The organism is Burkholderiales bacterium, from assembly GCA_035560005.1.
In the GTDB taxonomy this organism is placed as follows: Bacteria; Pseudomonadota; Gammaproteobacteria; order Burkholderiales; family Eutrophovitaceae; genus DASRFY01.
In genome coordinates, this window is the sequence record DATMAN010000075.1 from 1 (window position 1) to 57,671 (window position 57,671).

The 57,671-nt window shown below is 66.6% G+C and carries 48 protein-coding genes (1 of these 48 running past the window's edge); 32 read left to right on the forward strand and 16 right to left on the reverse strand.

Annotated features, from left to right (window positions below):
• From VNM24_11395 to VNM24_11435, 9 genes are all read right to left on the reverse strand, one after another.
• On the reverse strand, positions 1-823 hold an 823-nt coding region (locus tag VNM24_11395), incomplete at its 3' end, for a sensor histidine kinase N-terminal domain-containing protein (GenBank protein ID HWQ39191.1).
• Complete coding sequence (locus VNM24_11400) at positions 810-1,478, reverse strand: response regulator (protein ID HWQ39192.1); 669 nt, start codon at positions 1,476-1,478, stop codon at positions 810-812. The genes VNM24_11395 and VNM24_11400, both read right to left, overlap by 14 nt.
• A gap of 6 nt (positions 1,479-1,484) precedes the next feature.
• A complete protein-coding gene (locus VNM24_11405; GenBank protein HWQ39193.1) occupies positions 1,485-2,168 on the reverse strand; it encodes a cytochrome b/b6 domain-containing protein in 684 nt (227 codons plus the stop codon).
• An 11-nt stretch (positions 2,169-2,179) separates the two neighbouring features.
• Positions 2,180-2,626, reverse strand: a complete 447-nt coding sequence (locus VNM24_11410; GenBank protein ID HWQ39194.1) for a diheme cytochrome c — start codon at positions 2,624-2,626, stop codon at positions 2,180-2,182.
• Positions 2,623-3,039 (reverse strand): DUF1924 domain-containing protein, encoded by a 417-nt coding sequence (locus VNM24_11415; protein HWQ39195.1) that lies wholly within the window; start codon positions 3,037-3,039, stop codon positions 2,623-2,625. The genes VNM24_11410 and VNM24_11415 overlap by 4 nt, the downstream gene beginning before the upstream one ends.
• A gap of 74 nt (positions 3,040-3,113) precedes the next feature.
• Positions 3,114-3,392, reverse strand: coding sequence for a hypothetical protein (locus tag VNM24_11420; protein ID HWQ39196.1), 279 nt, complete (start codon positions 3,390-3,392; stop codon positions 3,114-3,116).
• A gap of 329 nt (positions 3,393-3,721) precedes the next feature.
• A complete protein-coding gene (locus VNM24_11425) occupies positions 3,722-4,537 on the reverse strand; it encodes a hypothetical protein (GenBank protein ID HWQ39197.1) in 816 nt (271 codons plus the stop codon).
• Positions 4,534-5,982, reverse strand: coding sequence for a D-aminoacylase (locus tag VNM24_11430; GenBank protein HWQ39198.1), 1,449 nt, complete (start codon positions 5,980-5,982; stop codon positions 4,534-4,536). The genes VNM24_11425 and VNM24_11430 overlap by 4 nt, the downstream gene beginning before the upstream one ends.
• A gap of 32 nt (positions 5,983-6,014) precedes the next feature.
• Positions 6,015-7,034 carry a tripartite tricarboxylate transporter substrate binding protein gene (locus VNM24_11435; protein ID HWQ39199.1) on the reverse strand — a complete coding sequence of 340 codons (1,020 nt, stop codon included), beginning with the start codon at positions 7,032-7,034 and terminating at the stop codon, positions 6,015-6,017.
• Positions 7,035-7,157: 123 nt separating this feature from the next.
• Between VNM24_11435 and mnmC the strand changes: the two genes are divergently transcribed.
• A complete protein-coding gene (gene mnmC, locus VNM24_11440) occupies positions 7,158-8,984 on the forward strand; it encodes a bifunctional tRNA (5-methylaminomethyl-2-thiouridine)(34)-methyltransferase MnmD/FAD-dependent 5-carboxymethylaminomethyl-2-thiouridine(34) oxidoreductase MnmC (protein ID HWQ39200.1) in 1,827 nt (608 codons plus the stop codon).
• A 92-nt stretch (positions 8,985-9,076) separates the two neighbouring features.
• Here the strand turns inward: mnmC and VNM24_11445 are convergent, their stop codons facing one another.
• The 4 genes from VNM24_11445 to VNM24_11460 form a co-directional block, all read right to left on the reverse strand.
• Positions 9,077-9,643, reverse strand: coding sequence for an ABC-type transport auxiliary lipoprotein family protein (locus tag VNM24_11445; GenBank protein HWQ39201.1), 567 nt, complete (start codon positions 9,641-9,643; stop codon positions 9,077-9,079).
• A complete protein-coding gene (locus VNM24_11450; protein ID HWQ39202.1) occupies positions 9,640-10,584 on the reverse strand; it encodes an MlaD family protein in 945 nt (314 codons plus the stop codon). The genes VNM24_11445 and VNM24_11450 overlap by 4 nt, the downstream gene beginning before the upstream one ends.
• 81 nt (positions 10,585-10,665) lie before the next feature.
• Positions 10,666-11,433, reverse strand: a complete 768-nt coding sequence (locus tag VNM24_11455) for an ATP-binding cassette domain-containing protein (protein HWQ39203.1) — start codon at positions 11,431-11,433, stop codon at positions 10,666-10,668.
• A complete protein-coding gene (locus tag VNM24_11460; protein ID HWQ39204.1) occupies positions 11,430-12,551 on the reverse strand; it encodes an ABC transporter permease in 1,122 nt (373 codons plus the stop codon). The genes VNM24_11455 and VNM24_11460 overlap by 4 nt, the downstream gene beginning before the upstream one ends.
• Positions 12,552-12,830: 279 nt before the next feature.
• Here VNM24_11460 and VNM24_11465 point away from each other — a divergent pair, with 279 nt between their 5' ends.
• From VNM24_11465 to VNM24_11510, 10 genes are all read left to right on the forward strand, one after another.
• The gene (locus VNM24_11465; GenBank protein HWQ39205.1) at positions 12,831-14,549 is read left to right on the forward strand and encodes a CHASE2 domain-containing protein; all 1,719 of its coding nucleotides are present in this window, start codon (positions 12,831-12,833) and stop codon (positions 14,547-14,549) included.
• Positions 14,546-15,082, forward strand: a complete 537-nt coding sequence (locus tag VNM24_11470) for an SH3 domain-containing protein (GenBank protein HWQ39206.1) — start codon at positions 14,546-14,548, stop codon at positions 15,080-15,082. The genes VNM24_11465 and VNM24_11470 overlap by 4 nt, the downstream gene beginning before the upstream one ends.
• Complete coding sequence (locus VNM24_11475) at positions 15,079-15,963, forward strand: M48 family metalloprotease (protein HWQ39207.1); 885 nt, start codon at positions 15,079-15,081, stop codon at positions 15,961-15,963. The genes VNM24_11470 and VNM24_11475 overlap by 4 nt, the downstream gene beginning before the upstream one ends.
• Positions 15,964-16,121: 158 nt before the next feature.
• On the forward strand, positions 16,122-17,849 hold the full coding sequence (locus VNM24_11480; GenBank protein HWQ39208.1) for an EAL domain-containing protein: 1,728 nt from the start codon (positions 16,122-16,124) through the stop codon (positions 17,847-17,849).
• A 212-nt stretch (positions 17,850-18,061) separates the two neighbouring features.
• The gene (locus VNM24_11485; protein ID HWQ39209.1) at positions 18,062-18,652 is read left to right on the forward strand and encodes an NAD(P)H-dependent oxidoreductase; all 591 of its coding nucleotides are present in this window, start codon (positions 18,062-18,064) and stop codon (positions 18,650-18,652) included.
• 43 nt (positions 18,653-18,695) lie between these two features.
• Entirely contained in the window at positions 18,696-19,097 is a 402-nt protein-coding gene (locus VNM24_11490) for a surface-adhesin E family protein (GenBank protein HWQ39210.1), read from the forward strand.
• Positions 19,098-19,381: 284 nt separating this feature from the next.
• The gene (locus tag VNM24_11495) at positions 19,382-25,225 is read left to right on the forward strand and encodes an MG2 domain-containing protein (GenBank protein HWQ39211.1); all 5,844 of its coding nucleotides are present in this window, start codon (positions 19,382-19,384) and stop codon (positions 25,223-25,225) included.
• An 89-nt stretch (positions 25,226-25,314) separates the two neighbouring features.
• On the forward strand, positions 25,315-27,495 hold the full coding sequence (gene pbpC / locus VNM24_11500) for a penicillin-binding protein 1C (GenBank protein HWQ39212.1): 2,181 nt from the start codon (positions 25,315-25,317) through the stop codon (positions 27,493-27,495).
• A 116-nt stretch (positions 27,496-27,611) separates the two neighbouring features.
• The gene (gene glnA / locus VNM24_11505; GenBank protein ID HWQ39213.1) at positions 27,612-29,117 is read left to right on the forward strand and encodes a type I glutamate--ammonia ligase; all 1,506 of its coding nucleotides are present in this window, start codon (positions 27,612-27,614) and stop codon (positions 29,115-29,117) included.
• Between the two features lie 111 nt (positions 29,118-29,228).
• On the forward strand, positions 29,229-30,164 hold the full coding sequence (locus VNM24_11510) for an aldolase/citrate lyase family protein (protein ID HWQ39214.1): 936 nt from the start codon (positions 29,229-29,231) through the stop codon (positions 30,162-30,164).
• Positions 30,165-30,187: 23 nt separating this feature from the next.
• On the opposite strand, the gene VNM24_11515 is transcribed toward VNM24_11510, so the two are convergent.
• On the reverse strand, positions 30,188-30,655 hold the full coding sequence (locus VNM24_11515; GenBank protein ID HWQ39215.1) for a universal stress protein: 468 nt from the start codon (positions 30,653-30,655) through the stop codon (positions 30,188-30,190).
• A gap of 276 nt (positions 30,656-30,931) precedes the next feature.
• Between VNM24_11515 and VNM24_11520 the strand changes: the two genes are divergently transcribed.
• The 5 genes from VNM24_11520 (at position 30,932) to VNM24_11540 (ending at position 38,070) form a co-directional block, all read left to right on the forward strand.
• On the forward strand, positions 30,932-32,317 hold the full coding sequence (locus tag VNM24_11520; GenBank protein HWQ39216.1) for an MFS transporter: 1,386 nt from the start codon (positions 30,932-30,934) through the stop codon (positions 32,315-32,317).
• A 149-nt stretch (positions 32,318-32,466) separates the two neighbouring features.
• Positions 32,467-32,670 (forward strand): DUF2892 domain-containing protein, encoded by a 204-nt coding sequence (locus VNM24_11525; protein HWQ39217.1) that lies wholly within the window; start codon positions 32,467-32,469, stop codon positions 32,668-32,670.
• 60 nt (positions 32,671-32,730) lie between these two features.
• Positions 32,731-35,217, forward strand: coding sequence for a heavy metal translocating P-type ATPase (locus tag VNM24_11530; GenBank protein HWQ39218.1), 2,487 nt, complete (start codon positions 32,731-32,733; stop codon positions 35,215-35,217).
• 54 nt (positions 35,218-35,271) lie between these two features.
• Positions 35,272-35,448, forward strand: coding sequence for a cbb3-type cytochrome oxidase assembly protein CcoS (gene ccoS, locus VNM24_11535; protein HWQ39219.1), 177 nt, complete (start codon positions 35,272-35,274; stop codon positions 35,446-35,448).
• 69 nt (positions 35,449-35,517) lie between these two features.
• Complete coding sequence (locus VNM24_11540; GenBank protein HWQ39220.1) at positions 35,518-38,070, forward strand: cation-translocating P-type ATPase; 2,553 nt, start codon at positions 35,518-35,520, stop codon at positions 38,068-38,070.
• 71 nt (positions 38,071-38,141) lie between these two features.
• Here VNM24_11540 and VNM24_11545 read toward each other — a convergent pair whose 3' ends face one another.
• Together VNM24_11545 and VNM24_11550 are read right to left on the reverse strand one after the other, a co-directional pair.
• Positions 38,142-38,393, reverse strand: coding sequence for a hypothetical protein (locus tag VNM24_11545; protein HWQ39221.1), 252 nt, complete (start codon positions 38,391-38,393; stop codon positions 38,142-38,144).
• 209 nt (positions 38,394-38,602) lie between these two features.
• On the reverse strand, positions 38,603-39,838 hold the full coding sequence (locus VNM24_11550; protein ID HWQ39222.1) for an alginate export family protein: 1,236 nt from the start codon (positions 39,836-39,838) through the stop codon (positions 38,603-38,605).
• A gap of 181 nt (positions 39,839-40,019) precedes the next feature.
• Between VNM24_11550 and VNM24_11555 the strand changes: the two genes are divergently transcribed.
• The 16 genes from VNM24_11555 to VNM24_11630 form a co-directional block, all read left to right on the forward strand.
• Entirely contained in the window at positions 40,020-41,279 is a 1,260-nt protein-coding gene (locus VNM24_11555) for a nitrate/nitrite transporter (GenBank protein ID HWQ39223.1), read from the forward strand.
• A 27-nt stretch (positions 41,280-41,306) separates the two neighbouring features.
• Positions 41,307-42,734 carry a NarK family nitrate/nitrite MFS transporter gene (locus VNM24_11560; GenBank protein ID HWQ39224.1) on the forward strand — a complete coding sequence of 476 codons (1,428 nt, stop codon included), beginning with the start codon at positions 41,307-41,309 and terminating at the stop codon, positions 42,732-42,734.
• 142 nt (positions 42,735-42,876) lie between these two features.
• Positions 42,877-46,620 carry a nitrate reductase subunit alpha gene (locus VNM24_11565; GenBank protein HWQ39225.1) on the forward strand — a complete coding sequence of 1,248 codons (3,744 nt, stop codon included), beginning with the start codon at positions 42,877-42,879 and terminating at the stop codon, positions 46,618-46,620.
• Between the two features lie 193 nt (positions 46,621-46,813).
• The gene (gene narH, locus VNM24_11570; protein HWQ39226.1) at positions 46,814-48,337 is read left to right on the forward strand and encodes a nitrate reductase subunit beta; all 1,524 of its coding nucleotides are present in this window, start codon (positions 46,814-46,816) and stop codon (positions 48,335-48,337) included.
• 237 nt (positions 48,338-48,574) lie between these two features.
• Positions 48,575-49,234 (forward strand): nitrate reductase molybdenum cofactor assembly chaperone, encoded by a 660-nt coding sequence (gene narJ, locus VNM24_11575; protein HWQ39227.1) that lies wholly within the window; start codon positions 48,575-48,577, stop codon positions 49,232-49,234.
• Positions 49,235-49,247: 13 nt separating this feature from the next.
• Positions 49,248-49,940 carry a respiratory nitrate reductase subunit gamma gene (narI, locus tag VNM24_11580; protein ID HWQ39228.1) on the forward strand — a complete coding sequence of 231 codons (693 nt, stop codon included), beginning with the start codon at positions 49,248-49,250 and terminating at the stop codon, positions 49,938-49,940.
• On the forward strand, positions 49,937-50,632 hold the full coding sequence (locus VNM24_11585; protein HWQ39229.1) for a peptidylprolyl isomerase: 696 nt from the start codon (positions 49,937-49,939) through the stop codon (positions 50,630-50,632). Before narI ends, VNM24_11585 begins: the two co-directional genes overlap by 4 nt.
• Positions 50,633-50,731: 99 nt before the next feature.
• The gene (locus VNM24_11590; protein HWQ39230.1) at positions 50,732-51,208 is read left to right on the forward strand and encodes a hypothetical protein; all 477 of its coding nucleotides are present in this window, start codon (positions 50,732-50,734) and stop codon (positions 51,206-51,208) included.
• A 184-nt stretch (positions 51,209-51,392) separates the two neighbouring features.
• Complete coding sequence (locus VNM24_11595; GenBank protein ID HWQ39231.1) at positions 51,393-51,776, forward strand: SirB2 family protein; 384 nt, start codon at positions 51,393-51,395, stop codon at positions 51,774-51,776.
• A 190-nt stretch (positions 51,777-51,966) separates the two neighbouring features.
• Positions 51,967-53,391 carry a cytochrome-c oxidase, cbb3-type subunit I gene (ccoN, locus tag VNM24_11600; protein ID HWQ39232.1) on the forward strand — a complete coding sequence of 475 codons (1,425 nt, stop codon included), beginning with the start codon at positions 51,967-51,969 and terminating at the stop codon, positions 53,389-53,391.
• 103 nt (positions 53,392-53,494) lie between these two features.
• A complete protein-coding gene (gene ccoO / locus VNM24_11605; protein HWQ39233.1) occupies positions 53,495-54,112 on the forward strand; it encodes a cytochrome-c oxidase, cbb3-type subunit II in 618 nt (205 codons plus the stop codon).
• A 2-nt stretch (positions 54,113-54,114) separates the two neighbouring features.
• A complete protein-coding gene (locus VNM24_11610) occupies positions 54,115-54,309 on the forward strand; it encodes a cbb3-type cytochrome c oxidase subunit 3 (GenBank protein HWQ39234.1) in 195 nt (64 codons plus the stop codon).
• Positions 54,306-55,211 (forward strand): cytochrome-c oxidase, cbb3-type subunit III, encoded by a 906-nt coding sequence (gene ccoP, locus VNM24_11615; protein ID HWQ39235.1) that lies wholly within the window; start codon positions 54,306-54,308, stop codon positions 55,209-55,211. Before VNM24_11610 ends, ccoP begins: the two co-directional genes overlap by 4 nt.
• Positions 55,201-55,782: a cytochrome b gene (locus VNM24_11620; GenBank protein ID HWQ39236.1), complete on the forward strand. Its 582-nt coding sequence runs from the start codon at positions 55,201-55,203 to the stop codon at positions 55,780-55,782. Before ccoP ends, VNM24_11620 begins: the two co-directional genes overlap by 11 nt.
• 65 nt (positions 55,783-55,847) lie before the next feature.
• A complete protein-coding gene (gene ccoG / locus VNM24_11625) occupies positions 55,848-57,272 on the forward strand; it encodes a cytochrome c oxidase accessory protein CcoG (GenBank protein ID HWQ39237.1) in 1,425 nt (474 codons plus the stop codon).
• An 11-nt stretch (positions 57,273-57,283) separates the two neighbouring features.
• A protein-coding gene (locus tag VNM24_11630; protein ID HWQ39238.1) for a FixH family protein crosses the window boundary here: on the forward strand, positions 57,284-57,671 show its 5' portion. 137 nt of this gene lie beyond the right edge of the window; only the first 388 of its 525 coding nucleotides appear in the window; its start codon is at positions 57,284-57,286; the stop codon falls past the right edge of the window.

Consider the following 57,671-nt stretch of genomic DNA (forward strand, 5'->3'; position numbering starts at 1 on the left):
CCGCCACGAGCGCTTCGAGCGCCTCGCTGCGCACGGCGTCGTCGGTGGCGGCCCGGGCGACCTGCGCCTGAGTGGCCAGTGCGGCGAGCGGGGAGCGCAGCTCGTGCGCCGCGTCCGCGGTGAAACGGCGTTCGCGTTGGAGCAGCGTGTCGATCCGGGCGAACAGCGTATTGATCTCTTCCACCAGGGGGCGCACCTCCTCGGGGGCGAGCGCCGGATCGAGCGCAGCCAGACGCAGAGGATCGCGCCGGGAGAGGTCGTGGCGCAGCCGCTCGAGTGGGCGCAGCGCCGCGCCCACGCTCCACCAGATCGCGAACCCGAGCAGCGGCAAGGCGACGGCGAGCGGCAGTGCGAGGCTGGCGCCGAGCGCGGCTGCGATCTCGTCGCGTGCGCGGCTGCGTTCGCCGACCTGAATCAGGAGCTCATGCTCCGCATCCCACGCGCTGAAAACGCGCCAGCCGTCGCCACCGTGCGTCGCATCGCTGAATCCTTCCTCCACCGGCGAGAAGCGCTCATTGGGCGCGTTGCGCGAGTGCAGCCGCAGCTGCCTGCCATCCTCCCAGAGCTGGAAGGCGACCTTGGGCGCGTGCCGATCGAGCGCCGGGGCGTGCTCCAGCTCGATTTCGTCCAGCTCCTCACCGCTCTGTGCGACGAGGAGCGCGGCGGCCTGCGCGAGATGGGCGTCGAGCAGCTCCGCCGCCTCGTGCCGCGCCCTCAGGTAGCCGATCGTGGCCGTGGCGAGCCAGGTCAGTGCGGTAAGCCCGAGCAGCAGCACGAGGAGCCGGCGGCGGAGCGAGCGCGGCCGCGCGCTAGATGTCGGCATCGCGCTGGACCAGGTAGCCCACACCGCGGATGGTGCGGATGACTTGCGGAGCGAGCTTGCGCCGCAGGTGGTGCACGTGGACCTCGATCGCGTTGCTCTCCACCTCTTCGCCCCAGCGATAGACGCGCTGCATGAGCCGCTCGCGCGAGAGCACGTGGCCGGCGTTGAGCACCAGTTCGTGCAGCACGTCGAATTCGCGCGCGGCCAGCGCGACCGGCTGCCCGCGATAACTGACCGTGCGCGCGGCCGGGTCGAGTTCGACGCCCGCGGCCCTGAGCCGCGGTGTTGCCGCCCCGTGGGCGCGGCGCACCAGCGCGCGCAAGCGCGCGGCCAGTTCCTTCAAGTCGAAAGGCTTGACGAGATAATCGTCGGCTCCCGCGTCGAGCCCGCGAACTCGATCCTCGATCGCGTCGCGCGCCGTGAGGATGAGCACCGGCGTGCGGTCGCCGCGCCGGCGAATGCGCTCCAGCAGTCGCAATCCATCGAGTTTCGGCAGACCCAGGTCGAGCACCACGGCGGAATAGCTCTCGCCGGCGAGTGTGCTATCCGCAGCTGCGCCGTCGCGCACCCAGTCGGCGGCGAACGCCTGCTGTTCCAGCCCGGCCTGGATACCGCGCCCGATCAGCGGGTCGTCTTCCACGACCAGGATGCGCATCCGGCCTCAGTGCTCGTCGGTGTCGGAATGGCGTGCATGCGCAGATGTTACCGCGGCGCCGGGCCGTGGCTCTGGCGGCGCGTCCCTCAGTGTCGCAATCCAGAATGCCGCGAGCGCGGCCACCAGCGCCGCGCCAACGATCCAGCCCGGGCGGGGAATGCCTTCGTCGGCGCTGCCTTCCTTGTAACCGGTGAGCATCCCGCGCACCAGGTTTTCACGATGCAGCGCGCTGCTCACGATGACGGCGCAGATGTGCACGACCACCAGCGCGAGCATCGCGCTCGCGGCCACCTCGTGCGCCTCTTCGAGGGCGTGGCCGCCGATGTCGCTGAACGTCAGCAAGCCCGTCGCGCTGGTGAGCAACCCCAGCCCGAGCAGAGCGAACACCGCCCATCCGCCCGCCGGATTGTGGCCCACGTGGCGTTGCGGGGCAGGGCCGAAGAGCGATGCCAGGTAGGCAGCCAGGCGCCGCGGGCCCGCGGCGAACGAGGAGAAGCGGGCGTAGCGGCTGCCGACGAAACCCCAGACCAGCCGGAACAGGATGAGGCCGGCGCACGTGTAGCCGAGCGCGACGTGGATGTCGCGCCATCTTTCGGACTCCGCGGTGAGCCAAGCGCCGGCAAACGATGCAGCGAGCAGCCAGTGAAACAGGCGAGTGGGAAGATCCCACACCAGGACGCGTGAGGTCATGATCGGGCTCCTCATCGGGGCATACGGAGCGTGCGCTCCGAATAGTCGCCCAGTTCGGCGCGGGTGTGACAGGCGCCGCAATTGGCGGGGCTCTTCACTTGCGGGCGCTTCCACAGCGCGGGCGGCACTGCGTCGTGCTCCCTGACGAACCAGGCGGCTTCGGTGATGCGTGGCTCGGCGACGCTCGGGCCTCGACCCTGGCCGGCGTTCGCGACGAGAAAGCGCTCGATCTGCGCCGCCGTCTGCGGATCGACGGAGGCATCGGCTCCGAAATGACGATCGAGCCGGGCCATGATGGTGCGCCAGGACCGGGCGGGCAGAAGCGGCGGCGGGTAGGCGACGTGGCAGCTGCCGCATTCGGTCTTCCACGCCGGATTGGACGCGGTGAAGCGCGCCTCGTCGGCGAAGGCCGCAGCGGCCAGCCACAGCAGGCACAGGGCAAGGGGGATTGTTCTCATGGCTGGCTCCCGGCCCCGGCGCGGAGCACAAAGGCCATCACGTCGCCTTTCTCGAGCGCCGTGCACTCGCGCAAGAGCACGTCCTTGCAGTTGCGCCTGAACCACTTCTCGACTTTCGCCGCATCCGAGAAGCGCTGCGGATTGGTGGTCGGGGCGAGGGCTGCGATGCTTTTTCCGGTCCGGGCGTGCTTGCCGGCGCCGGTGGGATCGTTCCCATGACACGTGGCGCAGCTCCATTCGCCACCGTGCCGGGCGGTGAACAGCCGCTGGCCGCGCTCGGCGGAGAAGCCGGCGAACGCCGGGTCGGCTTTGCGTGCCTGAGCTTCATAGCCGGCGAGAAGTTCGGCAGGCGTGGCAGCCTGCGCACAGTGCAGCGCGGCGCTGAGCGCGCCGCACAGGATCATCCGTTTCATGGTGGCTCCTTTCGTAGCGACGACGGTCGATACGCGGAGACTAACCACGCATTCTTAGCGCTCGCTTAAGGAGATTACTTCTCGACCTGGAACAGGTTCTCGATGGAATGCTCGACCAGCGCCTTCACGGCGGGCACCGGATCGAGTTCCATGGCGTTCTGGATCGTGCCGTTCGGCTGGCCCTTGAATTCGCCATTGCGGGTGACGATCGCCGACCAGATGATGCGGGTTCCCGCGCGTGCCCAGGTGGCCTCGTAGCTGTAAGTCAGCCCTCCGTTTCGCTGCGTCGTGTATTCGGCCGAGAATTTCTGGTTCGGCCCGACCAGGAAGGGTGCGCCCCTGATGTTTGCCACGGTGATGAGCCGGTAGAAAAAAAGACGCCCGGGAGCTTGTTCGTGACCGCGTGAACAGTTCCACACGACCTCCCATCTCACGAGACTGCCCGAGCGCACTTTCACTACGGCATTCACCGTGCCAAGGGCGCTGTCGAAAGGACGACAATGCGTCGGGTTCGGAAAAGCCTCTGTACAACAAGGAAGTTTCGAGGTGTCAGAGGGTCGGCAGAAGAAACGTTGGCGGTTCGACAATCGGCTTGCCGGCGAGGGGGCAGATCAGCCGCCGCGGAGCGTCAGCGCTTCGACCTCGGTTTCGAAATCTCGACAGAACTTCGTTCGGCGCGCGCCTAGCGCTTGCGATAGACCCCGTCTGGAAGGCAGCTCTGCACCATGAGGCTGCAACCTTCGTGCGCCACCAGAAGAAGCTCTCCCAGAAGCGAAAAAGTGGCTGCGCAGCCCGCCGCTTCGTTCCGGTAGATCAGGGTGTTGTCCCGTTCGGCGGTGATGTTCTGCGTCCAGGGACGGCACATCGGGTTGTCGTAGCTCGCGTGAAACTGCAGCCTTCCATCGTCCGTGGGCCTGATCAGGAGGTGTTTGCCCTGCGCGCTGTAGAGCGTGAGGCCGGCGCGCAAGTCGGGCGCGGTGTTCAGGTCCGCGGTGAATGCCCCCACGCGGTAAGCGCCCCGAACGTACCTCGCGGGAACGTCCAGCCCTTCTGCATTCACGATCAACTGCTTTTCGTCCTGGCTCCGGTAGACCGTGTAAGTGATCGGCGTGACCAGGTCGTTGCCCTGGAAATGGACTTCGAGCTTCGGGATGGCCGCGGCTTTGAACGCAGGATGCGCGTGCATGGCGGCGATTTGCGCCGGCAGGCCGACGCGCAGCTGCGCTGAGCAAGTCCATTTGTCGATCGCCTTGTCGTAGGCCGTGGACAAAGCCGAAGCGACCGCGATGTCGATGCGGGAAAGCACCGGCTCGAGCTTGACTTCGGGATCGACTCGGACGAGCCCTTCCTCGATCGAGGCCGCGGCCAGCTGCTCGACGCGCGCCACCACCTGCGCGTCGGCGCACTGCGGCGTGCGGGTGCCGCAGGCGGCGGCGATGCAGGCCGCCGAAATCAGCAGGCAGGCGCGCGTGCCTTGCAGCGGCGCATGAATCGTCATGTTCGCCGCAGCACCCAGCCGGGTCGGCTGCCTGTCGCTCGCCCCTCGCTCCACACCAGCGCGCCGTTGACGATGGTGGCGAGGATGCCGCGCGCCGGCTGGGCCGGTTTTTCCCAGGTTGCGGTCTCGTCCACCGTCTCCGGGTCGAACAGCGCAATGTCGGCGAAAGCGCCTTCCTTCAATACCCCGCGGTCTTTCAGCCCGAAGGTCCTCGCTGGCAGACCGGTCATTTTCCAGACCGCGATCTCCAGGGGAAACAACCCGAGTTCCCGGCAGTAGTGCCCGAGCACCCGCGGAAACGTTCCCCACAGCCGCGGATGCGGCGCGAGGTCGTGCGGCAATCCGTCCGACCCGACCATCGTGTGCTCGAACGACAGGATGCGTTGCACGTCGGCTTCGTCCATCGAGAAATAGATGGCCGAAGCCGGTTGCAGCTTCCTGATCGCTTCCTCGTAGGGCAAACCCATGTGCCTGACCACTTCGTCGAGGTCCATTCCCGAGAACTGCGGGTAGGGACGCGAAGAACTGACGATGACCCGCGAGCAGATCTTCGCGCGGCTCGCGCTCAGGATAGTGGACGAGGCGACGTAGGGATAACAGTCGAGGCACACCGGCTGATGGCGCATCGCCTCGGCGATGCGCGGCAGCGTCTGCCTCGAACGTCCGTGATTCGGCAAGCCCACAACCTTGTGATGCGAGATGACCACCGGCACGTCCAGCGCCCGCCCGATCCGGAAGGCTTCGTCCAGAGCGTCGAGGACCTGGTCGGCTTCGTTGCGCATGTGGGTGCAGTAGATGCCGTTGTGCTCTTTGAGCGGGCGGCAGACTTCGATCACTTCCTCGGTCGGCGCGGCGTTGGCTGGCTCGTAGTAAAGCCCGGTGGACACGCCGATCGCGCCGGCGGCCAGGGCTTCGCGCGCGAGCGATCGCATGCGGCCGATTTCCGCGTCGCTGGCCGGCCGATCGAAGCGGTTCATCGTCGCTACCCGCAGCGTGGTATGTCCCACCAGGAGGGCGCAGTTCGTGGCTGCCGGCCGCGCGCGCAACTCCTCGACATAGGCGCCGAACGTCGGAAAGCGGAACCAGGCGCCCGTTTCGTCCAGCAGATCGAGCGGCTGCGGTACCGTGCCTTTCATGCCTTCTGGCAGCGGGCCGAGCGAGATCCCGCAATTGCCGGCGATCACCGTGGTCACGCCCTGACTCACTTTGGGCGCCATGTCCGCCCCCGACAGCATCAGGCGGTCGTCGTGCGTGTGCGCATCGATAAAGCCCGGTGCGGCCACTTTGCCCGAGGCGTCGATCTCGGTCTCGGCCGTGGCCGCATCGAGCCGGCCGATGCGGGCGATGTGCTCTGCGCGCACGCCGATATCGGCACGCAGCCGCGGCGCAGCGGTCCCGTCGATGACCGTGGCGTTTCGAATCAGAAGATCGAAGTGTTCTTTCATAGTGGGCGCTTGGCTCTTCATGGTTCTGGCAGTCAATCCAGCTTGGCGCCGGCGCGCCTGATCACTTCGGCCCACCGCGACCGTTCCCGCCTGGCCAGCGCGAGAAACTCCTCGGGCGTGCTGCCATCGGGTACCGTGTCCAGTTGCGCGAAGCGCGTGCGCACCTCGGGCGAGCGCAGCGCGGCCACGATCTCACGATGCAGTCGGGCCGCGATGTCTTGCGGCAGCCGGGCCGGCCCGATGATGCCGCCCCAAGCCACCGTCTGGTAGCCGGGTACGCCGGCTTGCGCAATGGTCGGGATATCGGGGAACAACGGGGAGCGCTGCGGTCCCGACACGCCGAGCGGGCGCACGCGTCCGGCCTTTGCGTAAGCGGAGATCGAAGTCAGGTTGTCGAACAGGACGTGGGCCTCGCCGGCAATCAGGCCGCTGATCGCCTGCGGGCTCCCGCGATAGGGGACATGCAGCATCGGCGCGCCGGTCATCGCCTTGAACAGTTCGCCGCCCAGATGGCCGGTAGTGCCGTTGCCGGCGGAAGCCATGACCAGCCGGTCCGGGTTGCGCTTGGCGTATTCGATCAGTTCCCGCACCGAGCCGACCGGGAGATCGTTGTTGACGACGAGCAGGTTCGACACCCGCACGCAGTTCGAGATCAGCGTCAGGTCCCTCTCCACGTCGTAGGGAACGGAAGGCAGCAGGCTGTAGTTGATCGCGAGCGAGACGATGTTGCCGTAGCCCAGCGTGTAGCCGTCGGGCGCGGCCTTGACGATCTCCAGGGTGCCGGTGACGTAATTGGCTGCGGGTTTGTTGATGATGACGAAGGGCACCGCGAGCCGCCTGGAGAGTTCGGCCGTCAGGATGCGCATCAGCACGTCCGGAGAGCCGCCCGCCGCCGAGGGGATGATGAAGCGGATCGGGCGTTCCGGATAGGCGGCCTGGGCAATGCCGGATGCCGCCGCGAGCACCGTCAGAGCGGCGGTCAGCCACAGCAGCGCGCGCCGCGACCGAGTGTGTCGGACCGCGTCTGCCGGCTGCGAACAATGCTTCGCCATGCACCGATGATACCGTGGCCTTGGCGCGGGGGAATGGCGGAGCGCCGTCTATAATCGCCGTCTGTGCGGCTCGCACGGGCTCGCTCTCGTCCCGGCAAGATTTTTCTGCACCACGGTCTGCGCTTGTCTGCCATCGTTCCCGCTGAAGTCTCGTTTCGCGACGGCGCGCTCTATTCCGAGCAGTTCGGCGACGTGTACTTTTCCCTCGCGGGAGCCCTCGAGGAGAGCCGTCACGTCTTCTTGCGCGGCAACGGGCTGCCCGCGCGCTTCGGCGACCAGCCGGTCTTCACCATTGCGGAGCTGGGATTCGGTTGCGGGCTGAATTTCCTCGCCACCTGCCAGGCTTGGGGCGCGCACGCGGGCGCCGGGGCACGGCTTCACTTCATTTCCGTCGAGAAGCATCCCTTCCGCAAGACCGACCTGGCTCGCGTGCATGAAGCCTGGCCCCAGCTGCGGGACTGGTCGCAGGCTTTGCTGGTCGACTATCCGCCGCTGCTGCCGGGCTTTCATCGCCTACATCTCCACGGCGGGCGTATCGCGCTGACCTTGTTGTTCGGCGAGGCATCGCAACTGCTCCCGGAACTCGAAGCACGCGCCGACGCCTTTTTTCTCGACGGCTTTGCGCCGGCCAAGAACCCGCAGATGTGGACGCCGGCGCTGTTCGTGGAACTGCGGCGGCTTGCCGCCCGCGGTGCCACGGCCGCGAGCTACTCGGTGGCCGGAGCCGTTCGCCGGGCGTTGTCGCAGGCCGGTTTCACGGTGGAAAAGCGGCCTGGCTTCGGTCGCAAGCGCGAAATGCTGATCGCTCGCATCGATCGCGGCACGGCGGGCGATCGTCCGCGCAGCCGGACAGCGGTCGTCGTGGGTGCCGGCATCGCGGGCGCCAGTTGCGCGCTGGCGCTTGCACGCTGCGGATTCGACGTGCAAGTACTGGAAGCCGCACGGCAACCGGCGCAAGGCGCCTCCGCGAACCCCGCTGGGCTGGTGCGTCCCTTCGTGACGCTCGAACGCGGTGCCCGCGACCGCTTTTCATGGGCCGCGTTCGGCTACGCCGTGCGCCACTATGCGGCCCTGAGCGCGATCGACCCCGCGCTCTGGGCGCGCAGCGGCGTGCTGCAGCTGGCGCGCGATGCGGCGCATCTGCGCAAGCTCGAACGCGCGCTCGCTGAACTGCGGTTGCCCGCGGAACTCGCCCGGCCGGTCGACTCAAAGGAGGGCGCGCGCTTGTGTGGCGCACCGGTGGCCGGCGCCGGCGTATGGCTCGGTGAGGCCGGCTGGCTGCGCGCCGCGCGCGCCTGCGCCGCGACGTTTTCCTGCGCCGGGCCGCGCGTGCAGTTGCGCACCGGAGCCACGGTGGCGGTGCTCGATCGGCGCGACGGCATGGTCGTGGTACGCGATGCCGCGGGCGGGGTCCTCGCCGAATCTCCCCACGTCGTGCTGGCGAACGGTTATCGAGCGGCGGCGCTGGACGCCGGCAACCGGCTGGCGCTGCGCGCGGTGCGCGGCCAAGTCAGCCTGCTCCCGGCGTGCCTGCCATCGCTGCGCGCGCCGGTCTGCCGGGAAGGCTATGTGACGCCGGCGTTCGACGGCGCGCACGTAGTCGGCGCGACCTACCAGGAAGAAGCGAAGCAGACCGCGGCGCGCGCCGAAGACCATGCCGCGAATCTGGCGCGGGCTCGAAGCATGCTGCCGGGGGCGTTCGTCGACGTCGATGCCGGCTCGCTGCGCAGTTGGGTGGGCTTGCGTTGCGTGAGCCGCGACCGGCGTCCGGTGCTCGGCGAACTGTCGCCGGGAATCCATGCCTGCCTCGCGCTGGGTTCGCGCGGCTTCACCTGGGCACCCCTCGCAGCCGAGCTCGTCGCCTGCATGATCGCTCAAGCCCCGTGGCCGATTGAGCGCCGTGTGGCCACCGCGCTTTCACCGTCGCGCTTTTTTCCGAGCGAGCGATAGGCAGGCGCGAACCCAGGGAGCGTACGGGACCGGGGAGCGCGGGAAGAGAACCTGGCTCGAAAGCGGTCGTGGGAAAGCGAGGATCGTGGAGTTCACCGGCAGTAGCCGAGTCCGACGATCCACTCGCGGAGCTTCCCGGTCAATTCGGAGGCCAGCTCGGAAAATGCCGCGGCGCCGCCGGCGGCATCCGCCGTGGGCGCGGCGCGCTCCAGACGCCACGTTGTGGATTCGCTGCGCCGCTGCCCGTGCGCTTCGCGCAAGCTCGCGCGGGCGAAAAGGACCGCGCGGCTCGCATCTGGTGCATCGAAGACCTGGCTGAATTCTTCCAGCTCAACGCTGAGCACGCAGGGGGTCGCGCGTGGATCGGACTCGCCCAGCGCCTGTCGCAATTTCAATGTGAGCATGGCCGGCGGCGTGCCTGCCCAGCGCGCGGCCGCGTAAGGCTCCAGCACGCGCGAGTCGCGGTAGGCGAGGCGATAGAGCATGTCTTGGCGGTCGAGCCACTCCGGTGCCTGCACCGGCCGCACGTGGACCCCGGCCGGCGCAGAACTCGCGCCGATTGGCAAGCCGAAATCGTAGGTGCGCACCGGGTCCGCGGTGCGCGCGGCGCAGGCCACGAGCGCGGCGCCAAGGGCCAGCAGCAACAATCGTCCGATCATTTTCGTCCACCGGAAAAGCCGCGCTCCCCCGGACCAGGAGCAGGGGGCGTTCTGCCGAACAGGAGACTGCGGGGATCGCGCTCGACCTGCTGCAACACGCGCCGCAGGTCCCTCGAGTCCCGCGTCAGCTCTTCCACCAGCAGATTGATCCGCGGGAGCGTCTCCTCGCCAATTTGCGCCGAAAGTTCGCCGCTGATGCGGTCGAGCCGCTCGGACATTGACTGGATGTTGCCCAGGATTCTGCGGGAGTCTTCGGCAAAGGGTGTAATCGCGCCGCTCGCCCGCTCGAGATTGGCCAGCGTGCGCTTGATCCGCTCGGCGTTGTCGCGGTCGAGAATGCGGTTCATGCGCTCGGCGACCTGCGGGATGGTGCGCAACGCCGGCTCGAGCTGGCGCGAGGCCGCCTCGAAATTCCTCAGCGTGCTGGCCAGCCGCTGCTCGTTTTCCTCGCTCGCCATCCGGTTGAGGCGCTCGAGCAGCTGACTGGCCTGCTGCAGCACTACCTGTCCCGCGCTCGCCAGGTCGTCGAATACGTTGGGTCTGACCGGAATGCGGGCCGGATCGGCGTCGGAAGTGGCCAGCCGCTCGGGATTGCTGCCGTCATCGTCCAGCATGACGTACGCAAGCCCGGTGACCCCCTGATAGCCGAGCTGGGCGAAGGTTGACCTGGTGACCGGCAGCTTGCGCTCGACCCTGACGAATACCAGGATGTTGCGCGGGTCGGCGGCGTCGAGTTCGAGTCGCTCGACCTTGCCCACGTTGATGCCGCGGAACCGTACCTCCGACTGCGGATACAGCCCGTTGACCGAGTAGCGTGAGACCAGGACGTAGCGCTCGAATTGACGCGCGTCTCCGCGGAACCAGATGATGGCGAACACGAGCGCCGCGCCGAAGATCAGCGTGAACAGTCCGGTGAGAATGGCGTAGGCGCGACTTTCCATAAGGCTTGCCGGGTCAGGCTCGCCGAAGGGCGCGCCGCGGGCGGCGCGACCAGAGCCAGGTGGTCGACTTCGGGCCTTGCCTCATTGTTGTTGGCCGCGCGAGTGTAGCAAGTCGGGCCGCTCTCCGAAGAAACCCCTCACGAAAGGATGATCGAGACCGGCGACGTCGGCCAGCGGGACGTGCGCGATGATGCGCTGTTCGGCGAGGACCGCGACATGCGTGGCCAGCTCGCTGAGGGTTTCCACGTCGTGCGTCACCATCAGCACCGTCAGACCGCGCTCGCGCGACAGGCGCCTGACCAGCCGGACGAAGGCGCGCGAGCGGTCCGGATCGAGCCCTGCGGTGGGCTCGTCGAGAATCAGCAACTCTGGATCGAGCGCCATTGCGCGCGCCAGCGCAACGCGCTTGACCATGCCGCCCGACAGCTCGGCGGGCAGACGCCCGGCGTGCTCGGGCTCCAGCTCCACGAGGGCCAGCTTGAGCATGACCAGATCGCCGATCAGATCTTCGGGCAGCATGCGCAGCTCGCGCAGCGGCAGCGCGACGTTGTCGAAGGCGGTCAGCGCGGAGAACAGCGCGCCGTTCTGGAACAACATGCCCAAGCGGCGCAGCAACGCCCGCCGTTCGAGACGCCGTGCGCGGGCGAGTTCAACGCCGAACAGTCTTACCGTGCCAGAGGCGGGTCGCGTGAGGCCGACCAGCTGCCGCAGCAGCGCCGTCTTGCCGCTGCCCGATCCGCCCACCAGCGCCAGCAGCTCGCCGCGCTCCACGACGAGGTCCAGGCCGCGGTGAATTCGCTGGCCGCCCAGCACGGTGGTGATCCCGCGCGCTTCGATGACGGCGCTCATTCGGTGAAGTAGCCCACGTCGCGAAACAGGATCGCGTACACCGCGTCGAGCAGGATCATCAGCGTAATGGAAGTGACCACCGAACTGGTGATCCCGGCCGAAACGCTCTCGGTGTTAGGCTTGACGCGCAGGCCGAAGTGACAGGCGGCGAGCGCGATCCCGGCGCCGAAGGTGACGCTCTTGACGATGGCGATCCAGAGGTTGTCCGGATGCACCACCGTGGGCAGTGTCTGGAAGAAGAACGGAAGACCGATGCCCAGCAGCACGTAGGCCGCAAGCCAGCCGCCGAGCAAGGCAGCGCAGATGGTCCAGAATGCCACCAGCGGCATGGCGACGGCCAGGCCGAGCACCTTGGGCAGCACGAGCCGCAAGGTGGGCGACAGTCCCATGATCACCATGGCGTCCAGTTCCTCGGTGACCCGCATGACGCCGATCTGGGCCGTCATCGCCGAACCCGAGCGCCCGGCGAGCAGGATCGCCACGAGCAAGGGCCCGAGTTCGCGGATGATGGAGATTCCGAGGATGTCGATGATGTAGAGGCCGGCTCCGTAGGCGCGCAGGGTAAGCGCGGACAGATACGACACCACGATCCCGATCAGGAATCCGACGAGCGCGGTTACCGGCAGGGCGCGCGCGCCGGCCTTGAAGATCGAGGCGGACGTCTCCTTCCATGGCATGGCGGCGGGGTGCATGAGGACGTGGAAGACGTCCTGCACGAGATAGCCGATCAATGCGATGAAGCCGAGCGCATTGTCGAGGAAAGTGGCTTCCTGGCGGCCGAGAACGGCGAGCGGCTCCAGAAAATTCCGCTGCCGGCCGCGCGGCGGCGCGCGCGGCACTGTCGCAAGTTGCCGGAACGCAGCCTCGTGCTCGGGCTTGAGTGCGAGCCGCGGCGGTCGCTCCCGACCCCATGCGCGCCAGATCAGCAGCGCGCCGGTGCTGTCCAGTCTCTCGATCGCGGTCAGGTCCCAGCCGAGGCGGCGGTCCGCGCCGTATTCGGCGAGCGAACGGGACAGCGCCTTCAAGTGCCGCGCGAGCGCTTCCAGAGTCCAGTCGCCCGCCAGACGCACGCCCGGCCCGGCCGGCGTGGCGAGCACCTGCGCCGAGGGTGCGATCACGGCCGCCTCCGGCAGGCGTTGATCCAGGAGCCAGCCGCGTTCGAGATCAGGGAGTTCTCACCGGCAATGCCGGCGGCATCTTCGCGTTGTCGGAGCAGCAGCGGCATGGTTCCGGCGCGAGCGGGTTCTTCCGATGCGAAAGTCGCCGCAGATGCTCGCATGCCCGGCGGGGTGGCGCAACTTCGCCGGGCGCGAAGGCCGGGCACGCGCTGCGCCGGCCATCGCATCCGCGACGCGTTCCGGAACGCGGGGCGGGCGCGGCTATAATGCGTCGCGAAAATGACGTTCCTCCGCGCCTTCCTGCGCCGTCTGAACGCGCTGCTGCGCCATTCGATCGAAGGGCTGGCGCGGCGGCTCAAGACCAATTTCTATCTGTACCTCGCGGCGGTGTTCAGCGCGCTGATCGTGGCCGATGCGATGACCCTGCGGGCGGTAGTGGACATGCGCCAGCAGACCTATGATGCGATGGTGCGACTGCGGCTCATCAAGCCCGAGCCGGATCCGGATATCGTGATCGTGGACATCGATGAGCGCAGCCTCGCCACGATGGCCGCAGACTACGGCCGCTGGCCATGGCCGCGTCAGGTGCTGGGCGAATTCGTCGAGAAGCTCGAGGAGCAGGCACCGCGCGCGATCGTCTTCGACATCCTGTTTTCCGATCCCGACGTTTTCAATCCGGACAGCGATGCCTACTTCAACGAGGTGATTGCCCGGACCAACAACACCTTCTTCCCGATGCTGCGCCTGCCGCCGGAAAACGATCGCTTGTCCGAGATGCGCCCCGACATGATCCCGGGCGCGCAGCGCGTGGAAGAAACGGCCGCCTCGGACGGCACCGTGGCGATCGTCCTGCCGTTCTTCGAAGCGGTGCAGGCGAGCGCGCGCCTGGGCACCAACAACATCTATCCCGACCGCGACGGCATCGCGCGGCGCTACCGCCTGTGGCACGACGTGCATGGCTGGCGCCTGCCTTCGCTTCCCCTGCGTGTAGCCCAGTCGGCCTGGGCGAGCGCCGGTGCGCCGCAGGACATGCTGCTGAACTGGCGCGGCAAGCCGTTCACCTATCGTTACGTCTCGTTCAGCGACGTGTTTTTCGACTTGCAGAAGAAGAAGCGCGCGCGTCCCGCGCAAGAGTTTCGCAATCGCATCGTCATCATCGGGTCCACGGCACCCAGCCTGTTCGACATCAAGGCGACCTCGGTGGCGCGCGCCTTTCCGGGGGTCGAGATCCTGGCCACGGCGATCGACAACCTGCGGCACCGCGACTGGATCCGCACGCCGGCTTCGCCCTGGCCCAACGTGCTGATCGCGCTGCTCATCGTCTGGGCCACGGGGATGGCGCTGTATCGCAATCCGGATTCGGACCGTTTCGACCGCGTGTTCGGACTGTCGCAGATCGGTCTGCTCGGATTCTCCTATGCGAGCATCAACTTCACTTCCTACTTTCTCAACCTGGCGGGACCGGTTTTCATCGGCTTGCTCTACTTCTCGGTGGCGCGCGCGTATGCCGCCGCCACGGCGCGTGCGTTGGAGAAAAGCGCGGTGGCGCGCACGCTGGCGGGCGAAGGCAGCGGTGCCACCCTGATGCTGATCCAGCTGCAGGCGCCCGACGGCGCGGTGAGCGCAGGCCTGCTCAGGCGGCTGCGCAAGGCGCTGGGTTCGATCGGTTCGGAACCCAGGGACGTCGAGCTGATCAAGGGGCGCCAGCGCGGCGTGTGGGGGCTGTTCGACGGGACGCTGGTGCTGACCTGGGCCTATCCCGGCAGCGATGCACACCGGCGCGCGCGGGTCGAGGCGGATGTGGCAGCCTTGCGCGAGCGCCTGCCGGAACTGGTGCAGCGCCTGGCCGTCAATGATGAAGCGATCGCCGCCGTCGTGGTGCGCAACGGCACGCTGGGTACGGGCGATCGGGAGACGATGCGGACTCGCTGGCGCGCGCTGCTGGGCGATGCACTGCGCGATGCCGCTCAGATCGTGGAACCGGGAGCAAACGCATGAAGCGATGGAAATGGCGGCTGGTCGTGGTAGGTCTGCTGGCGGCGTTGCCCGTTGGCGCGCAGGAGGCAGGAGTGGCGCTAAAAGACGACAGGTTGCGCGCCGAGCCCTACGCAGACGCCAAGGAGATCGGCCATCTCAAGAAAGGGGCGCAAGTCATCATCGTCAAGCGTTCCGGTGGTTGGTATCAGGTCAAGAGCGGTAGCCAGCAGGGCTGGATCCGAATGCTGTCGGTGCGCCGCGGCAGCGCCGGGAAGACCGATGTGGCCAAGGAAGTCGGCGGTGTGACCGCACTCGCCTCGGGACGCGCGGGCACCGGACAAGTGGTTTCCACCACCGGCGTGCGTGGCCTTTCGGAAGAGGAATTGAAGGGCGCCAAGTTCAACGCAGCCCAGCTCGCGAAGGCGCAGTCGTACGCCACGTCGGCCGAGGACGCCCGGCGCTTTGCCGCGCAGGGCAAGCTGGAATCCCGGTCCGTCGCTTATCTGCCGGATCCAGCCCAGACGGCCACGGCACCGGCGGGAGGCCGGCGATGAGAATCCTTGTCATTGCCTTCGCTGTTCTGTTTGCCGCGTCCCCGGCTCCCGCGCGAGACCTGCGCGACATCCTGAAGGAGCTCAAGACCCAGACGCAACCGAGCGAGCAGGCGCCGCCCAAAGCCGCGGCCGAAGGGGCGCGGCCCGGGAACGAGGGCAACCTGCCTGCCATTGCGCCTTTCGGGAAGGTGCCGGTAGAGGACGAGATCAAGATCGGGCAGCAGATCGCCGGCAGCCTGCTCGGGGCCGCGCCGCTGGTGGAGGATGCCGCACTGCAACGCTACGTCAACCGCGTCGGGCGCTGGCTCACGCTGCACGGCGAGCGTCCCGATCTGCCCTGGACTTTCGGCGTCATCGATTCGACCGATGTCAATGCTTTTGCCGCGCCGGGCGGCTATATCTTTGTGACCAAAGGCCTTTACGCCCTGCTGCGAGACGAGGCGGAGCTGGCCGGCGTGCTGGCGCACGAGATCGCCCACGTGACCCAGAAGCACCACCTCAAGGTCATGCAGCAGAGTCAGTTGATCAGCGCTGGCAGCCAATTGCTCGGGAAGAAACTCGCCAAAGACGAAAGGGCGCGGGCGCTGATCGGCAGCGGCGCCGAGATCATGGCGCGCGGGCTCGACAAATCGGCGGAGTTCGAGGCCGATCGCATGGGGGTGGTGCTGGCCACCCGGGCGGGCTACGACAGTTTCGGGCTGCCCGCCGTGTTACAGGAGATCGGCCAGGCGGCTCAAAATGCCGGGTCGGTGGCGCTGCTGTTCAAGACCCATCCGCACCCCGATGAGCGCTTGACCAAGTTAAGCGAGGCGATGGGCAGCCGCTTTGATGCAGTGCCAAACGGAAGAAACCTGGCCGAGCGATTGCATGTTTTGAAATGACGCGCCGCCGGTGGCATTGCGGTCGACAAGTTGTGTTTGCGAAGATCAGAACAGCAGCATAGAATCCCTGCAAAACAGACAATAACAACGAATTCTTAAGATCAGCCACAAGAAAAGCCGCTGGCGGCGGTCCGGCAGCGATTTGGGGGAAGGATCTCTTGAAGGTCAACCCATTTGAGCGGGTGCTCAAGCGGCCTGCGCCTGCGCAGTCCTTGCAGGGCAGCGACGCGTGGTTCCGCGCGCTCGTTCAAAATTCTTTCGACATCATCACGATCCACGACGCATCAGGCGTGACGGTGTACGAATCTCCGGCGGCCTCGCGCATTCTGGGTTATCCGCCCGGTTCGCTGCTCGGAAAAATGCCGTTCGATACCGTGCATCCCAAGGATGCGCAGCGCGCCCGGGAGGCATTCGAATCCCTCGCGCGCGGCGAAATGCCTCCACCCATCGAGCTGCGCTTCCGCCACGCCGACGGTTCCTGGATCTGGCTCGAAGCGCTGGGCAACAACCTGCTCGAGCATCCCGGCGTGCGCGGAATCGTGTTGACCTCGCGCGACATCACCGAGCGCAAGCGCGCGGAGGAGCGCGCGCAGTATCTGGCGAACTACGACGTGCTGACCGGCCTGCCGAACCGTTTCTTGATGCACGACCGGCTGGCGCAGGCGTGCGCGCAGGTCTCGCGCAACAGCGCGCGGGTGGCTGTCATGCACGTGGACCTGGACCGCTTCAAGGTGGTCAACGAGACGCTCGGGCATTACGTGGGCGACGCAGTGCTCAAGCAGGCTGCGGAGCGCCTGAAAAAGGCGTGCCGGGAGGGCGACACGGTGGCGCGGGTGGGCGGAGACGAATTCACCATCGTGCTGCCCAACGTCACCGCCGTGCAGGGGCTCTCGGCGTTCGCCGACAAACTGCTCGCCGCGCTGTCCAGGCCTTTCCCCGGCGATGGGCAGGAACTGTTCGTGTCCGCCTCGGTGGGAATCAGCCTTTATCCCGACGATGCACGGACCGTGGACGAACTGATCAAGCACGCCGACGCGGCGATGTACCGGGCCAAGGCTACTGGGCGCAACCACTACCAGTTCTTTACCCGCGAAATCAACGACAAGGTCCAGGAGCGTCTGCTCATGGAGGGCGGGCTGCGCCAGGCGCTGCAGCGCGAGGAGTTCCGCGTCGTCTACCAACCCAAGATCGACCTCGCCACGCGCGAGGTGATCGGCGCGGAAGCGCTGATCCGCTGGTTCCATCCCAAGCTCGGCATGGTGGGGCCGTCGCGCTTCGTGCCGGTGGCGGAAGACTCCGGCATGGTCGGGCAGATCGGCGAATGGGTGCTGCGCACGGTGTGTCGTCAGATCCGCCAATGGCAGGACGGCGGCTGGACAATGCCGGTTGCGGTCAACGTCTCGGCGCGCCAGTTCCAGCAGTCCGACCTGGCCGATCTGGTAGTCAGCGTCTTGTCGGAGACGCGAGTGCCGGCTTATCTGCTCGAGATCGAGTTGACCGAAAGCGCGGTCATGCACGATGCCGAAGCCTCGGTGGTCGCGCTCGAACGGCTGAAGCAGTTCGGCGTGCAGATCTCGATCGACGACTTCGGCACCGGCTACTCCAGCCTTTCCTATCTCAAGCGCCTGCCACTAGACGTGCTCAAGGTCGATCAGTCCTTCGTGCGCGATATTTCCTCGGACCCCAACGACGCGGCGATCGTGCGCGCCATCATCACGCTGGCGCGCAGCCTCGGAATGAAGGTCACTGCCGAGGGCGTGGAGACCGAAGCGCAACTGGCGTTTTTGAACGCCTACGGCTGCCACTATGCGCAGGGCTACATGTTCGGACAGCCGATGCCGGCCGAAGACTTCGCGCAGTTCGCCCGCCGCGCAGTCCGGGTCTAGAGCTGCGCAGGCCGAAGAGCGAAACTGCAAGACACGGAAAGCAACAAAGACTTGGCGGCAACTCGAGTCCGACGCACGGTGAAGCCATCGGCGTACTGGTCGTGCTCTTTGCGTCGAAATTTCCGGATTCGACTCTTGTCCGGTGCCTTGTTCGTGCCTTCGCGTTTCGCTCTTGAGGTTGTCGGGGTCTTGCCGGGCATGAGAGACCCGAAGTGACTCCCAGAATCCTCGCGTTTGCCGGCAGCCTGCGCGCCGGCTCGTTCAACAAGAAGCTGGTGCGCATCGCCGCGGAGGGCGCCCGCGCGGCCGGCGCCGAGGTGACGCTGCTCGATTTGCGCGATCTGCCCATGCCGATCTACGACGGCGATATCGAGCGCGAGCAGGGGTTGCCGCCGAACGCCAGGACCTTCAAGAGCTTGTTGATCGACCACCACGGCGTGCTGCTCTCGACGCCCGAATACAACTCCCAGTACCCGGCGGTACTGAAGAACGCGATCGACTGGGCCTCGCGCCAGGAACCGGGCGATACTCCGTTGATGGCGTTCAAAGGCAAGATCGCGGCGGTGATGTCGGCCTCTCCCGGCGCGCTGGCCGCGCTGCGCAGTCAGACGCTGGTGCGCTCGCTGCTGCTGTATCTGGGAATGGTCGTCGTGCCCACGCAGATCGGTGTCGCGCGTGCCGCCGAAGCTTTCGACGAGGCCGGGCGGCTGAAGGACGAGAAACAGCAGGCCGCCATCGAGGCGCTAGGTGCCGAAGCCGTACGCTACGTCCGTGCCCTTTACCCGACGTCTCGCGCGTCTTGAGTTCCTGCGGTATCGTTGCGCCGGAACAGCCAAGGAGGCACTCATGCGATTGCCCACGATGCTCGCCTTGCTGGCATTCGCCGCGCTCGCTCACGCCGAGAACTGGGTGGAGGTAGGTGCGGACACCGAGGCCAGGTTCTATGTCGACATCGATTCGATCGAAGTCGACCGCGAGACGGTGCGTTTCCTCAAGCGCGGCGTCTATACCCATACGCTCACCGAGAATTTCGGCGGTCACAAGACGTCCTTCAAGGAGACGGTGGGGACGGTGGAGATCGATTGCGGCCGGCGCATCAACCGGGTCGTGCAGATCGACATGATCGGAGACAACGGGGAGGTGGTCTGGTCGTCCGGGCGCATGAGGCAGCGCACGTGGGAGGAGGTGCGGCCCAACTCGCATGGCGAAGCCACGCTCGACTACGTCTGCCGCAGGACCGGAAGTTGACAAAAAAACGGCCGCCTTTCGGCGGCCGGTGGTCCCGACACAAGGGAGGAGTGCCGGGAGCAGAAATCTGCCGGGGAGGGCGGGACACAGCGCCCCGCAAAGCGCCGCCCACGAAGGACTGCGCCAGCTCCCGAACGCGGGCGTGTCGTGCAACGACACCGCCCGTCTCGAACGCGCGCAGCATACGCCATTTGCATAGCTGGCGCACGACCGCGGAGCTTCCCGGGCAGCGCCGGGAAGCCTCCCGCCGCATGGCCGGCCCTGCTTCGATCGGAGGACACAAGTTGCGAGGCACCCTCTTCTGCCTGGTCACCGCGCTGGCTGCGGCCTTGTGGAACGCTGCGGCGTGGGGCGCGAAGGTCGAGTCCTTTGCGCCCCAGGGCGAGGTCAAGGGGGTACGCCAGGTCACCGCCCGGTTCTCTGCACCGATGGTGGCGCTGGGGGACCCGCGGCTTCCGGCGCCGTTCGAGATCGACTGCCCGGTACCCGGCACGTCGCGCTGGGCGGATCCGCGCCACTGGGTCTACGACTTCGAGCACGATCTGCCGGGGGGCGTGCGTTGTACGTTCACGCTGCGCCCTGACCTGGCGGCGCTGGACGGCGAAGCGGTGGAGCGCGCCGAACCTTTTGCATTCTCCAGCGGCGGCCCGGCGATCCTGCAGACGCTGCCCGGGGAAGGCGCGACAGTGGACGAGGAGCAGATCTTCATCCTCGGACTGGACGCGTCCGCCCGCAAGGAAACGGTGGCAGCCAATGCCTTTTGCGATGTGCAGGGCGTTACCGAACGCGTGCCGGTCGAATTGATCGAGGGCGAGCAGCGCCGGACGCTGCTCGAGGCGCGCAAGGATTTCATCGGACGGTATCTGCAGTCGGTCAGGCGCGGCGCGCGCTCAGCCGGATTGCCGATCGACGACGAGCGCTCGCCCATCCTGGCGCTGCGCTGCCAGCGCCGGCTGCCCAACGATGCCCAGGTGCGTCTGGTCTGGAGCGCGGGCATCGAATCGCAGTCGGGGGTTGCGACCTCGCAGGACCAGGTCATCGCCTGGCGCGTGCGGGAAAGCTTCGAGGCGAAGTTCTCCTGCCAGCGCGCAACCAAGGATGCGCACTGCCTGCCCATCTTGCCGATGCGCCTCTTGTTCACCGCGCCGGTGGCGCGCAGTGCCGCCGAGAGAATCGTGCTCAAGGGCGCCGGCACGGTGATCCGCCCGAGCCTCCCCGACGCACAGGCCGGCGGCGCCTATGTCGAGGGCGTGACGTTCAACGGTCCGTTTGCGGAGCGCGCCCAGTACACCCTCGAGTTGCCCTCCGACCTGACCGATGACGCCGGCCGCCGGCTGGCGAACCAGCGGCGCTTCCCGTTGACCGTGCGTACCGACGAGCATCCGCCGCTCGCCAAGTTCGCCGGCCGCTTCGGGATCGTCGAGCTCAATGGGGACGGCCTGCTGCCGGTCACGCTGCGCAATCTGGAGGCCATGGTCGAAGCGCGCACGGTCAAGATCGGCAGGCAGGAAGACGCACGGGCGCAGAGCGCCGATCGCGCCGACCAGGCCATCAACTGGTTGCGCAAACAGCTCGAGTCCGCACGAGGCGAAGAAGGCGCAGTCGTGCCGGGCGCCTATTCGCGCATCGCCGACGGAGACGTGATGGCGATCGTGCGCTGGATGCGCAAGCTGCGCGAGTTCGAGCACGACCGCTGGCGCTGGGACGACAAGGCCCAGGAGAACATCGCCGAGTATCGGGTGGGCGAGAAGAGCATCTTCGGAGACCAGGACAAGACCCGGCGCATTCATGTGCCCAAGCCGCAGGGCGCGCGCGCGTTCGAAGTGGTGGGCATCGCGCTCAAGCGCCCCGGTTTCTACGTCGTGGAGCTGGCCAGCCCCCGTCTGGGTGCGGCGCTGCTCGGGGAGAAAAACAAGCCGTACTACGTGCAGGCTGCCGCGCTGGTCACCAACCTCTCGGTGCACCTGAAATGGGGACGGGAGTCTTCGCTGGTGTGGGTGACCGCGCTGGACAGCGGCAAGCCGGTGCCCAAGGCGCTGGTGGCGGTACAGGACTGCGCCGGAAAGGTTTACTTCCGCGGCGAGACCGACGCGCTCGGACGCGCGCGCATCGGCGCGCTGCTGCCCGAACCGGAGCGCCTGCCGGCCTGCCTGGAAAACTGGGACCGGCAGCTCGTGGCCTCCGCGCGCCTGGGCGAGGATCTCGGGCTGGTGTTCTCCAACTGGAACGAAGGCATCGCCAACTGGCGCTTCAACCTGCGCAGCGGCAGCTGGCAGGGGCCGTTCATCGCCACCACCGTGTTCGACCGTACGCTGCTGCGCGCCGGCGAAACCGTCGGGATGAAGCACTATTACCGCCGCCATACCCCGAAGGGCTTTGCCTACGCGCCGGTCGACCAGCTGCCGAAGAAGGCGCTGATCCAGCACGTGGGCAGCGACGAGAAGTACGAACTGGCGCTGAAATGGGATGCGCGCAACATCGCGGAAAGCACCTGGACCATTCCGGCCGCGGCGAAGAAGGGCGTGTACCACGTGCTCATGACCGACACGCTCGACACGCGCCCGGGCCGCGGGCCGGCCACCCGTCTTTCCGGCACTTTCCGCGTCGAGGAATTCCGCGTTCCGCTCATGAAGGCGCAGCTCAGCGGGCCGAAGCAGCCGCAAGTGCGGGCTCAAGCGGTCGATCTCGATCTGCATCTGCGCTACCTCGCCGGCGGCGCGGCGTCCGGCGCGCCGGTGAAGGTGCGCGGCGTGGTGCGCCCGCGCGCCGTGAGCTTCCCCGCGTTCGAGGGTTTCGTATTCGCCAACGGGCGCGTAGCGCCCGGCATCGAGCGCACACCGTCCGAGTGGGACGCGATCGACTTCGAGTCGGTCGAGGTCGACGAAGAAGAACCGGTTGCGGCGCCCCGGGACGGTGCGCGACCGCTCAGGGCACAGTCGCTGCAGCTCGACGCGGCGGGCAGCGCGCGCGTGAGACTGGGCGGGCTGCCCCCGACCGACCAGCCGCAGGAACTGGCTGCGGAGATGGAGTACACCGATCCCAACGGTGAGATCCTGACCGTGGCGACTCGCGTGCCCTTGTGGCCTGCGCGGCTGGTCGTCGGCATCAAGCCGGATGCATGGGCGCGATCGAAGGAACAGTTGAAGTTCCAGATGGTCGTGCTCGATCTCAATGGCAGACCGATCAAAGGGCACAAGCTCAGGGCCGAGCTGTACCTGCGCCAGCCGTTCGCGCACCGCAAGCGGCTGGTCGGCGGCTTCTACGGTTTCGAGAGCGGTGCGCGGATCGAGAGAATCGCGGGCGGCTGCGAGGGCGTGTCCGACGCGCGCGGGCGGGTGTTCTGCACCGTTGCGCCGCAGGTGTCGGGCAACGTGATCGTGCTCGCGCAGGCGCGCGACGGCGCCGGCAATGTCGCGTACGCCAACGCTTCGGCCTGGATCGCGGGAGAAGGGCAGTGGTGGTTCGACGTATCCAGCGACGATCGCATCGACGTCATTGCCGAGCGCAAGCGCTACGAGCCCGGAGAGTCCGCGCAACTGCAGGTCCGCATGCCGTTCCGCGAGGCGACCGCGCTGATCACCGTGGAGCGCGAAGGCGTGCTCGATTCGTACGTGCAGCCACTCTCGGGCACGAGCCCGGTCGTCAGGCTGCCGCTGAAGGCCCATTACGCGCCCAACGTCTTCGTGTCCGTCCTGGTGGTGCGCGGCCGCCTCGGCGATGTCAAGCCCACGGCGCTGGTGGATCTGGGCAAACCCGCGTTCCGGATGGGCACGACGGAGGTTGAAGTCGGCTGGCGCGCCCACGAGCTCAACGTCCAGGTCAAGCCCGAGCGCGACGCCTACAAGGTGCGCGAGAAGGCGAAGGTCGCGCTGCGGGTCACGCAGAAAGCGGGCGGCAAGCCGGCCGCGGGAGCCGAGGTCGCTGTGGCGGTGGTGGACGAAGGGCTGCTGGAACTGCTGCCGAACGATTCCTGGAAACTGCTGGAAGCCATGATGCGCCCGCGCGGCACCGAGGTGCAGACTTCCACCGCCTCCATGCAAGTGGTCGGCAAGCGTCACTACGGCCGCAAGGCCCTCGCGCAAGGCGGCGGTGGAGGGCGCGAGGCGGCGCGCGAACTGTTCGACACGCTGCTGCTGTGGAAGGCGCGGGTGCCGGTGGATGCCAAGGGCAACGCCACCATCGAAGTGCCACTCAACGATTCGCTGACCGCGTTTCGCGTGGTGGCTGTCGCGGACGCGGGAGCGGGCCAGTTCGGTACCGGGCAGGCGAAGCTGCATACCACCCAGGACTTGCAGATCCTCTCCGGCCTGCCGCCGGTGGTGCGCGAGGGCGACCGCTTCGAGGCGCGCTTCACCCTGCGCAACGCCGCTGCGCGCGAGATGAACGTCAACCTCGTCGCCAGGATGAACAACAGGTTGCTGCCAGCCGCCGATGTGATGCTGAAGGCGGGCGAAGCGCGCGAAGTGCTCTGGGAGGTCGTGGTGCCGGCCGGGCCCAAGTCGCTGGACTGGGAAGTCAGCGCGACCGAGCGCGACGCGGCCGGTGCGGCGTCCGGCGACCGGCTGCGCGCTTCGCAACGCGTGGCCGAAGCGGTGCCGGTCGCGACCCTGCACGCTTCGCTCATGCAGCTCGAGGACAGCCTCGCGGTTCTGGTGGTGCCCCCGGCGAACGCGCTGCCCGCGCGCGGGGGTGTGCGTATCGGCTTGCGGCCCAGGCTGGGCGACGAGCTGGGCGCGGTGCGCGAGTACATGCAGCGCTACGCCTACACCTGCCTCGAGCAGAAGATCTCGCGCGCGGTCGCGCTGCGCGACGCCGAACTCTGGTCGCGCGCGATGAAGGAGCTGCCCGCTTACCTGGATCGCGACGGGCTGGCGAAGTATTTCGCGCAGGAGCGTCTGGGCAGCGATACGCTGACCGCCTATGTGCTGGCGATCGCGCACGAGGCCGGCTGGCCGGTTCCGGACACGGCGCGGGAGCGCATGAGCGCCGGGCTGCGCGGCTTCATCGAGGGGCGGGTGCTGCGCGACTCGCCCTTGCCCACCGCCGACCTCACGATCCGGAAGCTTGCCGCGCTGGAAGCGCTGTCGCGCAGCCAGCCCGTGGATGCCTCGCTGCTCTCGACCATCGCCATCGAGCCCGACCTCTGGCCCACCTCGGCGGTGATCGACTGGTACGGCGCGCTCAGCCGCAACCAGTGGCCGCAGCGCAGCCAGTGGCTCGCGCAGGCCGAGCAGATCCTGCGCTCGCGGCTGAACTTCCAGGGCACGACGATGGGATTCGCCACCGAGCGCAGCGACTATCTGTGGTGGCTGATGGTCTCCGGCGATGTCAACGCCAACCGCGTGCTGCTCGCCTTCCTCGATCACGAAGGCTGGCGCGAAGACATTCCGCGGCTGGTGCGCGGCACTTTGAATCGCCAGCAACAAGGACGCTGGAACACCACCGTGGCCAACGCCTGGGGCGTGCTGGCCATGGAGAAATTCTCCGCCCGGTTCGAGCAGGACACGGTGTCGGGCACCACGACTGCCACGCTGGCCGGCGAGACGGGCGTGGTCGACTGGTCGAACAATGCGCAGGGTGGAGCGCTCGATCTCGGCTGGCCGCGTACCGAAGGCGGGCTGACCATCACGCACGAGGGCGGCGGCAAACCGTGGGTCACGGTCCAGAGCCGGGCCGCGGTGCCGCTCGCCGCCCCGCAGGCCAGCGGTTTCCAGGTGAAGAGAACCGTCTCGCCCGTGACCACGCGCCAGCCTGGCGCGCTTTCCCGGGGCGACACGGTGCGTGTGCGCCTGGAGATCGAGGCCCAGTCCGACGTGACCTGGGTGGCGGTGGAGGATCCGCTTCCCGCCGGGGCGACGATCCTGGGCCGGGGCATCGGCGGGGACTCGCAGATCCTGGCTTCCGAGGACCGGGGCACCGGTTTGGTCTGGCCGGCGTTCGAAGAGCGGACTTTCGAGGCTTTCCGGGCCTACTACCGCTTCGTGCCCAAAGGTGCATGGGCGGTCGAGTACACGGTGCGGCTGAACAACGCCGGGCGCTACCAGCTGCCGCCTACGCGGGTGGAGGCGATGTATGCGCCGGAGATGTACGCGATGGTGCCAAACGCGCCGCTGACCGTGGGCCCGTGAGGCGGAAAGCAAGAGGCGTGAGGCGGAGCAGCGGCAGCAAAGCACGACAGGCACGCGCAGCGAATCGGCGCGGGCGGATTCTCTCGCGCATGACGTGCCTCGTCGCGCACATCGGCTTGCGGCGCCGGTGGTGGCTTCTCATCACGCGTTCGCCCCTGCTTGCGCTGCTGCTCGCGGCCAGCGACCTGCCCGCGGCTATCCCTTCCTTTGAGCAGGCGAAGGGCGGCTGGAAAAGCACCGAAGGCGTCCTGCTCGACCGTCACGGGGAACCGATCCATGGGCTGCGCGTGAACGATCGCGGCCGGCGGCTCGACTGGGTCGCGCTGGAGCGCATCTCTCCGGCCGCGATCGAGGCAATCGTGCGAGCGGAAGACAGGCGTTTTCATCGCCATGCGGGCGTGGACTGGCTGGCGCTGAGCGACGCAGCGCTGGATACGCTGTTCTCCAAAATGCGCGGCGCCTCCACCATCTCCATGCAGCTGGCCGCCCAGCTCGATCCGGCGTTGAGACCCAGGGCCGGCCAGCGCTCGCTCGGCCAAAAATGGAACCAGATCAAAGCGGCCCAAGCGCTGGAGAAAGCCTGGAGCAAGCGGCAGATCCTGGAGGCCTATCTCAATCTGTCCACTTTTCGCGGGGAACTGCAGGGGATCGCCGCCGCCGCCAACGGGCTGTTCGGAAAGGACCCGTCTGGCATCACGGAGGCCGAGGGATTGTTGCTGGCGGCGCTGCTGCGCGGCCCGAACGCGGCACCCGAGCAGGCGGGCCGGCGCGCCTGCGCGATCGCCGCCGCAATGCAATCGACGATCCCGTGTGCGCGCCTGACCGCGGCCGCTCATGAAGCCCTCGGCGTGCGCCCGGTGGTGCGCCCGACGGTGGAGCTGGCGCCCCACGTGGCGCGGGCGCTGCTCTCGAAAGAGCGGCCCCGGGTGCAATCGACGCTCGACGCATCCCTGCAGCGTTTCGCGCTCGAGACCGTGCAGCGCCAGCTCGCCGACCTGGCGCATCGCTCGGTGGGCGACGCCGCCGTGCTGGTGGCGGACAACCGCAGCGGAGAAGTCCTGGCCTATGTCGGCAATGCCGGCAACGGCGCCAGCGCGTTCTATGTCGACGGCGTGCGTGCTCCACGCCAGGCAGGATCCACCCTAAAGCCTTTCCTGTACCAACTGGCGATCGAGCGGCGGCTGCTCACCGCCGCTTCGCTGATGGAAGATTCGCCGGTCAATTTGGTCACGCCCACCGGCCTGTACGTCCCGCAGAACTACGACCGCGAGTTCAAGGGGACCGTGAGCGTGCGTACGGCGCTGTCCGCTTCGCTCAACGTGCCCGCGGTGCGCGCGCTGATGCTGGTGGGCACCGATGCTTTTGTCGAGCGCCTACGTGCCCTCGGTTTTTCGGACATCACCGAAGAGGGCGACTTCTACGGCTATTCGCTGGCGCTCGGATCGGCAGAGGTCAGCCTCTGGCAGTTGGCCAACGCCTATCGTGCGCTCGCCAACGGCGGTCGCTGGTCGCCGCTCATGCTGGAAAAGGGCAAGGCGCGGCCTTTCGCCGTGGCGGATTCGGGTGCGTCCTATGTGATCGCCGACATCCTGGCCGATCGGCTGGCGCGCAGCCCGACCTTCGGGCTGGACAGCCCGTTGGCCGGCCGGCACTGGGCCGCGGTGAAGACCGGCACCAGCAAGGACATGCGCGACAACTGGTGCGTCGGATTCACGGAGCGCTACACGGTGGCGGTGTGGGTGGGCAATTTCGACGGCAGTCCGATGCGCGACGTGTCGGGCGTGACCGGCGCGGCGCCGATCTGGCTGGAAGTGGTGAACTTTCTCCATCGCCATTCCCCCTCGCTCCAACCGGCCTCCCCGACGACCGTCGCGGCGCGCCAGGTTCGCTTCGAGCAGGACCTCGAGCCGCCGCGCCGGGAACTGTTCCTCGCGGGCACCGAGCTCACGCGAGTGGCCGCCAAGTCGCCCGAGTCGATGCGGGTGGCGATCGCTTACCCGGGCAACGGCACCCTGATCGCGCTGGACCCGGATATTCCGGCCGCGGTGCAGCGCGTGCGCTTCGTGATCCGCCCGGAACGGCCGGGGTACGCCTGGCGTCTGGGTGACGAGGAGATTCGCACCGAGCCCGCGTGGTGGCGTCCGCGTCCCGGCACACACCAGTTGGTGCTGCTCGATCCGGCCGGCAACGAGGTCGATCGCGTCCACTTCGAAGTCCGCGGCGACCTCCCCCGGCAGGAAGACACCGCGCGCCGGCGCGCTGAGCCCTGAGCCCTCGACCGCGCGGGCTGCCGAATAACGTCTCCAAGGAAAGCTTGTCTTTTGGAAGCCGGGGGCTATGTTTATACGAGAGGGCTCTGCGCCCTGTCCGCAGACAAGGAGGAGCCATGCCAAGTCAGACGCTATTACAACGGGATCAATCCCAAGTCGCGGTCCAGCCCGGAAGTTTCCGGGTCGAGCGGCCCGAGACACGGGCCGATGTCGTGGCGATGATCGAGCGCAACCGCATCCAGATCGTCGATCTCAAATTTACCGATCTGCCGGGGCTCTGGCAGCACTTCTCGATCACCCTGCCGGAAATCAACGACAGCCTGTTCGAGGACGGCATCGGATTCGACGGCTCCTCGATCCGCGGTTTCCAGGAAATCCACGAATCCGACATGTTGCTCAAGCCCGACCCGTCCACCGCCTTTGTCGATCCGGTGTGCGAAGTGCCCACGCTGTCGATGATCTGCGACGTGGTCGACCCGGTGCTCGGGCAGCCCTACTCCCGCGATCCGCGCTACGTGGCGAAGAAAGCCGAGACCTATCTGCGGGGCACCGGGATCGCGACCACGTGCTACTTCGGACCGGAGCTCGAATTCTTCATTTTCGATTCGATCCGTTTCGGACAGGACCAGCACAGCGGCTACTACTACGTGGAGTCGGCCGAGGGCGAATGGAACTCCGGCCGGGACGAAGGTGCCTTCGGCGGCGGCAACCTCGGCTACAAGCCGCGCTACAAGGAAGGTTATTTCCCGGTGCCGCCGCACGATACGCTGCAGGACATCCGCTCGGAGATCGTGCTGGCGCTGATGCAGGCCGGCATCCAGGTCGAGGTCCATCACCACGAAGTCGCCACCGCGGGACAAAACGAGATCGACATGCGCTTCGCCACGCTCGTGCGCATGGCCGACAACGTCATGGTCTACAAGTACGTGTGCAAGAACGTGGCGCGCAAGCACGGCAAGGTGGCGACCTTCATGCCCAAGCCGATCTTCGGCGACAACGCGAGCGGCATGCACTGTCACCAGAGCCTTTGGAAAGACGAATCGAACCTGTTCTTCGACCCCAAAGGCTGGGCGCTGACGTCCCAGTTGTGCCGCTGGTATATCGGAGGTCTGCTGCAGCACGCCCCCGCGCTGATGGCGTTCTGCGCGCCGACCACCAACTCCTACAAGCGCCTGGTTCCCGGCTACGAAGCGCCGGTGAATCTGGCGATGTCCCAGCGCAACCGTTCCGCGGCCGCGCGCATTCCGATGTATTCGGATGCTCCGACCGCCAAGCGCGTGGAATTCCGCTGCCCCGATCCGTCGGCGAACGCCTATCTCGCGTTTGCCGCGATGCTCATGGCCGGCCTGGACGGGATCCAGAACCGGATCGATCCGGGCGACCCGCTGGACAAGAACATCTACGATCTTCCTCCCGAGGAAGCGAGAAAGGTACGCCAGGTTCCGGGCTCGCTGGAGGAGTCGCTGAAGGCGCTGGAGGACGACCACGGCTTCCTGAAGAAGGGCGATGTATTCACCGACGACGTGATCCAGACCTGGATCGAGTACAAGCGCCGCCGCGAAGTCGACCCCGTGCGCCTGCGTCCGCACCCGTGGGAGTTTTACCTCTACTTCGACGTATGATTGCGCGTTAGCGCCCGCGAGGCGTGCTCCGCGCGCGGACGAAGCCAGGAAAATGAAGCGGGTCACGGCGATCATCCGGCCCGTTGAAAAATGTCACAGGGGGAGGAAACAGTGATCCAGCGTTGCCTGCTTGTCGCGTGCGCGACGGCCATCTTGCTGGCCGTCCCGGTCAATGACGCGGCCGCTCAGACCGTGCGGCTCAACCGGATGATCGAGTTGTGGGAGAGCGGCAAACCGGCGTTTGGAAGCTTCGCCCGGTTCCGCGACGCCGACGGTGCGCTCTACTACGCCGCTTCGGATCTCGACTTCGTGATCTTCGATACCGAGCACGGCCCCGCCGACTTCACGCAGCTGCGCACCTTCCTCCAGTTCATGGTGGACAAGGCCCAGATCCTGAAAAAGGGAAACCTGCAACCCAACGTCACGCCGCTGGCGCGGATTCCGTCCAACGGCGGGGAGCGCAACCAGTGGGTCATCAAGCAGGTGCTGGACCTGGGCGCGATGGGACTGATGTCGCCGCACATCCGCAACGTCGAGGAAGCCAGAGCGCTGGTCGCGAATTCACGCTATCCGCAGAAGGCGGGCGCGGCCGACAACGATCCACCGGGTGAGCGCGGTGTCGCGCCGGCCAACGCCGCGCGCTACTGGGGGATCCCGGTGGCGGAATATTTCGAGCGCGCCGATACCTGGCCGCTCGACCCGAAGGGGGAAATCGCCGCCATCGCCATGATCGAGAGCGCGGAGGGCGTCAGGAACGCCCGTGCCATCCTGCGCGAAGTGAAGGGTATCGGCGCGGTGTTCATCGGCCCGAACGACCTGTCGACTTCGCTCGGCTATCCCGGGCAGATGGACCATCCGGAAACCGAGAAGGCGGTTCAGCAGGTACTGGCCGCCTGCAAGGAGTTCGACGTGCCCTGCGGGATCCTGGTCAACAGGGGCAATATCGAGAAGCGTGTGAAGGAGGGTTTCCGCTACCTCGTCGTCTCCGGCACGCCGGGCGAGATCGAAGAAGCGGTGCGCAGCGGCAAGAAAGCCGCCGGACGCTGACGCGCGATCCGCCGGCCGGCTCGTCAGGTCGCCTGCAGCCGACCGCTGAAGTCGACGGGCGGTTCGTCGCGCACCAGGGTCACCGGCACCGGCGACAGATGCAGCACCTTGCTGGCGACCGATCCGAGCAGCATGCTCGCCACCCGGCCATGGCCGCGCGTGCCCATCAGGATTTCGTCGGCGCGCAGCTCGCGCGCCTTGGCGACGATCGTCTCGGCCACCGGCCCGGTGGCGCGGTGGGCCGTGTAGTTGATCCCCGCCTTGCGCAGGCGCTGCTCCGCGGAAGCGAGAGCCTTGCCGCCCTGTTCGTAGTAGTAGGTGTCGATCTTGGCGGCGTCGAGATACACCATGGCCTCTTCCGGAAAGATCCGGGGCTGCACGTTGAGCAGATGCACGTCGAGCTGCTCCGCCGATTTCGCCCGCTTCACGACTTCTTCGACCGCGCGGTCGGAACAGGTCGAGCCGTCGACCGGGACAAGTATCGTTCGCATGCCGTTGCCTCCTGAGGGCTGACAGTTTGAGATGGCGTCTTGGCTGCCCGCGCATTATAGAGGCTCGCCGGCGAGCGGCTCTGATCCGGATCAAAAGGCGCTCCAGTCAGTGGACGGTCCCCGCGAGCCTGCTCGCGCGCCGGACTGCAGGCGCGTGCCGGCGTTGCGAAGCGCGTCTGCTAGAATGCGTCCGCCCATCAGAACCACGACTGGCTCCCCGCCGCACCCGGCCAGGACTGCACAAGGGGCGATAAAAACTTCAAGGAGGACCACCAATTGGCTGCGAACTATTCGCCTGAGTTCGTCAAGGCGACTTTCGACAAGGTCGCCTGGCGCCTGATCCCGTTTCTGTTCATCTGCTACATCGTCGCCTTTCTCGACCGCGTCAACGTCGGTTTCGCCAAGCTGCAGATGGCGCCCGACCTGCAGTTCAGCGACGCGGTCTACGGCTTCGGGGCCGGCGTCTTTTTCATCGGTTACTTCATCTTCGAGGTGCCGAGCAACGTGATTCTGGAGCGGGTGGGCGCGCGGGTGTGGATCGCTCGCATCATGATCACCTGGGGAATCATCTCCTCCGCGTTCATGTTCACCCATCATTTTCATTGGGGGCCCGTCGCCGGCTGGTTCAATCTGACGGACGCCGAGTTCACGTTCTACTTCCTGCGCTTCCTGCTCGGCGTGGCCGAAGCCGGATTCTTCCCGGGCATCATTCTGTATCTCACCTACTGGTTCCCGGGTCCGCGCCGCGCCAAGATGGTTGCGCTGTTCATGACCGCGATCGCGATCTCCAATGTGATCGGCTCACCGGTTTCCGGCGCGATCATGCAGTACATGGACGGAGCCAACGGCTGGCGCGGCTGGCAGTGGCTGTTCCTGCTCGAAGGGATACCCTCGGTCCTCATCGGCGCGCTGGTATTCGTGCTGCTGCCCAACGGCCCCAAGAGCGCGCGCTGGCTGACCGAGCGGGAGAAGGACATGGTGCTGCATCTGGTGGCGGAGGACGACAACGCCAAGAAGGATCTCGGCCAGCGCCACAGCTTCATCGATGCCTTCCGCGATCTGCGGGTCTGGGCGCTGTCGGTCGTGTACTTCTGCGGCGTGGTGGGCTTCTACGCCGTGAACTTCTGGATGCCGACCATCATTTCGGAACTGGGCATCCAGAAGAACGACTTCCTGAAAGTCGGCCTGCTCAGCATGATTCCCTGGGGTGTAGCGGCGGTGTCGATGGTGCTGTGGGGCGCGCACTCCGACCGCACCGCAGAGCGGCGCTGGCACGCGGCCGGTGGCCTGCTGGTGGCGATGGCCGGCCTGCTCGCGCTGACCGCGGTCGGTCATGCTCCGATTCCATCCATCATCGCGTTGACGCTGGTCACTGCCGGAATCCTGTCGTGGGTGGCGACCTTCTGGTCCTTGCCCACCGCGTTCTTGTCCAGCACCGCCGCCGCCGCCGGCATCGCCTGGATCAACTCGGTGGGCAACCTGGGTGGCCACTTCGGCCCCGATCTGATCGGCCGCATCCGCACCGCGACGGGCGGCCATACCGAAGCCGCGTTCTACGCCTTGGCGGGCGTGGCGCTGCTCGGGGCGTTGATCATCATCCTGCTGCCGCGAACGCAGCGTGCGCCGGCGGCTGCAGCAGGGGCGGGCGTCCCGCAACGGTAGGGCCCTGCGGGCCGGTCCGCGGGTGCAAGCCCGCGAATCGGCCCGGCTTGACGCAAGTCAAGCGGCCCGTGTCGGTCCTCGTCTACCCTTCGCCTGGGTGTGTGCCGGGATTCCGGCCACGATCGTTCTTTCGAGAGGAGGGTTCGGAAATGACCGTTAACGTCGGCAACGCGGATCGCATGATCCGGATCATCATCGGCCTGGTCCTGCTCAGCATGATCCTTTGGGTCGAAGGCAACGCGCGCTGGTGGGGCCTCATCGGCATCGTGCCGCTCGCCACCGGGCTGCTGCGCTGGTGCCCGGCCTACTCGCTCCTGGGAATGAACACCTGCGGCGCGAAGGCTTCGCGCTGACGGGCCGAGCGCTCCCAAGACAGAAAGAAAGGAAGGAGATCAGGACATAGACTCTTCCTGATGACGACGGATTCGCCAACACTGCAGCGGGTACGGGCGCATGCAGCGAGTTGTTACCACTGCGGCCTGCCGGTACCGGCCGGGGCGCGCCACCGCGTCGTGATCGGAGGGCGCGCGCGCGACATGTGTTGTGCCGGGTGCGCGGCCGTGGCCGGCGCGATCGTGGGCTCCGGCCTGGAGAGCTATTATGAGAAGCGCGACCGCTTTCCCGAGTCGCCGCGCGAAGCGCTGCCCGACATCGTCGGCGACCCGCGCGTCTTCGACAATCCGGAAGTGCAGGCCGGATTCGTCGCCGAACCGGCCGAGCACGAGCGCGAAGCAGCCCTGATTCTCGAGGGCATCACTTGTCCGGCCTGCATCTGGCTCAACGAATCCCATCTGTGCCGGCAGCCCGGGGTCAAGGCAGTGCACATCAACTACGCCACGCGCCGCGCAACGGTGCGCTGGGATGCGCGCCTGACTTCGCTGTCGGCCATCCTTGCTTCGATCCGGGCGATCGGCTACCGGGCGCATCCCTACGACGCGTGCGCGCTCGAGGCGGCGCAGAAGAGGGAGTCCAGAGGCCTGCTGGCGCGGCTGGCGATCGCCGCCCTCGCCATGATGCAGGTGATGATGTACGCGGTGCCGGCCTACATCGCTTCCGCGGGCAGCATGCCGTCGGACGTGTCGTCGCTGATGCGCTGGGCGAGCCTCGTGCTCACCGTGCCGGTCGTGTTCTATTCCGCGAGCGGCTTTTTCTCCGCGGCGTGGCGGGATCTGCGCGCGCGCCGGCTCGGCATGGACGTGCCGGTGGCGGCCGCGATCGCGGTCGCCTTCCTGGCGAGCGTTCGATCCACCCTGGCGGGCGCCGGCGAGGTCTACTTCGATTCGCTGACGATGTTCGTCTTTCTGCTGCTCGGCGCGCGCTATCTGGAACTGCGCGCCCGGCAGAAGGCGGCCGCGTACCTCGAAGCGCTGGCCCGTGCCGCGCCCGCGGTGGCGAACCGGCTGCTCAATTTTCCTCTTTGCCTGAACTTCGAGACGGTCGGCGCGGGCTCGCTCGTCGCGGGCGATCATGTGCTGGTGCGCCCCGGCGAGACTTTTCCCGCCGACGGGCGGATCGAGCAGGGCGATACCGAAACCGACGAGTCGCTGCTCACCGGAGAGAGCCGCCCGGTGCGCAAGCACGAAGGCGACTCGGTCGTGGGCGGCGCGGTCAATCGCGCTCACCCGGTGGTGGTGCGGGTGGAGCGGGTCGGCGAGCAGACGATCCTGTCCGCGATCGTGCGTCTCACGGAGCGGGCCGCCCACGCGCGGCCACGCCTGCAGGAAATCGCCGATCGCGTGGCCGTGCGTTTCACGGCGGGCGTGCTCGCGACCGCCCTGGCCGCCGGACTCTGGTGGCTGTTGCACGATGCGCGGCAGGCGGCCCCGGTCGTGATCGCCGTGCTGGTCGTGACCTGTCCCTGCGCCCTGGCGCTTGCCACGCCGATGGCACTCGCGGTGGCGACCAGCGAGATGGCGCGGCGCGGGCTGCTCGTCACGCGCGGGCATGCGCTGGAAGTGCTGGCGCGCGCCGACTGCTTCGTTCTGGACAAGACCGGGACCTTGACCGTCGGGCATCCGGTGTTGCAGAACGTGCGGCTGCTGCGCGGTTCGCGCGAAGAAGCCTTGATGCTCGCAGGCGCCCTGGAGCGCTCATCGGAACATCCGTTGGCGCGGGCGATCTGCGCCGTGGCGCGCGATGCGCCGGCGGCGACCCAGCTTCGCAGTGCGCCCGGACACGGCGTGGAAGGCGTGGTGGCCGGCCGCAGGCTGCGCGTGGGCAATGCCCGCTTTGTCGCCGAACTTGCCGGGGATTCGACCGGAGTGCCGGCACCGGAGGCCGGAGAGCAAAGCGTGTGGCTGGGGGACGAGGAGGGTCCCATCGCGGCGTTCGGCTTTTCGGACGCACTGAGGCCGGATGCGGCCGCTTTCGTGCAGCGCGTCCGTTCGCTCGGCGCCCGGGTGTTTCTGCTGTCGGGCGATGCGCAGTCTTCGGTGCGCGCAACGGCGCGAACGGTGGGCATCGACGAGTGGAAGGCCGCGCAATCACCGCAAGACAAGCAGGCTTTCGTCAAGGCGCTGCAAGCCGAGGGGGCCACCGTGGCGATGGTAGGCGACGGCGTGAACGACGCACCGGTGCTGGCACAGGCCCAGGTCTCCATTGCATTGATGAGCGGCGCTGCCTTGGCGCAGGGCGCGGCCGACATGGTGCTGCTTTCCGGCCGCTTGCTGGACCTGGCGCAAGGCATGCAGTACGCGCGGCGCACGCTTCGCATCGTCCGGCAGAACCTCGGCTGGGCGATGGCGTACAACGTCGTGGCGATCCCGCTGGCGGTCACGGGCTCTGTCACGCCCTGGATCGCGGGGATCGGCATGGCGGGGAGCTCGATGCTCGTGGTGCTCAACGCGCTGCGTCTGGCGAGGCCGGGCAGGAAGCATCCCTTGCTCGCGTTTGGCGACTGAAGCCCGGTGCTTGCAGCCACGAGAACGATTTCGGCTCTTCACGTCTCCCGCCTCATGGACATCCTCTATCTGCTGGTTCCGCTCTCGGTCGCGCTGGCCTTCGCGATCGGCGCGGCGTTCCTCTGGTCGGTGCGAAGCGGCCAGTTCGACGACCTCGAAGGGCCGGCGCACCGGATCCTGGACGATGACGACAGGCAACGAGAAACCGCGGACCGAGATCAAGCGCACTGAGATGCGGCGGACCGGGGTTTCCTCCAGGCCCGCTGCTGCGTCTCCCGCCATGACGTGGAACCTCGCGGCTTGCAGACACCCATCGGCCTGACCGAGCACGAGGCGCGCAGGCGCCTGGCGCAGCACGGGCCCAACGAACTGCCCGGCCGCAGCCGGCGCAACGTCGCGCGCATTGCCCTGGAAGTCGTGCGCGAACCGATGTTCCTGTTGCTCGTGGCGGGCGGGGCGCTCTATCTCGCCATCGGAGACGTGCACGAAGCGCTGATCCTGATGGTCTCGGTGTTCGTGGTCATGGGGATCACCATCTACCAGGAGCGCAAGACCGAGCGCGCGCTGGAGGCTCTGCGCGATCTGTCCAGCCCGCGCGCGCTGGTGATTCGCGACGGGCGCGAGCGGCGCATCGCGGGCCGCGAAGTCGTGCCCGGCGATCTGCTCATGCTCGCCGAGGGTGACCGCGTGCCGGCCGACGCAGTACTGCTGGAGGCCAATGAACTCGCCTGCGACGAGTCGCTGCTCACGGGCGAATCCCTTCCGGTGGACAAGCGCGCGGCGAGCGCCGAGATTGCGAAGATGGGCGAGCCGGGCGGGGAAGGCCTGCCGTTCGTGTTTTCAGGTTCGCTGGTGGTGCGCGGCCAAGGGCTCGCGCGCGTGCTGGCGACCGGTGCCCAGACGCGGATCGGCCGGATCGGAAAGTCTCTGCAGTCCCTGGAAGTGCAGGACACGCCGTTGCAGATGCAGACCGAACGCATCGTGCGGGTGTTCGCCGCGTTCGGTCTGGCGCTGTGCCTGGCCGTGGTGGTGCTCTACGCGCAGTTGCGCGGCGGATGGCTGGACGGCTTGCTCGCCGGCATCACGCTGGCAATGGCGGTGTTGCCCGAGGAGTTTCCGGTCGTCCTGACGGTGTTTCTCGCGCTCGGCGCATGGCGCATCTCCCAGAGGCGCGTGCTGACCCGGCGCATGCCGGCGATCGAGACGCTGGGATCGGCCACCGTGCTGTGCGTCGACAAGACCGGCACGCTGACCGAGAACCGCATGGCGGTCGCCGAGCTGGTCGACCATGGATATCACTGGGACGCCTCGCGCGGTCCGGTCCATGCCAGGCTGCTGACGCTGGTGCGCGGCGCGGCACTCGCCTGCGAGCTCAAGCCGTTCGATCCGATGGAGCGCGCGATCGTGCGCTTCGCCGAGGAGCACGATGCGGCCACCGCGGACATCCGCGCGAGCTGGAGACTGGTGCGCGAGTACGATCTGACGCGCGAGTTGCTCGCCGTCACCCACTGCTGGCGGCGCGACAGCGACACCGACACGCTGGTGGCGGCGAAGGGGGCCCCGGAAGCCATCGCGAAGCTGTGCCGCGCCGATCATGAACGGAGCGCGAAGATTCTGCGCCTGACGCAGAAGCTCGCCTCCAAGGGCCGGCGCGTGCTCGCTGTCGCGCAGGCCCGGTTCGAGGGACAGGACTTCCCGGACAAGCCGACCGGTTTCGATTTCCACTACCTCGGGCTGGTCGCCCTCGCCGATCCGGTCCGCTCCACCGTGCCGGGCGCGTTGCGCGAATGCCGCGACGCTGGCGTGCGGGTGATCATGATCACCGGCGACTATCCCGGGACCGCGCAGGCGATCGCGGACGAGATCGGACTGCAGTCCCCCGCCGGTGTGGTGACCGGAGACCGCCTGGCCGCCATGAGCCCGGCCGATCTGCGCGCCACGGTGTCCGAGGCGAACGTCTTCGCGCGCGTGCAGCCGGAGCAGAAGCTGCTGCTGGTCAACGCGCTCAAGGCGAACGGCGAAATCGTGGCGATGACCGGGGACGGGGTGAACGATGCTCCGGCGCTGAAGGCGGCGCACATCGGCGTGGCGATGGGCATGCGCGGCACCGACGTGGCGCGCGAATCCGCCTCGCTGGTCCTGCTCGACGACGACTTCAAGTCGATCGTCGAGGCTGTCCGGCTCGGGCGCCGCATCTTCGACAACATTCGGCATGCGATGGCCTACCTGCTGGCGGTCCACGTTCCCACCGCCGGCATGGCGTTGTTGCCGCTGCTGTTCGGCTGGCCCCTGGTGTTCGCGCCGGTTCATATCGTCTTTCTCGAATTCGTGATCGACCCGGCATGTTCGATCGCCTTCGAGGCCGAGCCGTCTCACCCCGGCGCCATGAAGCGCCCGCCACGCGACCCGAAAGAGCCGCTGTTCGGTGCGCCGTTGTTGGCTTCCGCAGTGGCGCAGGGGCTGGCCGTCTTCGCAGGTGTCGCGCTGCTGTATTTCCTGGTGCTCGACCACGGGTTCAGCGAGCCGCGGGCGCGGGCCATGGCCTTCGCCGGTCTGGTGCTGGGCAACGCCGGGCTGATTCTTTCCAATCGTTCGCAGACGCGCTCGATACTGGCCACGTTGCGCATGCCGAATCGGGCGCTGTGGTGGGTCGTGGGAGGTGCGCTCGGCGGGCTCGTGGCGGCCATTTATCTGCCGCCGCTGCAACGGGTATTCCGCTTCGAGCCGCTCGCCGGGCAAGATGTCCTGTTCGCGCTGCTGGCGGCCTCGGCGGGCGTGCTGTGGTCCGAGCTTGCCAAGCTCGCGGCCAGACCGCCGTTCGCGGCGCGGGCTGCGAAGGGCCGCAAAGGCTGAATGACGCATGGCTGCGGCGCCCAGGCCCCTCAGCCGTTACGGATCAGCCAGCGCACGACGTCGCGGACGCTTCAGAGATAGCGCTCCGCACATTTGATGATCTCGCGGTTGGAGGGCAGATCGAGGCAGTGCCGCGCATCCGCATTGGCCCGCTCCAGCCTTCTGCGCTTGGAAGCCGGTTTGCCCTTGAGCGGTGCCTCGGCCGCGGGCGGCGCCACGGCGGTGACGGGAGGCTCCTCTACCGCCGCCTGTGCCCAGCTGCGCGCGGCAGCCAACAGCGCCGCGGTCGACAAAAGCACCGCGAGGGGAATGGTGCGTTTCATGGCTGAAACTCCTTTCAGCGTCGTCAATCGGAGACCAGCTCCTCCCTCGGGATTGCCTGTGTCCCTTGCGGGTCTGTAGCCCACCCTGGCCGGTTCTGAAACTCAAGCGCTAATTTTGCGCCTGCCCGATCGATCTGGCCACTCCGGGAAGCGCAACCGTTGGCACGGTCGAGGCGCCGTGCGGGGCCGCCAAGCCGTCCCGCGTCAAGTCAGTAGTTGTAGATCAGCGTGAGCCAGATCTTGCGGATGTCGCGCGGCGATCCGGCGGCCACGTCTCCGGCCTGGTAGTCGGCGTATTCGAACTTGCCGAGGAGCTTCGCCCGCAGCGGATAGGCCACGCTGAAATCGAACTCGCTGCCGAAGTCCAGTCCGCCGACATCGGAGTCGAACCGGTGATACTCGGCGAGCAACTGCGCCTTCCCCGCCTTTGCGCCGGCGCTGAAGAAGAGATCGTCGATGCCTTGCGGCGGCGTGGTCAGGAACTGGTCCGCCCAACCCTGGAAAAGGTGGTTGGTTCCCAGCGGCGTCTGGAACGCGTAGCGACCGTCGTCGCTGGCCAGCAGCTCGCGATCGATGCGCGCATAGACCTGGTTCCATTGGGCTCCCGCCCCGATGCGCAGGTAATGTGCGTCGATGCGCCCGTCGCCGTCGGCGTAGCCGGCCTGGTCGGCGTATTCGAGCGTGTAGAGCAGCTTCCACGGCGCACGCAGCGGGCGCGCGCCGTCCAGGCGCGCGCCGAGGATACGGTTCGAGGTATCGGTGGGTGCGGCGCCGGAAAATGCGGCGCGCGCGATCGCGTCCGCCTGGTCCTGGAAGTAGCCGAAACCCGCCACCGATTCGGTCTCCGACAGCGCATAGCGCAGGTTGGCGAGCACGGTGTCGGTCTTGTGCTGCCGCGTGTTCACCGTCTTGAGCCGGCCGAGATAACCCAGATACACGCGGGTACGGGGCAGGCTCCTGTTCTCGGCGGTGATGCCGTTGAATACCTGCATGACCTGGCGGAACTCGACGTTGCCGACGAAGCGCACATTGTCCAGCTTGATCGATTGCCTGCCTGCACGCACCACAGTGGCCGGCGCACCCGTGTAATCGACGTAGAGCTGGTTGACGTCGGTGTTGTCGGGATCGGCGATGACCGGGTACTGGTTCTTGCCGTTCAGGCCGTCGTTGTAGCTGTCGTTGGCCCGGCCCACGTCGATCGCCTCCAGGGTGGCACCGAAGCCCCTCCACGGACCGGTGCGCCAACCGGCGAGGGTCCTCAGCGTGAGCGCATGACCGTTCTCCGGACGCCCGTCCTGGTCCACGATTTCGAGCCGCGGGCGCAGGTTCAGGATGGGCTTTCCGCCGGTCAGCGCTTCGCTCAGGCTCCCGGCGTCCTGCGCGTTCGCGAGCACGGACAAGGCCAGGGACAAGATACCGATCGCCACTCTTGATGCTGAACGCATGGCTGGATTCTCCCGCTTCTTCTGGACTCGAACACGATGGTGGCGGCATCGCGCGGACCGGGACTTGACCTGAATCAAGCCGACCGCGATGCGAGCCGGTAAGCTTGCCCGCGCTTCGCGAGATGCCGCCCGGCGAGCCAGGCGATGCATCGCGGCAGCAACTCAACACAAAGGGGAAGGAATGCCCAACGAGTCGCGCAAGTCAATTTCGGTGCTGGCGGCGAGCACGCTGGCTTTCACCGTGTGCTTCATGGTCTGGATGATGTTCGGGGTGATCGGTGTGCCGATCAGGCAATCCCTGGGTCTGAACGCCACGCAGTTCGGCATCCTGACCGCGACTCCGGTGCTGACCGGATCGCTGGTGCGCGTGCCGCTCGGGATGTGGACCGACAAGTACGGGGGGCGCATCGTGTTTTTCGCACTGATGCTGGCGACCGTCGTCCCGATCTGGCTGATCAGTTACGCGACGCAATACTGGCAACTGCTGGTCCTCGGTTTGTTCGTCGGGCTGGCGGGCGGATCGTTCTCGGTGGGTACGCCTTACGTCGCGCGCTGGTTCAGGCGCGAGCGCCAGGGCCTGGCGATGGGCGTGTTCGGCGCGGGCAACTCCGGGGCGGCGGTCAACAAGTTCATCGCGCCGGCGCTGCTGGTGGCCTACGGCTGGACCGTCGTGCCCCAGGTGTATGCGGTGTCGATGCTGGTTACGGCGGCCGTGTTCTGGTTCTTCTCCTACGACGACCCGGCCCACCGGGTCGACAGCAAGGTCACCTGGCGCGAGCAGCTCGAGGTAATGAAGGACCCGAAGGTCTGGAAATACTGCCAGTACTACTCCATCGTGTTTGGCGGCTATGTCGCGCTTTCGCTGTGGATGGTCCAGTACTACGTGGGCGAGTATGGACTGGATATCCGCCTCGCCGCCCTGCTGGCCGCCTGCTTCTCGCTGCCCGGCGGCGTGCTGCGGGCGGTCGGCGGCTGGCTGGCGGACAAGTACGGCGCCCACCAGGTCACGTGGTGGGTCCTGTGGGTGAGCTGGATCTGCCTGTTTCTGCTGTCCTACCCGCAGACCGACTTCACGATCATGACCGTCGAAGGGCCGAAGAGCTTTCACATCGGACTGAACGTCTACGTGTTCACCGCGCTGATGGCGATCGTCGGCGTGGCATGGGCCTTCGGCAAGGCGTCGGTTTTCAAGTACATCTCTGACGATTATTCTCACAACATCGGGGCGATCTCCGGCGTGGTCGGCCTGGCTGGGGGTCTCGGCGGCTTCCTGCTGCCGATCCTGTTCGGCGCTCTGGTGGACCTGACCGGCATCCGGTCGAGCTGTTTCATGTTGATGTACGGTGTGGTCTGGGTGTCGCTCATCTGGATGTATTTCACCGAAGTCAGGCGCACCGAGATCATCGGGCCGCGCGCGCATGGGCTTTCTCTGAAAAGCTGAGACCGTTTCGCGGACAAGGAGGCACGCATGAGCGCAGATACCGGCAGGGCTGTCGCCGCCAGCGGCAAGAAGGGCAGGCTGCTGACGATCTGGACACCCGAGGACAAGGCGTTCTGGGAGCGCGAGGGCGAAGCCATCGCACGGATCAACTTGTGGATTTCGGTGCCGGCGTTGTTTCTCGCCTTCGCGGTGTGGCAGCTCTGGAGCGTGGTAGCGGTGAATCTGCCCGCGCTGGGATTCCAGTACAGCACCAACCAGTTGTTCTGGCTCGCCGCGGCGCCGGCCCTTTCTGGGGCCACGCTGCGCATCTTCTATTCCTTCATGGTGCCGATCTTTGGCGGCCGGCGCTGGACGGCGATCTCCACGGCTTCGCTGCTGATCCCCACGATCGGCATCGGCATCGCGATCCAGGACAACACCACGAGCTACGCCACCATGCTGATCCTGGCGCTGCTGTGCGGGCTCGGCGGCGGCAACTTCTCCTCCAGCATGGCCAACATCAGCTTCTTCTTCCCCAAGGAGCGCAAAGGTTCTGCGCTGGGCGTGAACGCGGGGCTGGGAAACCTCGGCGTGTCCTCGGTCCAGTTCCTCACACCCCTGGTGGTGACGATGCCGATCTGGCTGTTTTTCCAGGGCTCGCCGCAGACCATCGTCAACAGCGCGGGACAGACCGTGCAGGTGTGGATGCAGAACGCGGCCTTCGTGTGGGTGCCGTTCATCGCGATCGCCGCGATTCTGGCCTGGGTCGGCATGAACGACATCGCCGATGCCCGGGCTTCCTTCCGCGAGCAGTCAGTGATCTTCCGCCGCAAGCACAACTGGATCATGTGCTGGCTCTACATCGGGACCTTCGGTTCCTTCATCGGTTACGCCGCGGGATTTCCACTGCTCATCAAGAGCCAGTTTCCTCAGGTCAACGCCCTGCAATATGCCTGGCTCGGCCCGCTGGTCGGCGCGGTCATCCGCCCGTTCGGCGGGTGGCTGGCGGACAAGTTGGGCGGGGCGCGCGTTACATTCTGGAACTTCGTGGTCATGGCCGGGGCGGTGGTCGGCGTCCTATACTTTCTGCCCTCCGGCCCCACGGGCGGCAGCTTCCCGGGCTTTCTGGGTATGTTTCTGCTCCTTTTCCTCACCACCGGGATCGGCAACGGTTCGACCTTCCGGATGATTCCGGTCATCTTCCTGACCGAGCGCACGCGCGAGGCGGCGGGCAAAGGCAAGGCGGCCGAGGAGCAGGCGATCAAGGACGGAAACAAGGAGGGCGCGGCCGTGCTCGGCTTCGCCGGCGCCATCGGCGCCTATGGCGGTTTCTTCATCCCGAAGAGTTACGGGACTTCGATCTCGCTCACCGGCGGGCCGGAAGCGGCGCTGTACGTGTTCATCATCTTCTATCTGACCTGTATCGCGATCACCTGGTGGTTCTACGCGCGCAAGAACGCGGAGATGCCCTGCTGACAGCCGTGATGAGCGAGAAAGCGATGAGCGGCCCCCGGTTCATGCAAGACGCTTTGCACGGCGCGGTTGCGCCTCGCCCGTCCATCGCCATTCGCCGCGTGCCTCGGCGCTCCTCACCCATTACTGTTCACTGGAGTCTGATATGAGTCATTTCCTCGACCGGCTGACTTTCTTCACCCAGGAACGGCAGGAGTTCGCCGACGGGCACGGGGAGGTGAGACGGGAAGACCGCACCTGGGAGGACGGCTACCGCAGCCGCTGGGCGCACGACAAGATCGTGCGCTCGACCCATGGCACCAACTGCACCGGGTCGTGTTCGTGGAAGATCTATGTCAAGGGGGGAATCGTCACCTGGGAGACGCAGCAGACCGACTATCCGCGCACGCGCGCCGATCTGCCCAACCACGAGCCGCGCGGCTGCTCGCGTGGCGCGTCGTATTCTTGGTATCTGTACAGCGCCAACCGCATCAAATACCCGATGATTCGCGGCCGGCTGGTGCGGCTGTGGCGCGAAGCGCGCAAGTCCATGGGCCCCGTGCAGGCCTGGGCTTCGATCGTCGAGAATCCCGAGCGCGCGAAAAGCTACAAATCGGTGAGGGGTTTGGGCGGTTTCGTACGCTCGACCTGGGAGGAGGCTACCGAGCTCATCGCCGCCGCCAACGTCTATACCATCAAGAAGCACGGCCCTGACCGCGTGATCGGCTTTTCGCCGATTCCCGCGATGTCGATGGTTTCGTACGCGGCCGGCAGCCGCTATCTGTCGCTGATCGGCGGGGTGTGCATGAGCTTCTACGACTGGTACTGCGACCTGCCGCCGTCCTCTCCGCAGACCTGGGGCGAGCAGACCGACGTGCCCGAATCCGCCGACTGGTACAACTCCACGTTCATCGTGGCCTGGGGTTCCAACGTTCCCCAGACTCGCACGCCGGATGCGCACTTTTTCACCGAGGTGCGCTACAAGGGCGCCAAGATCGTGGCCGTGACGCCGGACTACGCCGAGGTGTCGAAACTCGCCGATCTGTGGCTGCATCCGAAGCAGGGGACCGATGCGGCGCTGGCGATGGCGATGGGCCACGTGATTCTCAAGGAGTTCCACCTCGAACGGCCTTCGGCGTATTTCCAGGACTACTGCCGGCGCTATACCGATCTGCCGCTGCTCGTTCGGCTCGTCAAGCGCGGCGAGCACTACGTGGCCGAGCGCTTCCTGCGCGCCTCGGATTTCGCCGACCGGCTGGGCCAGGCCAACAATCCGGAGTGGAAGACCGTGGGGTTCGACGAGCACTCGGGTCGCGTGGTGGTCCCGCACGGCTCGGTCGGTTTCCGCTGGAACCAGAAGCCCGGCGAGGACCTGGGCAAGTGGAACCTCGAAGAGAAGGAAGCCGGCGGCGCGCCGATCCGGCTGCGGTTGTCGTTGATCGATTCGCGCGACGCCGTCGTTCCCGTCGGGTTCCCTTATTTCGGCGGCATCACCCACGAGCGGTTCAACCACAACGATCAGGGCACCGACGTGCTGGTGCGCAACGTCCCGGTGAAGAAACTGCAGCTCGCTGACGGCGAGACGCTGGTGGCGAGCGTCTTCGATCTGCTGGTCGCCAACTACGGCATCGATCGCGGGCTGGGCGGCCGCGCGGCCCGCTCGTACGAGGACAACGTCCCCTATACCCCGAAGTGGCAGGAAGCGATCACCGGAGTCAAGGCGGCCGACGCGATCACGGTGGCGCGGCAGTTCGCCGACAACGCCGACAAGACGCACGGCAAGTCGATGGTCATCATCGGCGCGGCCATGAATCACTGGTACCACAGCGATATGAACTACCGCAGCATCATCAACATGCTGATGCTGTGCGGCTGCGTCGGTGTGTCCGGCGGCGGCTGGGCCCACTACGTCGGCCAGGAGAAACTGCGGCCGCAGACCGGCTGGACCGCCATCGCTTTCGCGCTCGATTGGCATCGCCCGCCGCGCCAGCAGAACTCGACCTCTTTCTTCTACGCCCACACCGACCAGTGGCGCTACGAGAAGCTCAAGGTCAGCGAAATCCTCTCGCCGCTCGCCGACCCGTCGCAGTTCGCGGGCAGTTTCATCGACTTCAACGTGCGCGCCGAGCGCATGGGCTGGCTGCCCAGCGCGCCGCAACTGCAGGCGAACCCGCTCCAGGTGTGCCGGGACGCGGCGGCGGTCGGCTCGGACCCGAAGGACTACGCGGTCAAGGCGCTGCGCGAGGGCCGGCTCGCGTTGTCCTGCGAGGACCCGGACAACCCGGCGAACTTCCCGCGCAATCTGTTCGTCTGGCGCTCCAACCTGCTCGGATCGTCGGGCAAGGGGCACGAGTATTTCTTGAAGCACCTGCTGGGCACCGCGCACGGCGTGCAGGGCAAGGATCTGGGCGAGATGGGCGGCGAGAAGCCGCTCGAAGTCGAATGGCGCGACCCGGCACCGGAAGGCAAGCTCGATCTGCTGGTGACGCTGGATTTCCGCATGTCCACCACCTGCCTGTATTCGGACGTGGTGCTGCCCACCGCAACCTGGTACGAGAAGAACGACCTCAACACCTCCGACATGCACCCGTTCATCCATCCGCTGTCCGCGGCGGTGGACCCGGTGTGGGAGTCGCGCAGCGACTGGGAGATCTACAAGGCGATCGCCAAGAAGTTCTCCGAGGTCTGCATCGGGCATCTCGGGGTGGAAAAGGACCTGGTGCTGACCCCTCTGATGCACGACACCCCGGCCGAGCTGGCCCAGGCCGTCGGGGTCAAGGACTGGAAGAAGGGCGAATGCGACCTGATCCCGGGCCGAACCGCACCGCAGATGACCGTCATCGAGCGCGATTATCCGAACACCTACCGCAAGTTCACCGCACTGGGGCCGCTGATGAGCAAGATCGGCAACGGCGGCAAAGGCATCGTCTGGAACACCGAACAGGAGGTGAAGAACCTGCTGGAGCTGAACTATCCGGTCACCGAGGAGGGGGTCACCAAGGGTCTGCCGCGCATCGAGTCCGACATCGACGCGGCGGAAGTCATCCTGATGCTCGCGCCGGAAACCAACGGAGAGGTCGCCGTGAAGGCGTGGGAAGCGCTCTCGCGCGTCACCGGGCGCGAGCATGCGCATCTGGCGAAAAGCAAGCAGGACGAGAAGCTGCGCTTCCGCGACCTGCAGGCGCAGCCGCGCAAGATCATCTCCAGTCCTACCTGGAGCGGCATCGAGTCGGAGCACGTGAGCTACAACTCCGGCTGGACCAACGTCAACGAGCTGATCCCGTGGCGCACGCTCACCGGCCGCCAGCAGTTCTACCAGGACCATCCGTGGATGCTGGGTTTCGGCGAGGGATTGTGCGTCTACCGGCCGCCGGTCGACTTGAAGACGGTCCGACCGATGCTCGGCAAGACACCGAACGGCAACCGGGAGGTGGTGCTGAACTTCATCACGCCGCACCAGAAATGGGGCATCCACAGTACCTATACAGACAACCTGCTCATGCTCACGCTCTCGCGCGGCGGCCCCATCGTCTGGATTTCGGAAGTCGATGCAAGAGAAGCCGGCATCGAGGACAACGACTGGATCGAGCTTTACAACGTCAACGGCGCGATCACCGCGCGCGCGGTCGTGAGCCAGCGCGTGGCGCAGGGGATGTGCCTCATGTACCACGCGCAGGAGAAGATCGTGAACGTGCCCGGTTCCGAGATCACCGGGGCACGCGGCGGAATCCACAACTCGGTCACCCGCACCGTAATGAAGCCCACGCACATGATCGGCGGCTACGCGCAGCTTTCCTACGGCTTCAACTACTACGGGACCATCGGTACCAACCGCGACGAGTTCGTGATCGTGCGCAAGATGAACAAGGTCGAATGGCTCGACTCGCCCGCGCCGCTGGCGCGGGCCTGAAGACGAAGCGCTCACCGCGGAGGACGCCGAGGAAACCATGAATACTGGAATCCTGCAGAAGGAGGGTGCCGCCGGTTTGAGCCGCCAAGGCTTGATTCGATGCGCTCGCCGAATGTTGCCTGGGGTGGGATGTAGTCTTTCCTCCGCGTCCGCTGCGCCCTCCGCAGCGGGCGCTTGAATCAGGAGCGAAGCGATGAAAGTACGCGCGCAGATCGCGATGGTGCTGAACCTGGACAAGTGCATCGGCTGCCACACCTGTTCGGTCACCTGCAAGAACGTATGGACCAACCGCGCAGGCATGGAATACGCCTGGTTCAACAACGTGGAGACCAAACCCGGAATCGGCTACCCGAAGGAATGGGAGAACCAGGACAGATGGAACGGTGGCTGGGTCCGCAAGGGCTCGGGCAGGATCGAGCCGAAACAGGGCGGCAAGTGGACGCTGCTCATGAAGATCTTCGCCAACCCCAGCCTGCCGCAGATCGACGATTACTACGAGCCGTTCACCTTCGATTACGAGCACCTGCACACCGCGCCCGAGATGCGGGCGGCACCGGTGGCGCGCCCGCGCTCGCTGATCACGGGGGAGCGCATGCAGAAGATCGAGTGGGGGCCGAACTGGGAAGAGATCCTCGGAGGCGAGTTCGTCAAGCGCTCGAAGGACGTCAACTTCGAGGACGTGGAGAAGGAGATCTACGGGCAGTTCGAGAACACCTTCATGATGTATCTGCCGCGCCTGTGCGAGCACTGCCTGAACCCCACCTGCGTGGCGTCCTGTCCTTCGGGCTCGATCTACAAGCGCGAGGAAGACGGCATCGTCCTCATCGACCAGGACAAGTGTCGCGGCTGGCGCATGTGCGTCTCGGGCTGTCCGTACAAGAAGATCTATTACAACTGGGCCACCGGCAAGGCGGAGAAGTGCATCTTCTGTTATCCGCGCATCGAGGCCGGACAGCCCACCGTGTGCTCGGAGACCTGCGTGGGGCGCATCCGCTATCTGGGCGTGCTGCTCTACGACGCCGACCGCATCGCGCACGCGGCCGGCGTGGAAGATCCAAAGTCGCTCTACCAGGCGCAACTGGACATCTTCCTCGACCCCAACGACGCATCGGTGCTGGAGCAGGCACGGCGCGACGGCGTGCCCGAAGCGTGGCTGGAGGCGGCCAGGCGGTCGCCGACCTACAAGATGGCGGTGCAATGGCAAGTCGCGCTTCCCCTGCATCCCGAGTACCGCACGCTGCCGATGGTGTGGTATGTGCCGCCGCTGTCTCCCATCCAGGCGGCGGCGAACGCGGGCCAGGTCGGGACTTTCGGCGAGCTGCCGGATGTACGCAGCCTGCGCATCCCGCTCAGATATCTGGCGAACCTGCTCAGCGCCGGGGACGAGGCACCGGTCGCCCGGGCGCTGGAGCGGATGCTCGCCATGCGCGCTTACATGCGCGACCGGCACGTCGAGAAGCGCGAAAACCACGCCGTCCTCGAGCAGGTCGGCCTGACGGTCGGGCAGGTCGAGGAGATGTACCGCTACATGGCCATCGCCAACTACGAGGACCGCTTCGTGATCCCGACCACGCACCGCGAGTATGCCGAAGACGCTTTCGAGCTGCGCGGCGGCTGCGGGTTCTCCTTCGGCAACGGCTGTTCTCCAGGCGCGAGCGAAACCAGCCTGTTCGGCGGCAAGCGCCGCAAGACCATACCCATCAAGGCCCAGGCTTGAACGACGCAGGACCCGGGGAAGGACACAGGGATGATGAGTGAAACGAAGACACGAAGACACGAAGTGAACCGGGTTGGTGGGAAACCTCCGCTTGTTGGAGGTTCCGGCAACACGGTCGTATTCGGGGTTGGCTCGATGCGATGAAGAATCTATCTTCCTGCGCGTCTCTTCGTGTCTTCGTGCCTACGCGTTTCGCTCTCGAGGTTCTCCGTGTCTCGGTGGCGAAAGGACTGCCGAATGATTAGCCTCAAGGCGCTGGGGGCGCTGTTGATGTATCCGCAACCCGAGCTGATCGAGGCGTTGCCGGAGATCGGCGCGGTGCTGGAGGCGGAGAAGGCGCTGTCGCGCCAGGACAAGGCGCAGCTCGCCGGCCTGATCGCCGAATTGCGCGGCGCCGAACTGCTCGATGCGCAGGAGCGCTATGTCGAACTGTTCGACCGCGGACGCGCGACCTCTTTGCATCTGTTCGAGCATGTGCATGGCGATTCGCGCAGCCGCGGACAGGCGATGGTGGATCTGAGGGCGATGTACGAGCGCGCCGGTCTGCGCCTGTCCGCGAACGAGCTGCCGGACTACCTGCCGGCGGTGCTCGAGTATCTGTCGCTGCGTCCTCTCGCCGAAGTGCGCGACATGCTGCGGGACTGCGCCCACATCCTGCGCGCGGTGGGTGATGCCCTGGCCGGCCGTGAGTCGCGCTACAGCGCGGTGTTCGGTGCGCTGCTCTCGGTGGCTGGGGAGGAAGGCTTGAGCCGCGTACCCGAGCCGTGCCGGAGTCCTGAAGAGGAGCGCCGAGCGCTCGACGAGGAGTGGATCGACAAGCCGGTGCTGTTCGGACTCGGCGCCGGCGATGCACGGCCCGCTGCGCAGGTGGTGAAGTTCGTCAAGAGAACGCCCTGACGGGAGTATCCGCATGCAATACGCCGATTACCTGAACCAGTTTCTGTTCGGCATCTATCCCTACGTCGCGCTGGTCGTCTTCTTCGTGGGCAGCCTGATCCGTTTCGACCGCGAGCAATACACCTGGAAGAGCGACTCTTCGCAGCTGCTCAGGGCCGGCCAGCTGCGCTGGGGTTCCAACCTGTTTCACGTCGGCATCCTGGGGATCTTCTTCGGACACCTGGTCGGACTGCTGACGCCGGTCTCGGTCTGGCACGCGATCGGGGTGTCCGCCACGGCGAAGCAGTGGCTGGCCATCGTCGCCGGCGGGATCTTCGGCGCGCTGTGCCTGGCGGGACTGCTTCTGCTGCTGCATCGCCGGCTGTTCGATGCGCGCATCCGGTCGACCAGCAAGGCCATGGATATCGTGGTGCTTGCGCTGTTTCTCGCCCAGCTGCTGCTCGGCCTGTTCAGCATCACCATCTCGCTGCAACACCTGGACGGCTCCGAGATGATCAAGTTCATGGAGTGGGCCCAGCGCATCGTGACGTTCAGGGGCGGTGCGGCCGATCTGGTGGCGGGCGCGTCCTGGATCTTCAAGGCGCACCTGGTGCTCGGATTGACGATCTTTCTGATCTTCCCGTTCACCCGCCTGGTCCACATCTGGAGCGGTTTCGCCACGGTCTTCTATTTGTTCCGGCCCTACCAGATCGTGAGGCAGCGGTGATCAGCGTCAACGGCACCGAGGTCGCAGACCGGCTTGGCGCGGTGCGCGAGCTGCTCCGGCAACGCGCGGTCGCCGTGGGGCTTCTCGCTCTCGATGCACCGGAGGCGGCGGTCGAGGAGGCCATCGAGCGCCTGCTCGATCAGGAGGTGCGAACACCCGAGCCGACGGAAGAGGAATGCCGCCGCTACTACGAGGCGCACCGCACGGAATTCATCGCGGGCGAACTGGTGTTCGCGCGTCACATCCTGTTCGCGGTCACGGCCGGGGTGCCGGTGGCTGCGCTGCGCCGGAAAGCGGAGGAAACGCTGCTCGAACTGCGTGCGCACCCGGAACTGTTCGAGACCCGCGCGAAAGAACTTTCCAACTGCCCCAGCGGGCAACTGGGCGGTGCGCTCGGCCAGATCTCCAGGGGCGAATCGGTGCCGGAATTCGAGCAGGCGGTGTTTGCACAGGCCACCACCGGCATTCTTCCGCGCCTCGTGAACACCCGCTACGGCTTTCACATCGTCGCGGTCGACGGGCACGTTCCCGGGCGGCTCGTGCCGTTCGAGGCGGTGTGCGGGCGGATCGCGCAGCGCCTGCAGCAAAGCGTACGCGCCAAGGCGCTCGAACAGTACGTCGCGGTGCTGGCCGGGCAGGCGGAAGTGGTCGGCGTCGATTTGCGGGCTGTGGCTACGCCGTTGGTGCAGTGAGGCGGGAGAAACAGCGGACTGCGATGAGGCGGACCGGGGAAGAGCATCCGCAATATCCCGGTCCGCACTCTGATGGCCCGCAGTTCACGGCTTGCACCCATGAGTGACTTCCTGCTGGCCCGCGCCCTGCACGTGCTCGGCGTGGTGATGTGGATCGGCGGCGTTGCATTCGTGACGCTCGTCCTGCTGCCCGCCTTGCGCGCAAGAGTGGATCCGCAGCAACGCGTCGCCTTCTTCGAGCGCATCGAGTCGGGCTTCGCCCGGCAGGCGAGGTGGACCACTCTGGTCACCGGTATCTCCGGGTTCTATCTCGTTTACCGGCTGGATGCCTGGGAACGGTTCGCGCAAGTGTCCTTCTGGTGGATGCACGCGATGGTCGCCGTGTGGGCGATATTCACAGTCATGCTGTTCGTGATCGAACCGTTGTGGCTGCACGAGTGGTTCCTGACGCGTGCCCGGCGCGACCTGGAGCCGACGTTCAGAATGGTCGAGCGCCTGCATTGGTTGCTGCTCGTGCTGAGCCTCGTGACCGTGGCCGGCGCGGCAGCGGGCAGCCATGGATGGTTGTGGATGTGATGAACCTATCTCAAAATCCCCGACGGCCGCTTATCGTCGCAACCCTTCGGGGCGGGATCGCCTGGGGCGCATCGCTTCGTTGCAGCTCGGGTCCTTGGCTCTGGCCAATGGTCTCGCTGCCCGCGCCTCGCGCTGCATCCCCAGGCAACCCCGCCGCGGCCGCCGGGGATTTTGAGATAGGTTCATGACCCTTTACTGGTCGCTCAAGTATGTGCACGTTGGCGCGGTCGTCGCGAGCGCCAGCCTGTTCCTGCTGCGCGGGGCCTGGATGCTGGCTTCCCCGTCCCTGCTGCAGCGCCGGTGGGTGCGGGTCGTGCCGCACGTCGTCGACAGCGTGCTGCTCGCCGCAGCGCTCGGGCTGATCTGGCTCACCGGCCAGTATCCGTTCGCACAGCCCTGGCTCACCGCGAAGGTCCTGGCGCTCGTCGCCTACATCGTGCTGGGCAGCATCGCGCTCAGGCGCGGGCGCACGCCGTGGGTGCGTGCTGCGGCCTTTGTCGCGGCCGTCTCGATGTTCGCCTACATCGTCGGGGTGGCACTCACCCGCTCACCCTCGCTCGGTTTCTAGCCGCGCGGCCGCGCCGGGGGCCGCCGCATCCGCCTCACGCCGCGCGCAATCTCCAGCGCTTTCCAGCCTGCGCGCGCATCCGGTTTTGATCTAGGTCAACGGCTTTCCGCCCTCGGCCGGTAGCATTCCGACCGACTCACCGGCGGGCGCGAGGGCGCCGCGCGGTCGACTTCGGGAATCGGGAGCGCTCATGGCGGAACAGGCCACCTACAACTACAAGGTAGTCCGGCAATTCGCGATCATGACCGTCGTCTGGGGCGTGGTCGGGATGGCGGTCGGGGTGCTGATCGCCGCCCAGCTCATGTTTCCGGACCTGACCTACGGGATTCCGTGGCTCTCCTATGGCCGGCTGCGGCCGCTGCACACCAACGCCGTCATCTTCGCCTTTGGCGGCTGCGCCCTTTTCGCCACTTCTTACTATGTGGTCCAGCGCACCTGTCACGTGCGGCTGTTCTCCGACCAACTGGCGGCCTTCACCTTCTGGGGCTGGCAGGCGGTCATCGTGCTGGCGGCGCTCACCCTGCCCGCCGGTATCACGACCTCCCACGAGTACGCGGAGCTGGAGTGGCCGATCGACATCCTGATCACGCTCGTGTGGGTAGCCTATGCGGTGGTGTTCTTCGGCACGCTGGCCCGGCGCAAGGTCGCGCACATTTACGTGGCGAACTGGTTCTTCGGCGCCTTCATCCTGACGGTGGCGCTGCTGCACCTGGTCAACAGCGCCCAGGTTCCGGTGTCGCTGTGGAAATCCTATTACGTGTACGCCGGTGTCCAGGACGCCATGGTGCAGTGGTGGTACGGGCACAACGCGGTGGGTTTCTTCCTGACCGCGGGCTTCCTCGGGATGATGTACTACTTCGTCCCCAAGCAGGCGCAGCGCCCGATCTACAGCTACCGCCTGTCGGTGGTGCACTTCTGGGCGCTGATCTTCACTTACATGTGGGCCGGGCCGCATCACCTGCACTACACCGCGCTGCCCGACTGGACCCAGTCGCTCGGGATGATCTTCTCGCTGATCCTGCTGGCGCCCTCCTGGGGTGGCATGATCAACGGGATCATGACGCTCTCGGGCGCGTGGCACAAACTGCGCACCGATCCGATCCTGAAGTTCCTGATCGTGTCGCTGTCCTTCTACGGCATGTCGACCTTCGAGGGACCGATGATGTCGATCAAGACGGTCAACTCGCTGTCGCATTACACGGACTGGACGGTCGGCCACGTGCACTCGGGCGCGCTGGGCTGGGTGGCCTTCATTTCGGTCGGCAGCCTCTACTACCTGATCCCGCGGCTGTTCGGGCGCACGCAGATGTACAGCGTGCCGCTGATCACCACGCACTTCTGGATCGCCACGATCGGCGTGGTGCTCTACATCGCCGCCATGTGGATCGCGGGCGTGATGCAGGGCCTGATGTGGCGCGCGGTCAACCCGGACGGCACCTTGACCTATACCTTCGTGGAGAGCGTCAAGGCCAGCTACCCGTTCTACGCGATCCGCCTGCTCGGAGGACTGCTGTTTCTCTCGGGAATGCTGATCATGGCCTACAACGTGTGGAAGACGGTGGTGGGCGCGAAGCCGGTCGAGGCGATGATCCCGGCACCCGCCGCGGCGCATTGACAACGCAAGAAGGAGAATCTCGCCAGCAAGGCCCAAACACACCAGGAGCGCCCAGCGCGCCCGGAACGAAACTGTGTCTTGGTGGTGAACAGGACGAATAGCGATGGCTGAGCAGACACTTCACTCGAAGATCGAGCAAAGCAACACGCTGCTGATCGTGTTGGTGGTGCTGGTGGTGGCGGTCGGCGGACTGGTCGAGATCGTGCCGCTGTTCTTTCAGCGCTCGACTACGGAGCCGGTGGCCGGGTTGCAACCCTATAGCGCGCTGCAGCTCGAAGGGCGCGACATCTATATCCGCGAGGGTTGCAACAACTGCCACTCGCAGATGATCCGGCCGATGCGTGCCGAGACCGAGCGCTACGGCCACTATTCGGTGGCCGGCGAGTTCGTCTACGACCATCCGTTCCTGTGGGGCAGCAAGCGCACGGGGCCGGACCTGGCGCGGGTCGGGGGGCGCTACAGCGACGAATGGCATCGCCTGCACATGGTCAACCCGCGCAGCGTGGTGCCGGAATCGAACATGCCGGGTTATCCCTGGCTGGCTTCCGCCCGGCTCGACGGCGGCCGGACCGCAGCCAAGATGAGAGCGCTGCGCGCGATCGGCGTGCCCTACACCGACGAGCAGATCGCCGGCGCGGAAGGCCAAACCAAAGGCAAGACCGAGCTCGACGCGCTGGTGGCCTATCTGCAGGTGCTCGGAACGACGATCAAGACGAGGTAGTCATGGAACTGTTGACCATCCTGCGCTCCACGGTGACGGTGATCGCCTTCGCCACTTTCGTCGCGATCGTCCTCTGGGCGTACAGCGCCAGGCGCAGCTCCGCATTCGAGGCCGCGGCGCATGCGCCCTTGCGCGACGAGATCGACGCCGGCAGCCCTTCGCCGGAAACAACGCCGGACCGCGGGAGCCCGAGATGAACGATTTCACCCACGACTTCTGGGGCTGGTACGTCGCGATCATCACGGTGCTCAGCATCGTGGCGTGCGCGGTGCTGTTGAGGGCGCTGTCCACGCGCAAGCTCGCGCCCGGAGAAAAGGCCGGCGTCATGGGCCATGTCTGGGACGAAGACCTAGAGGAGTACAACAACCCGCTGCCGAACTGGTGGCGCTGGCTGTTCTACATCACGCTGTTCTTCGGGATGGCCTACATCGTGTTCTTTCCCGGGCTCGGCGTGTTCAACGGAGTGCTCAAGTGGAGCTCCACCGGACAGTACGAGACCGAGATCGCGCGCGCCGAGGAGCGTTTCGGCCCGCTGTACGCCAGGTACGCCGCCATGGATCTGAAGGAAGTCGCCGCCGATGCGCAGGCCCGCGAGATGGGACAACGGCTGTTCGTCAACTACTGCTCGCAATGCCACGCCTCCGACGGGCGAGGCAGCCGCGGATTCCCCAATCTCGCCGATCGCGACTGGCTCTGGGGCGGGGATCCGCAGGCGATCAAGGCCAGCATCACGGCCGGGCGCCAGGGGATCATGCCGCCGTTCGGCGCGGCGCTGGGCGACGAGGGGGTGAAGGACGTGGCGCACTACGTGCTGTCGTTGTCCGGCAAAACGCATGACGGCTTGCGCGCCGTACGCGGCAAGCCGCTTTTCGAGGCGAACTGCACCGCCTGCCACGGCCCCGAAGGCAAGGGCAACCCGGCACTGGGTGCACCGGATCTCACCGACGAGGTGTGGCTGCACGGGCGCGGCGAGTCGAGCATCATCGAGACCGTGAGCAAGGGGCGGCACAACGTCATGCCGGCATGGGGCGAATTTCTCGGCGAGGCCAGAACCCACATCCTCGCCGCGTACGTCTGGAGCCTTTCCAATGTCCGGTAGCGCAGCGCCGGCGAAGCGACTCGATCCCGGCGGTGCCGGCGGGCAACGCGGCGAGCATTACGGGCGCCTGTCGATCGCCCTGCACTGGCTGATGCTGCTGTTGATCGTCGCGGTCTACGTCTGCATCGAGCTGCGCGAAGCGTTTCCCAAGGGCAGCGAGCCCCGGGAGGCGCTGAAGACCTGGCATTACATGCTCGGGCTTTCGGTATTCGCGCTGGTCTGGGTTCGCCTGGTGCTGCATTTTCTAGGGCCGATTCCAGGAATCGAACCGCCGCCGCCACGCTGGCAGGTGCTGGCCTCCGCGGTCGTGCATTTTTTGCTCTACGTGTTCATGATCGCCATGCCGCTTCTGGGGTGGCTGGTGCTCAGCGCGGAAGGAAAACCCGTTCCCCTTTTCGGGTTCGAGTTGCCGCCGCTTGCCGGAGAGAACGAGTCCTTGGCGCATTGGGCGGAGGAAGTCCACGAGGCATTCGGAAAGGTGGGCTACTTTCTGATCGGCCTGCACGCGGCGGCCGCGCTGTTCCATCATTACGTGCTGCGCGACAACACGCTGCGCCGCATGTTGCCGTAGCCGATGGTTCTTTCGAACCACCGCGACGGTCGACGGCCCGCTCGCGGCGCTTCGGACGCTTGCTGATGGACGCTTCTCCCAGGCCCCGTCTGGCGTCCGCGACCCAGCCGGTCGAGCAGGTGCTCTACGAGATCCGCCGCAAGATCTATCCGCGGGCGGTGACCGGCAAGTTCGCGGCCTGGCGCTGGTTCTTCGTGTGGGCCACCCAGCTCGTGTTCTACGGCCTGCCGTGGCTGGAATGGAACGGCAGGCAGGCGGTGCTGTTCGATCTCGTCAACCGCAAGTTCTACATCTTCGGGCTGGTGTTCTGGCCGCAGGACGTGATCTATCTCGCCGTCCTGCTCATCATCTCGGCCTATTCGTTGTTTCTGTTTACCGCGGTGGCGGGGCGGCTATGGTGCGGCTATGCCTGCCCGCAGACGGTGTATACGGAGATCTTCATGTGGATCGAGCGGGCGATCGAGGGCGATCGCCTGCAGCGCATGAAGCTCGATCGCTCGCCGCTCTCGCCCCGCAAGATCGGGCTCAAGGCGGCGAAGCACGGCGCCTGGATCGCGGTTGCCCTGTGGACCGGATTCACCTTCGTGGGCTACTTCACGCCGATCACGACGCTCCGGGACGAAGTGCTCGGATTCGCGACCGGGCCGTGGGAAACGTTCTGGATTGCGTTCTACGGATTCGCGACCTACGGCAACGCGGGCTGGATGCGCGAGCAGGTCTGCAAGTACATGTGCCCGTACGCCCGTTTCCAGAGCGTGATGTTCGACAACGATACGTTGATCATTTCCTACGATCGCAGCCGCGGAGAGCCGCGTGGCGCGCGCGCCCGCAACGTCGACTACAAGGCCAAGGGCCTTGGCGACTGCGTGGACTGTGGAATCTGCGTGCAGGTCTGTCCCACCGGAATCGACATCCGCGACGGCCTGCAGTACGAGTGCATCGGCTGCGCCGCCTGCATCGACGGCTGCGATCAGGTCATGGACAAGATGGGGTATCCGCGCGGACTGATCCGCTATGCCACGGAGAGCGGGCTCAGGAACCGCTATTCCGTGGCCCAGATGCTGCGGCGCGTCTTTCGCCCCCGCGTGCTGATCTACACCGCGGTGCTGTGGGTCATCATCGGTCTGGCCGCCTTCAGTCTCGTTCACCGCACACCGATCAAGGTCGATGTCATCCGCGACCGCGTCACGACGGCGCGGCCGGACGATCCGGTCGTCGAGAACGTCTACCGCCTGCAGATCATGAATGCGTCGGAAACGCCACGCTCGGTCCGGATCACGGTGTCCGGACTGGAGGGTCTGCGTCTGGAATCGGAGCGGCAACCGATCGACATCGGCCCGGCCACTCAGCGTCTGGTGGCGGTGCGGCTGTCGGTTGACCGGGCGCATGTAGGTCCAGGCTCGAACACGGTGGTCTTCACCGTCGCGACCGAAGCCGATCCCGCGGAGAATATCGTGATCGAAGAGAAAGCGGCGTTCGTGGTGCCCTGAGGATGCGCGACATGACACTCCCGAGACCGCAGCCCGGCCGCCCCTGGTATCGAGAGCCCTGGCCATGGGCGCTGCTGGCGGCGCCGGCGACCGCGGTCGTGGCGGGCGTCGCGACCTTGCTGATCGCCCTCGCGCACCAGGACGGCCTGGTCGCGGAGGACTACTACAGGCAGGGCCTGGCCATCAACCAGAGGCTGGAGCGCGAGCAGCGTGCGGCGGCCCTGCGGCTGCGCGCGCAGGTGCTGTTCAGCGAGCGCAGGGCGCGGGTGCTCCTCGAAGGCGATGGTTCGCTGCCCGGCCGGCTCAGGCTGCGCTTCGTGCATCCCACGCGCTCGGGCAATGACAGGGAGGTCGTGCTGGAGCGCGTGGCGCCGCGCATGTACGAAGCGGCGCTGCCCG

Excerpts from the sequence above, each read along its gene's own strand:
- VNM24_11515 (HWQ39215.1), bottom strand. The coding sequence starts at position 30,655 with ATGCGAACGATACTTGTCCCGGTCGACGGCTCGACCTGTTCCGACCGC.
- ccoN (HWQ39232.1), top strand. The coding sequence starts at position 51,967 with ATGGCGGAACAGGCCACCTACAACTACAAGGTAGTCCGGCAATTCGCG.
- VNM24_11425 (HWQ39197.1), bottom strand. The coding sequence starts at position 4,537 with ATGACGATTCATGCGCCGCTGCAAGGCACGCGCGCCTGCCTGCTGATT.
- VNM24_11455 (HWQ39203.1), bottom strand. The coding sequence starts at position 11,433 with ATGAGCGCCGTCATCGAAGCGCGCGGGATCACCACCGTGCTGGGCGGC.
- VNM24_11430 (HWQ39198.1), bottom strand. The coding sequence starts at position 5,982 with ATGAAAGAACACTTCGATCTTCTGATTCGAAACGCCACGGTCATCGAC.
- VNM24_11450 (HWQ39202.1), bottom strand. The coding sequence starts at position 10,584 with ATGGAAAGTCGCGCCTACGCCATTCTCACCGGACTGTTCACGCTGATC.
- VNM24_11475 (HWQ39207.1), top strand. The coding sequence starts at position 15,079 with ATGAGAATCCTTGTCATTGCCTTCGCTGTTCTGTTTGCCGCGTCCCCG.
- narI (HWQ39228.1), top strand. The coding sequence starts at position 49,248 with ATGCAATACGCCGATTACCTGAACCAGTTTCTGTTCGGCATCTATCCC.
- narH (HWQ39226.1), top strand. The coding sequence starts at position 46,814 with ATGAAAGTACGCGCGCAGATCGCGATGGTGCTGAACCTGGACAAGTGC.
- ccoO (HWQ39233.1), top strand. The coding sequence starts at position 53,495 with ATGGCTGAGCAGACACTTCACTCGAAGATCGAGCAAAGCAACACGCTG.
- ccoS (HWQ39219.1), top strand. The coding sequence starts at position 35,272 with ATGGACATCCTCTATCTGCTGGTTCCGCTCTCGGTCGCGCTGGCCTTC.
- VNM24_11545 (HWQ39221.1), bottom strand. The coding sequence starts at position 38,393 with ATGAAACGCACCATTCCCCTCGCGGTGCTTTTGTCGACCGCGGCGCTG.
- VNM24_11530 (HWQ39218.1), top strand. The coding sequence starts at position 32,731 with ATGACGACGGATTCGCCAACACTGCAGCGGGTACGGGCGCATGCAGCG.
- VNM24_11565 (HWQ39225.1), top strand. The coding sequence starts at position 42,877 with ATGAGTCATTTCCTCGACCGGCTGACTTTCTTCACCCAGGAACGGCAG.
- glnA (HWQ39213.1), top strand. The coding sequence starts at position 27,612 with ATGCCAAGTCAGACGCTATTACAACGGGATCAATCCCAAGTCGCGGTC.
- VNM24_11525 (HWQ39217.1), top strand. The coding sequence starts at position 32,467 with ATGACCGTTAACGTCGGCAACGCGGATCGCATGATCCGGATCATCATC.
- VNM24_11410 (HWQ39194.1), bottom strand. The coding sequence starts at position 2,626 with ATGAGAACAATCCCCCTTGCCCTGTGCCTGCTGTGGCTGGCCGCTGCG.
- VNM24_11550 (HWQ39222.1), bottom strand. The coding sequence starts at position 39,838 with ATGCGTTCAGCATCAAGAGTGGCGATCGGTATCTTGTCCCTGGCCTTG.
- ccoP (HWQ39235.1), top strand. The coding sequence starts at position 54,306 with ATGAACGATTTCACCCACGACTTCTGGGGCTGGTACGTCGCGATCATC.
- VNM24_11400 (HWQ39192.1), bottom strand. The coding sequence starts at position 1,478 with ATGCGCATCCTGGTCGTGGAAGACGACCCGCTGATCGGGCGCGGTATC.
- VNM24_11470 (HWQ39206.1), top strand. The coding sequence starts at position 14,546 with ATGAAGCGATGGAAATGGCGGCTGGTCGTGGTAGGTCTGCTGGCGGCG.
- VNM24_11560 (HWQ39224.1), top strand. The coding sequence starts at position 41,307 with ATGAGCGCAGATACCGGCAGGGCTGTCGCCGCCAGCGGCAAGAAGGGC.
- VNM24_11405 (HWQ39193.1), bottom strand. The coding sequence starts at position 2,168 with ATGACCTCACGCGTCCTGGTGTGGGATCTTCCCACTCGCCTGTTTCAC.
- VNM24_11435 (HWQ39199.1), bottom strand. The coding sequence starts at position 7,034 with ATGGCGAAGCATTGTTCGCAGCCGGCAGACGCGGTCCGACACACTCGG.
- pbpC (HWQ39212.1), top strand. The coding sequence starts at position 25,315 with ATGACGTGCCTCGTCGCGCACATCGGCTTGCGGCGCCGGTGGTGGCTT.
- VNM24_11465 (HWQ39205.1), top strand. The coding sequence starts at position 12,831 with ATGACGTTCCTCCGCGCCTTCCTGCGCCGTCTGAACGCGCTGCTGCGC.
- VNM24_11610 (HWQ39234.1), top strand. The coding sequence starts at position 54,115 with ATGGAACTGTTGACCATCCTGCGCTCCACGGTGACGGTGATCGCCTTC.
- VNM24_11620 (HWQ39236.1), top strand. The coding sequence starts at position 55,201 with ATGTCCGGTAGCGCAGCGCCGGCGAAGCGACTCGATCCCGGCGGTGCC.
- narJ (HWQ39227.1), top strand. The coding sequence starts at position 48,575 with ATGATTAGCCTCAAGGCGCTGGGGGCGCTGTTGATGTATCCGCAACCC.
- ccoG (HWQ39237.1), top strand. The coding sequence starts at position 55,848 with ATGGACGCTTCTCCCAGGCCCCGTCTGGCGTCCGCGACCCAGCCGGTC.
- VNM24_11590 (HWQ39230.1), top strand. The coding sequence starts at position 50,732 with ATGAGTGACTTCCTGCTGGCCCGCGCCCTGCACGTGCTCGGCGTGGTG.
- VNM24_11415 (HWQ39195.1), bottom strand. The coding sequence starts at position 3,039 with ATGAAACGGATGATCCTGTGCGGCGCGCTCAGCGCCGCGCTGCACTGT.
- VNM24_11595 (HWQ39231.1), top strand. The coding sequence starts at position 51,393 with ATGACCCTTTACTGGTCGCTCAAGTATGTGCACGTTGGCGCGGTCGTC.
- VNM24_11445 (HWQ39201.1), bottom strand. The coding sequence starts at position 9,643 with ATGATCGGACGATTGTTGCTGCTGGCCCTTGGCGCCGCGCTCGTGGCC.
- VNM24_11555 (HWQ39223.1), top strand. The coding sequence starts at position 40,020 with ATGCCCAACGAGTCGCGCAAGTCAATTTCGGTGCTGGCGGCGAGCACG.
- VNM24_11490 (HWQ39210.1), top strand. The coding sequence starts at position 18,696 with ATGCGATTGCCCACGATGCTCGCCTTGCTGGCATTCGCCGCGCTCGCT.